Genomic DNA, 57671 nt, shown 5'->3' with positions numbered 1-57671 from the left:
GCGAAAGGACAGCGAAACGCTCTCTAGCTATGGATATTGATTACTCCACAGTTAATCAAATTCGTCTACGCTACGATCAAGTCGGTAGGATATGTTATCTCCCTTGCATAAAATTCTTCGCTAAAACGCCTACACTTAATGCCAGTGCATCTAGTACCGGAAGCCACCATATCACCATTGCTCGTCGGCATGAGAACAGTATCCTTGGCGCAGCAATCCTCGTCGGGCGCCTTCTGCATGGCATTTCAGAATACGAGGTAGACTTTAATGAAGCCAGACTATGGGTACCCAAGTTGCTTGACTGGCTCGTAGAATCTATGCAGAAACATGAGTTCGAAAGTAATATAGATCCAACCCGTCTCCAGCTATCTATAGCATTACAACTTCCGACCGAGATCCACAAAAAAATAGTTGCACAACCTGGTTCTAAATTACTTTCTAATCTTGCTCAATCATATATCCGATCACTAAGCACGTTTCCCTTATTTGTGGCAATACCCTGTTGTGAGGATGAATCAAACTCCACTACCACTACTCGGTACAGAAAAACAGTTTGCAACACTGTCGAAACCATTACACTCACTCGACATGATCGCCTCAAAGGAGGAGACAACTCACATCGAAAGATATGGCAAATGTCAAATCTGTTTACTGGGACAGAGTATATGCTCGACCTGCCACAATTTGGCCTTGAGGACGAAGGAACTCACGCTCGAATTATCTGTCCCAAGGGTATGGTCGTGGATAGCATAGCAATATTCTCAGGCGAGAATAACTTTCCGATTTATCGGTCATCAATTGAAAATAATCCGTCAAAATACTGGTCAACACACTACGGTTACGTGAAACATGATGACAAGCTCAGGCAAAAGAGCGATAAAGGATCACTGATCAATCTGAATGAAACAACTCCGAAATTGGAAGTCCTCTATAACCGGAGGAATGTTGATCTACGCGATTGTGGCTTACCCGCAACCTGGCCCGTTGGCAGTGAAGCCATGTCAGCAAGTGGAGACAAGGGAGCCTCAACCTCTTGGCAAGTACGCCTTAGTATGAGTAGTAGACGGTCACGATTTTTGGTCCCGACATTAGGTTTGCTAATATGTAGCATATATGCTCTCACTGTCAATATACTTAAGGCACAGGAATCCGACCACGGGATTAGTTTATCATCCGTCAGCACCCTCGGATTACCTCTGCTGCTTGGTTTCTTGGTGGTTGGTGAAGAGCACCTCGTTCTGTCTCAAGCACTATTTAGAGTACGCAAAGCGGTCGCCACAGCGACTATTATGTTTGTTATCACGGCGTGTACTCTGGCAGTAGCGGGAAGAAATCATTACTCGATTGTACTGTATATCGCCGCAATGCTTTTCGGGTTGAACGCAGTATTCCATACATTCATCCAAATTGTGAGAATTGGATACTTTAGAGCGGATGCATTCGAAGAAGCACGCATGCGACTAGCCGACAACTATCACGAGCTCATTGACGACGAACTGACAAAAATAGATGAGACTGAACCTGACCCAAACAAGCGAATCAAATTGAAAAAGCGAGTTATACGCCGAGCGAAATGGAGAACATTTGATGCCGCAATCTTTAACGGCAAGAATCGCACCTACATCCTTAAAGACATCCACTCAGAAATTCTGCCAAGATGGGCCCTCAAACTCTATCCTACGACACGACGGAAACTATGGTTGGAACTCCTGTTCTTGTTAGCGCTCGTTAAAGCCACGGCTACTACGTACCCGTTTGTTGTTCAGTTCCTAGGCATAGCCGGTAAGACGCTTTGGTCGATAGTCAAACAGGTGCTTTCTTGGCTGTCATTAAACTAGGGGACGTCACTAGTCCTCGAATCGCAGTGACAGACCAACTGAGCAAACTGATAGAAACTCAACGTGATGACGACTACAGTCATGATTGTGGGTTTCGACTCGGTGCGGAACTCCTTTAACGATGAGACCTCGTCCGACAGGAGCATTCACTAGATTCACAAGAATAGTTCCGCCACAATGATAATGTCACCAAGCACCCAGGTTCCCGTGTCGTTGTTCATCTGATCAACGGGGTCATTCTAGAGTATTACATCAGAGGAGTAAACTGTGAACATCGATCTCCCAAAAATTTCTACGATTCCTGTAATGAACAAGGTCGTCTGGATTGCTATAATTGGAGTCATTTGTGTTCTGGTCTCATTTCTACTGCTCACAGTATTCTCTTATCTGTGGGGAAAAAGGCGAGAAAATCTAGGTAGGCTTCCAGACGATCTAAAGCGCAGCGTTCAGAGTGAACTAATTGAAGCCGTTTATATCGCGTCACAACAAAAACATACCATAGTCAAACTATCCGGATTCTGGAAATCTAAAGGCTACAATACTTCGCAAAGATACGTTATCCTCAAGGATTTGCTCGACAGGCAATTATTTTTCAAAGCTTACGATCCGGACAGAATAGGCTGGTTTCTCCAGTTCTTATCCTGGGATGTATTCAAGCGTCCGCCAACAAAGGTTTATCTTAGCGAACAACAGTGGCAAAAACTGTCTTCTGGCGCTAGTATCATCAATGGAGATGTCCAGATAGTTAATAATCCAACTGGAAACATCCAGATAGCCGGACGTGGTGCTATGCAAACTCAGATGAACATGGGATTGAATAGTCAGGACATCTTTAGGCTCATTGATGCTCTTCGTCAGGATTGCCGATCATTGCAAGCAGACCCCCAGTGGAGAGAGAAAGTGGAGGAAGCGCAGTCTCTAGCAGACCATCTGGAATCGGATGCAAATGCTGGCCGATGGAAGCAAGCGCAGAAAACAGCCAAGACGGCACTGGAGTTCGCGGCCAATCTAACCACAGTCTTCGCAAACACTGCGCAATTCCTTAACTGACCATAGAATCAGTAATGTCGGATGTTTCGCTATCCGCACTGACACGCTCAAGTGCGACCCCAGTCCCCCGATGTCACATAGTTGCTGCCCATGGGCGCGCCTTTCGATGACCAGGGGTAGTAGTTAACACACAGCCGCAAACCGATACGTTCCACCATCTGGTAGGTATTGTGCGACACATGCAGTACCTGTGTGGAGCCGTCAATCGCTGTTCAGGTAACATTCAGCCATGGTGACGGTGAAGCTTGAGCAGCATGCGTGGGAAGTTGGCGACGAGCTCGGTGCTGGCGGGTATGGATCGGTGCGAGAGGCGTGGAGGGACGGCGTCGAGCGCGCAGTGGCGAAGTTCGTCTCGATCAAGCCTGGCGCTCAGCGCGAGCTCCTGATCGGAGCCTCAACGAACTTGCCCCATGTGGTGCCCGTGCTGGACAGCGGTGAAGATGACGGCATGTACGTCCTGATCATGCCGCGTGCTGAATATTCTCTCCGCCAGTATATTACGGACAATGATCTGTGCCTCGAGGAAAAGTTCACCATCCTCTCCGATGTTGCGCATGGGCTGAATGAGATTGGACAAGCAGGCCTGGTTCATCGTGACCTGAAGCCAGAGAATGTGCTCTACACGGACGGCGTCTGGCAGCTATGCGACTTTGGCATCGCCCGCTATCGAGACGCCTCAACATCTGCTGTGACGCGTAAGCATAGCTTCACCGCGCTGTACGCGGCTCCAGAGCAGTGGCAGAGTGAACGGGCAACCTCAGCCACCGACATGTATGCCTTCGGAGTCACGGCCTATGAACTGCTGGAAGGCCACCTGCCGTTCCAGGGACAGACCACCGAAGCGCTACGAGAGCAGCACCTTCACACCACTGCGCCGGATTTGAGCATCGAGGCCCCACGACTACAGGTCATGGTCGAACAGTGTCTTTACAAAGCGGCTGGAGCACGCCCCACCGCCGATTGGGTTCTGCAGCAACTCGCCCACGCCGCAGACGCTCCTGCAAGTCCTGGCGTACAACAGCTACAGCAAGTCTCGCAACAGTATTCGGCACTGCGTTCGCAAGCGTTCGCCGAAGATGAGCAGCGCAAGACGTTGTTGGAACGGCGCAAAGAACTGTTCCAAGGTGCATGCCGATCATTTGAGCATCTCCGCGCGACGGTACAGAACACGATCGTCGATAACGCACCTCTCGCAAAGACTGAGCAACGGGACGAGCAGACGAATCTTGGTGACAAGATCACGATCTCAAGCGTGACGTTGGCCGCGGCGCGTCTCGAGTTTGTGGGCTCGCGAATAATCCAGCCGGAGCGATGGAACGGGCCATTTGAGGTGATCGCTTGTGCCAGTATCGAGCTGTTGCAAACATCAAGTCAGAATGAACATCCTGGCCGCTCACATTCCCTGTGGTACTGCGATGCACTGCATGAGGGACGGTTTGAGTGGTTTGAGCTTGCGTTTATGGATTGGCGTAACCATCAACGAATGGTGCCATACGCCGCACAGCCAGAGGAGATCTCGATCGCGTTCGAGGGAGTGTTTGGCACCACGCAACTTGCTTGGCCCCTCGAGCAACTTGACCGCGCAGATTCGCAAGAGTTTGTTGATCGCTGGATTGGCTGGTTTGCAGAAGCGAGCAATTCCAAGCTGTTTAGGCCATCGACCATGCCCGAGAAGCTTGTTAAGCGCAATTGGCGGGAAGAATAGGACTATTATAGCGATCACTGCGTCTATAATTGGAAGGAATTCACGCATGTTCAAGAAAAGTAACCGCATCACAACACCCAAGTTCGACACCAAAGTGCCATCCGAAGACGACCTACGTAGGATCGAGAATGTTCTTCGAACGGTAGGCGGAAAGCACGTGGTGTGGGGAGCAAAGGAGGTTCTTAATCTTTGGCTTCTCGAGCAACGAGAAGCTCAGGAAATAAAGATTGCAAACAGGATGCTAGTTTCTAGTTGGTGTCTGGTTGCTGCCACAATAGCGCTTGTGTTAGCAACTGCTGGCATGGCCGTTGCTGCCCTTCTTTAAGGGGGCGGGTCGCATTACGGGCCTCACCCGGTAAACGGTGGCTGCGCAGCATTCACATCCTTGATCGCCTGATCGACTTCTTCCATCTTTCTATCGAGCCACTCATCGTCGACCCAAAAGCGCCGTCCGTTAGCACCTAATCGATAGAGCCGCTGTTTCTCACCTGGCGACATCGTGGCTGGGCGCGCATGGAGAACGTCGTTCCTAACACCTTTGACGACGTCTAGTGCACGAGCAGTGGTTTCGAGATAGTAACACACCTCAGGGTCGGCGCATTGTTCGGCTGCTTGCTTCGTCATGCTAAAAATGCGCCCCATCGTTATCTGCTCTAGCGCATCAAGTGAGAAATCGCCGGGCAAGCGATCCCACAGACAGCTAACATCGCCCAGTACTATTGACTTGTACGTATCTTGAATTCATCAAACCATTCTAAGACTGAATTTGAGGTAAACATAGCGCAGCGCCGGCTGCCAGCAAGTTCCCTGCTGCACCAGCAGTTACATTCATGGCCCACATGCCTGCAATATGCATAATTTTATCCAAGATTCCTCTGCGTTTTTCCTCGGGCGCGACACTCACGACGGGAAGAGTAGCGCCGGCAACTTCGCAGGTAACCGCTTGAATTTTGTCAGGTCGATCAGGCTCCTCTTCGATGATCCGCAATGCGCGCTGAATCAGGAGAACAAGCCTATCGCGACCCGCTGGCTGAAGGTTGGGCAGGTGTTGGATCGTGCGTAACAGCTCCTCAAGCGCCTGCCGTAGTTCGCCCAGGGCGTCGGGGCTCAAATCGACGAACTGTGTGCTCTCACTGTCCATGCGGCGAGCGATCTGTCGCAAAGCGCTCCGTGTCCCCCGCGAGGCTCGAGGGAATCCTCCGGATGAGCACCAATCTTGTCGCGGCGGGAATAACTCCAGCCAAAGCTCGACAAGAGTGCCTGCGTCTTCCTCGTAGGAACCGTCATCCCGCAGGAACTCTTCGACCTCAAGAAGCAAGCGGACGGCGGTCGCCTGAGTCTCCCAAAAAACTACCGATGAGTCATCGTTCGCGGGTTCTCCTCGGCCGATGATGAGCGAGTTGCTGCTGTCCCATGAGTCGATCATGGCGAGGAGTTCACGCGCCGGATTCCACATGGGGCGATTCTAGCCCACTCTCTAAGGGGCAAATGAGCACCATGATGAAGACGCGATCTAGTTTGGTATCACTTAGATTATATATGGCAAGTTTGCTATAATAAGTCCATACATGTCCAACGATCATCCCCCTTCCCTCCACCACCGCCTCCGCAAAACTAAGGCTTCCCTTCTGGCCGTCTCCTTCACTCTGGCAGGCATCCTCCTCATGATGCTCAACGCTTGGCTGACTCCGCTGCAGCTGGGAAGTTGGCAGTGGCTACATGCCCTGCCGCTGGGTGAGCTGGGCGGCACGCTGTTTGGTGCGGGGCTGCTATCGACGTTCTTCGAGTACACCTTCCGGAGAGACCAGGAAGCGCACACGCTTGCACGCTTCCGCCAGATCATCCGTGAGGAGGCTCCGGCGATGCGCGATGCGGTGGTGGAGGGCTTCGCCATCCATCCCGAGGACTTGAAGCGTGTGGCCACGCCGGAGCTGCTGGACGACATCGCCGCCAACGTGATGGCCCTGCGCCTGGGCGATGAGCAATTCGCCCGTGAGATCTAACGCGACATCCGAGACCAAGCCATCCGCGCCGCTGAGCGGTGGTACGACGTGGCGGTGCGCGTTCGGCTCTCTACTGCAGTAGAGAGGAGTACCGCAGGTACTCCTCTGCTGGACGTCACCGTGGAGTGGGAGTACACCACCGTGCCCAGCAGTGCTACCCGGCGCTTTGCGTGCGTGTCTGACCAGGCTGAGTACAACGAGCTGCGCCAGGACGTGCCAGCCACTTCCACGTGGTTCATGGCACCGCGCCCTGGCATGGACGCTCGCCGTCGGGAGGCGTACGAGCTGCTGGAGCTGGCCGTCGATGGCCGGCCACAGCCGATCCGCCGCAGTACCCGTGCTACCGGCCAGACCTACAGCGTCGACCTGGACGAAGAAGCCAGGAGCGGTGAGCCAGTCCGTATCCGCCAGGTTTTCCGCACCATCACCCCACAGTGGAGCCACCGGTTGTACTTCGCCGTCAGACAACCAACCCGAGGCTGGTCGCTGCACTTGGACTACACCGACACCAGTATAGGTGATATGCGTGTCAACGGCACCGTGGCCACGGCACCAGCGGCCCGCATCGTCCGATCGCCAGAAGCCGTCCCAGGCAAGGTCATCGCCCTCGAGTCGGCTGGTTGGCTCATGCCAGGCTCCGGCGTTGCCTTCACCTGGACACTGAACGAGGAGCTGCCCCAGACCAAGCAGCCTGAGGCAGCAGCATCCTTCCGAGAGGGGTAGAGGATCTCTGCGAATGGTCACTCGCCACCGTCCATCAGGCTCACCTCCTCACCTACTCGACCGCCACGGACAGACACAGGATACATCGTCCTGAAATACATAGTCTCTGGATTGGGAGTCTTCGGCCGGTTGAGATGGAGCCGTGCCCACCGACCGCAAGCCGCCGCTCTCACCAGCCACTGGTGAGTTCGGCCGGCGTGTGCGCGCCCGCCGCGAGCAACTGGGCCTGTCGCAGGAGAAGCTGGCCGAGCGCACCACCCTGCACTGGTCGTACATCGGCCAGGTCGAACGCGGCCAACGCAACCTCAGCCTCCACAACATCCTCCGCATCGCCCACGCCCTCGACACCGACGCCGGTGGGTTGGTGAGTGGGTTGGAGGTGTAGGGAGAAGGAAGGGACGCTTCTCCCAAGGTACGGCGGATGAGGTGGATGCACCTCGCACCGTTACTAGAGTGCGACCTATGTCAGCCGCGGAGGCGCAGGGATGGCACCACCAGGCGACGTACGATGATGGGGTCGCCGTATGAGATCAGACAGACGCGATGACGCCAGGCTGTTCAGCGACGGCGACTCTTCTCACGCAGGCCACCAGCACCACCACTGGTCTGTGCTCCCCCAAAGCAGACAGGACGGTCATGCTGAATACAGCCGCCAACTGGGCCACGATTGTCAGCACGATCTTTGGGCTATCATCCATCTGCTATGGAATATGGAGAGCTATAAAAGGATATTTCTTACCAAAAGGGCTACGCCTTCTCCTTGAACCAACGACGGACAATGAAGGCTTTTGTGTTCATGTCACTAACTTCGGGTCTATCGACCACCACATCGCCACAATCGGCTCCATGCCAGCAAAAATACGGCCGCTGCGATCTATACTTACTAAACGCTTTAGTTCAAAAAGAAATCTAAGAGAGTCACTATCTACCCGCACTGCATCGGCTGTAGTCAATAAAAACTGCGAACCTGGCCGAAATCTATACTTTGTCGTTCCACAGCCACTTCCATCGTGCAACAGACTTCCTGCCTACAAACTTGAAGGTCGAGATGCAATCAGGAAAAGATACTATGAATGGGTGGACAAGAACAGGCCAGGCGGGCCATTACCACTCGTACCATATGCTCTCCTCGGCGATGGGAGTGTCGTGCTCGGCAAGAAGACACGGATCAACCGCAGAAAACAACTCTTAACCATAGAGCCAGTTTGCAAATGCGGCCATCACATCACACAACACGTCGCATATCAACGCAAACGTCTCGCACCGACAATGACGACTTATCGGCGCTGCGAAAAGTGCTGGTGCCCCTGGTTCAGGCAGTCAGACAAAACAGTCGGACGCGAACAAGATCATTTCCAGCACAATAGCCCTGAAGGCCGCTACATTTCCGCACAAATCTCGTATAATAGAAGAATCAGTGATTGGCGAAGCAGTTGAAGATATTGCAAAGACAGACATTCCTCCCACACACAACGCGTTATCCGGGCAAAGCGCAACTGATTTAAAGGAATCATCATGACAAAGCACAGCGAACTGGACGACGACGAACATGAGCAGATACGGGATCGGCTCAAGCAAGAGCGGACGATCAAATCGGCCTTCACCAACGGCGATGGCCCATGGACAGTCGTGTACGACGACTGGCATCTCGACAATGAGAACAACGGCGGTCGCTACATGGCGTTTGCTCAGCCAAGAATGCGCAACAAAATTCTTTCAGACGCCGGCTGGGACTTCACGAAGGGTGACGGATTTCCTGGATTTGCAACTAGTGGAGGCGAAATATCGTACACGAGAAGCAATAAACTGCCAGATTTCGAACCATTGGTTATCTTTCACCAATTTCACGGCGTTGTACCAGATGCTTGGATAGTGTCCGAAGAATTCAGACTCCTGATGAACCTATGGCAGGACCCAAAGTCCGGCAACTACTACGAAGTCAAAAATGACGGTTCAACAGATCTTGCCATCAGATTCCAAGACGATAGGATTGAAGTTCGGACACCCATACTAAAGCGCTACATGGCTGCGCGACAACTCGATGCAGTTCTATTGGTCGATTCCGTTACTTTCATGCCATGCAACGAAAACTCGAGCAAGTTCTCCGATCTCGAGTTTGAGGGCCACAGCAACATCGACCTACTTTTTGCCTCGTTGAATGTTGGTCAGATATCAGGAGAAGAGAGACGAGTCTTCTCTCGAGTGTTAGCAAAACGAATTATTCCCGCTCCACCCCAAGACACCTGCGGAATCTGGCCTTGGGACGAGGCTGATCCTGCAGACTATCCAGAGTTCATCATCGGTGAAGACGACCACGGCAAGCCAGTCAAGTACACATGCGATCCAGATCGTCTTGCCAACTACTTCGGCAAGAATCCGGACGCACCTCCTTACCTCACGCCCGTGTTCTTTAAACGAGAAGTACTCCAAAGATACTATGATGATTCCGAGCTGTACACGGTGAGTGACGGGTACCTATCGTGTTCCTACCTGTGGGGCGTTAAAATAGACAATGAGTTCTTCGACGTCATATCAGTGTTTCTTGGAGACATTGGTCGAGATATCCCATCCGAGCACTGGACTCATTGGCTTGCCTATAATGTTCCTCCGACACAGAAAATGAGTGAAGTAGCTTTTCGTCGGGCATTCCTTAATCAGCCAACCAACAGCAAGAACCCAGAACACTGCTTTAAACTAGCGTACAACCAACTACAGAGTTCTTGGGACAAGCACTGGGGATGGCGGCTCCATCGCAAGGCAGAAGGGCCGGACGCTGGCGTGCTTCAGCGTCTGCGCATCCCCGTCAATGACACCGACGCAGAACTGCGCGCACAGTCGATCAACCTCGCACTTGTCTTAGTAGATTATCTCAACGAGAGAAAGTTGGCCTCGTACCTTTCGGACACAAAGAACGATAAAGGGATCGCTAAACTCAGAAAGTTCTTAGAGGCTCAGTCATACCAACATACCGAGCGCGACGTCCGTCTTCTGCAAAGAATCCAGAGGATGCGTTCACGCATTGCGGCACATTCGTCAGGCAGCAGTGGGCAGGCCTATCTCGAGGAAGAACTCGGGAATGATACGCCACAGGAGTACATCGCACGACTCATTACCGAAGCAACGCAAATGCTGGTTGACCTCAGGGCGTTTGCGGAGGAGCAGTCGAGGCAAGACTCGGACTCATAACCATCGAAGCCCCTTCTTTATGTAATGGCGCTGTTGTCGGCCTTCTCTAGGGATGGGGTGCCAGTCGCCGCATAGCGAACTTGATCCACTCGGTGGCAAAGACTATTCGGCGCCCCAGCTGGCTCTGGGCGCTCTTCGACGATGGCGGCACCACGCTCACCGCCGCTCTCGTCAGTCCTCGCGAGCAGCCGCCAGGTGACGCCCGATGGTCATGCTGCTGAAGCCCAGCCGCTTGGCAATCTCAGCGATGGTCAGGCCTTGCTGGCGAAGGTGGATCGCCTGGGCACGGTCGTCGTCGGTGAAGTGGTGGTTGCGTTCCAGTCCTGCCTGCCCACGCAGCCGGTAGACCGTTGAGCGGTTGACACCCGTCTGCCGGACGATCTCCTTGACGGGGACGCCGGCGCGGTACAGGTCGACCACCTGCTGGCGCTGCTCGGGCGTGAGCGGCCGGAACTTCGTCTGCTTGATGCGGCCAACCTTGCGCGGCGACCGTGACGCTGTGTCGGGCGCATCACTCTCACCGTTCGGCCGCTCCCCCACGCTAGTGGCCGGTGCGGTGCATCGTCGTTGCAGGGGCTCACCTTCTGACTCTGCCGCATCTAGCTCGGGAGAGGCTCCAGACTCGTCGGCATCGCCCACCGTGCCATCCGACCCGTCAGTAGCCGGCGGATGCGCTACATTGGGGCCGGTGCACACCTGGCCGCCCTCACCGGCGGCCAACTTCCTTCGGAAGTCCAGCAGCACCATCAGGTTGTTAGAGTCGATGGTGCGGAGTTGTACTGACGCCTCTTTTACTCAAATATTGAGGCGCGTCCTGCCTCCGTGGTGGAATCGGTAGACACCGCGACCTTAAAAGTCGCTGCCTACGGGCGTGCGGGTTCGAGTCCCGCCGGAGGCACCACAGCATCGCTATACAAACCCTCACCCTGAGAAGCAGCCCCTGTAGCCGTCTCGGCCGAGGACCGTCGCCCACCTCCCATCGAGGTGGGCGATTTTCGTAGGGCAGCAATCCGTGCCACAGCCCGGAGTCGTGCGCTGGCCAGCTGGTCGAACGGCCGGTTGAGTCGTGCTTCCAGGCAGACATCGCTACCGGTGTCCGCCACACGGACAGAGTAGGGCGCCTCATCGGCTCGACGCGTTGGCTCATCACCAGCGTCGTCCGGCTCACACTCACCAGGCTCCTGCTCATCACCCTCTCCACCAGCACCACTCACACCATCGTCCGCATCCAGCAACTCTCCGCCAGCCCCGTCATCACCACCGTCGCCAGGCAAGATGACCCGGCCGTCCTCATCTACCGCTGGATTGACCAGCACCCGCTCGAAGAACACCTGGTTCAGCTGCTTCCTCAAGTGATCCGGTGCCGCCATATACAGCCGGTAGCAGTCCTCCAGTAGATCCAGCGCCTGCTCAACATGCGCCCGCACCAGCTTTGCATCTGCCTGGTAGGCATCAAGCTGACGCTGAATCCCCGCAAGCTCTCGCCCCAACCGATCCTGCTCCTCCTTGAGCAGCTCCAGCGGCACCGCCCCCGCATAGTGCGCCTGCAACAGCCGACGCCGCTCATCCTCCAGGTTCGTCCGCCGCACCGTCAGCGACCGAACGCTTCGATCCTTCTCCCCCTCAATCCGCGCCAGCTCCGCCAGCAGATACCGCTCAATCTCCCGCCGATCCGCTTCACTCACAAACAACTGGCGATACACCTCCTGCATCTGCGCCTCCACCACCTCGATGAGCACCGCCTTAAAGGAACAGTCATGCAGCCGCTGCCGCCTCGCGCAAATAAAGTAGGGATACAGCACCCCCTTACCATTCTTCGTGTTCTGCACCAGCAGCCGACTACCACACTGCCCACACACCACCGTGCTCTTCAGGAAATGGTTATGCATCCGCTCCCGCTCGCCACTGCGATGGGAGCCCAACACAGCCTGCACCGCCTGCCACGTCTCCTCATCCACCAGCGGCTCGTGCTTACCCGCATACTCCACACCCTGGAACTGCACCACACCCTTGTAGTACGGGTGCCGCAGCAACGTATGCAGCCGCCCCTTGGTGATGGGACGGGCCGGCTTGCTCGGCGTCGCTGGCACATCCAGCCCCAGCCCTGCCAAGTGCTTGGCCAGCTGACTGACTGTCCAGTTGCCGGTGGCGTACTCGGAGAAGGCGAGACGAAGCAGGGGAGCACGCTGCTGGTCGAGCTCGACCGTCCGGACCTCCCGCCCATGCTCATCCCGCCCCCGTACGTTCACATACCCCAGCGGTGCCTTACCCAGCGTCCCGCCATTCCTGGCTTTCTCGCCCATTCCCTTGATGACCTCATTAGCCAGGTTGCGGGAGTAGAACTCAGCGATGGAGCTCATGATGCCATGCAAGAGCATGCCGCCTGGCGTCTGGTCGATGTTCTCGCTGGTCGACACCAGCCGTACACCCGCCTCCTCGAACGCCCGGTTAATCTCCACATCGTCCGCCCGGTTACGGGCCAGGCGATCTAATTTGTGGACGATGACGTAGTCGATCCCACCGTCTTCCTTAAGGTAAGCCAGCATCTTCTGCAGCTCAGGGCGGTTCGCACTACGAGCCGACTCACCGCGGTCGGCAAACTCCTTAACCACCAGCGCGCCCATCGACTGGGCCTTGCGCTTATTCGCCTCCCGCTGAGCCGGCAAGGAGAAGCCTTCCTCACTGCCGCCGCGCTGGGCCTGCTCCCGAGTAGAGACGCGGATGTATGAGACAGCGCGCTTGGGAGTCAGTTGTGCCGCCATGGCGGTGAAGGGATCGGGGGCGAGTGCGTCAGGCATGGTGCACCTCCTTGCTGGATTCGGTCGGTTCACTGGTCTGCTCACGCTGTCTGCGCTCGTGCTCTCTGAGTGCGTCGAGCTGTCGGATCTGTGCGCCTTCTTCGTCGTTCCACCAGGCTGGTGGGGTGCCGTCGCCCGGGTGCCAGGTGTTGAGGCAGACCAGGTGGGTGCCGGCTTGGGCGAGCTGCTCGGCTACCGCGTCTGCTTCAGCGGTGGTGAGGTTGGGGGTGGGCCAACTCGCCGTGATGACGTACTCCACACCACCGCGCTGGCAGGCATCGAGCAGCATGCTCAGACCGTCCTGGCGCGTCTGTCGGTCGTGGAACTCGGTGACCAGGTTGAGGCCCATCGCGTCGGCGTAGGCGGTGATCAGCTCCCGTTGCCGGGCCAGCTCGAAGGGGTAGCGGGCCGCGCCGTAGAAGATGGCGATCGGCCCAGTGCCTGCCAGGCTGTCCAGCGCGATGGCCGGCACCTCCTCCAGCACCGCCGGGCGCTCATCTCGTGCGTTCGTTCTGGTTTGTGTTGTCATCGGTGTCCTCCTCTCGTCATATATATTGCTATTTCACTGTTTTGTGTTTCTCCTCTTTCTATTGACGCTCAGATGGACGGAAAAGTCCAGTCCGGTTTTCGCTTGACCGCTGGCGGCAATCCGAGACCTTCCACTTGGGCTTCGACTTGGTGGTTGTCTGCTGTGCGCAATACTCGCCTCACTCCTCTCCATGTTTCCCCTCACTAACTGGGATGCTGGTGTTTTGTGGTGCCGCTCAGAAAGGTACGTTCTCTGGTTTACTGGCCCACCTGGTCGCTGGCCTGTGGGGTGGGGATGGCGGCGGGGCCGCCGTGGATCAGGGTGGGCAGCTGGTCGAGGCGGATGACGCGGAAGAGGTCGCGTAGCAGGCCGGTGCTGTGGGCGATGGCTTGCTCCAGGCGGTGGCGTCTGCGGTCGGTGGGGACCAGCCAGACCACCAGGGGGAAGACGCCGCCGTCGCTGGCCTGGGCTTGGTGTTCCTGGTAACGCCAGCAGGTGGCGATGACACGGCCGGGGTTCTCGGTAGCCCGGTCGACCTCGATGAGGTAGCAGTCCTCATAGGCCGGGCTGGTGATGGTCACGGCCAGGTCGGGGCGCAGCACCTGCACCTGGCCGCTGGGGCTGAGCGCAGTGCGCCAGCACTCCGGCTCCAAGGCCACCGCCGCCTCGGTATCCGCTTCCTGGCGGACGGCCTCCTCGATGCTGGTGCGCACTTCGGTTATCGCGAGGAGGTGGTCCAGGAAGGTGGTCGACACCTCGCGGGGTCGCTGCCGCCGCGGCACCTCCCCCTCACCCTCGTCTGCCGCCACAAGCCGCTGGCCCCGAGTGGTGGCGGCCCAGATGGTCACGGCTGAGCCGCCCTGCCAGCCACCGACCCGTCGCTCCAGGTTCGTCAGGAGGCGCTGCTGGGCCAGGCTGGCCAGGTGGCGCTGCGTCTGGCGCAGGGCCGAGGCCGGTGAGGCGTACTCCAGGGCGGTCAGCCGAGACAGCTGCGTGGTGGTGGCGAAGCGGTGGGCGGCCACCAGGGCGAGCAGGCGCGCCTGCATCGGATGGATCGGCGGGGGCACCAGCGATGAGAACCGGGCCGCTGCAATGGTGGGTGACCGGTTCATCGCTGGCCGCCTCCGCCGGGCCAGACGTGACCACACCAGGTGGGGTCAGTCACCGCCACAAACGACCACAAAAGGCCGAGCTTCCGCCGCTTAGGGAACTGCTTCGGTGCAGCGGTGCGTCGACCGATGCGTCCACCGAGACGACGCCCCCGCCCAGTGGTTCGCAGGCCAACATCGCTGCCATCACGGTATGTACGTCGCCTGTAACAGCGGCAGCTCAAAGTCTTGTGGTTGCGTACCAGTGGTGTCATGGTCGCCTCCTGCGGCCAATCGCGGGACGGGACCGACCAGGCTGAGACTCAGTTCTGTTGCTGGTGCCGTCTGGGCCAGACTCATCCGGGGTGGCGGGTTTCAGCTCACCGGCCGCCTCGTCACCAGGCCCGTTACTAGTGACATCAGTGGCGACAGTGGTCGTGTCCGGTAGCGCCGTCGTCGGGTTGCGTTGCTCGTTCGCTTCGGCGGCGCTGGGTGCGCTGCCGCTGGTGAGGGCGATGAGCTCGGCTTCGGTCTGCTCGGCTGGGATGCCGTAGCGGGCGTGGCTGGCGGCGTAGAGCAGGGCTGGGTCGCGCACCGCTGGCGGGGCAGGCCGAGTGGCCAGGGAGAACCAGCCCGAGCGGTGCCCGTGGTGCATGACGGTGGCGTAGGCCTGGTACTGGGCAAGCAGCTGGAAGTCAGCCGCCTCCAGCTCCGGAGCCAACCGAGCCGCCGCAGCCGCATCGGTAGCCGACAAGGCGAAGTACACCTTGGAGCGCGTGTTGGTCTCCACCGCCTGGATCATCTCGGTGCTCAGCTGGCCGCGGTACTGGTGCGCTAGGTGGAAGGCTGCGCCCAGTGACCGGGCCTGGGCCAGGGCGTCGGCCAGGCTACCGGGCAGCCCCGCCAGGAAGGCCTGGACCTCATCGATATACACGCTGATGATCTGCCGCCGCTCAGGCGGCTCTGCTTGGCGCGCCAGCAGGTGCTGCCACAGCTGCGAGATCAGCAGGGTCCCCAGCAAGCGGGCCGCTCCGGGCCCGAGCAGGCCCTGGTTGAGGTTGACCACCACGATGCGTCGGCGCTCCAGCAGATCCGTCAGCCCGAAGCGGGGCTGGGCCTGGCCCAGCATCGCCCGCAAGCCTGGGCGCAGCATCAGCTGGCGCAGCTTGTTGAGCACCGGGGCGACCTCCACCGCCTGGGTCCGCACCGGCTTGGCCTCGTAGCCTTGCCAGAAGACATCCGTCCCCAAAGGATCGGGTGGAGCCAGTGCCAGTACCCGATGTCGGAAGGCCGGATTGGTCAGCAGCGGCACCAGCCACACCAGCGTCGCCTGCGGGATGCGCGCCAACGTCAACAACGCGGCGGAGAGCACATCGGCAGTGCGGATGCCCCAGCTGTCGCGAAACAGCTCGGCCAGCACCCCCAGCACCGCCTCGGCCGTCACCACCGCCAGCTCCGGCGGCCCCGCCAGCGGGTTAAACCCCACCGGGCAGGGATTGGTCGGATCCAGCACCACCACGTCACCCGCCCGTTCCTGGGGCAGGCGCGCGACGAAGTCCGTCGCCAAGTCGCCTTTGGGGTCGAGCAGGAGCAGGCCCCGGCCCTCAGCAGCATCAGCCAGCGCCAACGCGAGCAGCACCGTCGACTTACCCACACCAGTCGGCCCCAGCAGATGCGTGTGGTACACCGCATCGGTAATCGGCAAGCGCACCAGCCCGGCCTCGCCCGGCACCGCGCTGGCCCCGACGACGCGCTGAGACGAGCCAGACGCCACCTCCGGCGGCGGGGCCACCAGGCGCGGGTGCCCACTACCCAGCAGCGGTAGCGGCAGCTCACCAATAGGCCAGCCCGCCATCGCCACAATCTCTCCTGCACCAAGCTCCAATCCAGACCGCCACGGCCGCCGCACCCCGTTAAGCTTGGCGGGGTGCTCCGTGCGGGCGCGCAGCCGCACCCCTGGGCCTTCCAGCAGGCGCAGCGCCCCCAGCAGCCCCTGCAGCAGCGTCCGCTGGCGCAGCGGCGAGGCCGCCCGCACCCCCAGGCGGAGGCACACCGCCGCCCGATGCCGCCCCACCTGTGCCTTTAGCCGCCTACCCCGCTCACCACTAAGAGATGGAATCGGAACAAGGCCGAGCAGCTCCAGCCAGCCCTGCGGCTCCACCCGCCCCAGCACCTGCGGCGAGAAGCGCCGCCCCAGCTGCAGCTGAACCACCAGCTCCTCCCCCTCAGCCGTCACCGCCAGTGCCGCCAGGACAGCCCGTACCACCGCGCTTAGGCGCTCCGTCGCCAGTCCCGCCCCGACCGGGCGGGCTGACACCACCACCGCCTGGCTCACCGCCCGCCGCGAGAAGCCACGCGACACCCGGCACCCCGGCACCAGCTCCCGCACCACCGAGACCAACCGCTCACCCCCGCTCGACCCCACCGCCCAGACCGCCTGACCACCCGAGGCCCGCAGCTCCAGCACCACCCGCCCCAGCGAGCTATCTGCCAGGATGCGCTCCACCAGACCGACCGCCGCGTCCTGCGCGAGCGGCAAGGCAAAGCGGAGTTGGTGCCACACCAGGGGGTGAGTGGGACGGGCCATCACGGAGCGCCTCCCGACGTGGAGGAGGGAGCAGCCGCGGTCTCACCGGACTCAGCCGCACCGGTGCGATCCGGCACGGCGTGGGAACCGGCGGCAGAGGTGCCATGAGCCAAGTGGTGAGCGCCCTCATGACGCTGGTGAGTACACCGTCCTGCCAAGCAACCACTAGGCGATGCCGACACGGACTCATTCGCAGCACAGCGCCCCACCGAGGAGACACGCTCACGCCTCACGCAGACCCCCGCACCTGAGGACACCGCCCCATCAACCTCTGGCTCCACAGCCTCATCTGTCGCCATCTGCCGCGCCATTGCCAGCACGATCCGCGCCACCGCCCGGTGATCCATGCCGCTTTGCCGCACCGGCACCAGCCGCACCCGCCGCGATGAACCAGGGCGACCACCGGCATGCAGGGCCATCATGAGTGCCTCCTGGTGGGAAGGTGTTCGCTCTGGTCACCGCTAGTGGGATGAGGACTGCGACGCCGACGGGAACGTGCTCGCTGTGTCTTGTCGTCAACGGGCCAACTCGAGCACTGCTCAGCCTGGCCCACCTGACGACACCGATCCGTCTGTCCCTCGCTTCTGAGCGGCTCCCTCACCACTCCCGTCGGCTGCGCCACCAGCGCACTGCCAGCCAGGCGGCGGCGCTCACGGCGAGCAGCCCGACGAGCCAGGGCCAGCTGCTTTGCACGATGGCGACGATCCACCTCAGCCCCATCGCGATCAGGAGCAGACCGACGCCGCATCGCAGCAGACTGCCAGCAAGCGAATGCCTCGAATCGCTCATCATCACCATCTCCTCGAAGGCTGCAAATTGGGTACTTGTCTTGCCACGACCGACTCATCGCGTTACCTCCTTGCCATTACCGCCCGCACTGTCATCTCTGTCATCGCCACGGGACGCATCAGCCACCGCCGTCTGTGCCGGTTCCGTCCGCTCCGCTGCTGTGGTCGTTGTCTCGGCGTCTGCCTCGTTCGCCCGCTCGCTGTAGCGCGGCACAGCAAAGCCGGGGATGCGGATGTCGGAGTCCACTTGGTCTCCCCACACCGCCCAGGGCTGGTTCGACTCTGGCCTGCGGCGGGCGAACAGCTCCAGGTACGGCCCAGGGCTGACCCGCTCGATAATGGCGAACTGCTCAGCCGGCTTGCGTGAGTGCTCCGTAACGGGCGCGTTGAACCAGGTCGGCTGGGAGCGCGAGCCCAGCGGGGCTCTCCCCCGGGTGCAGAACAGCAGCTGCTCGGTGGCATTACGCAGCTGGTAGCGACCACCCAGGCCAAGACGGAACTTCACCCAGGTCAGCGGGCTGCGCACCGTAAAGCCCCAGGCCTCAGCCACCTCATACGCCCTCGGCAGCAAGGCATTCGTCGTCCACAGCCACAGGTGGGCATCTCGCGCCGCCAGCGCCCCCACCGGCAGCGCCATAATCCGCGTCAGACTCATCGTCCGGTAGTGCTTCTCACCGCTCTGCAGTGGCCAGGGCGGATCGACCAGGATGGTGGCAAAGCCACCAAGGGGCAGGCCGGGGATGGTGGGCGATGAGCCAGTGCCCTCGGAACTGCTCCGACCGGCCGAACCAGGCCCGTCGCTCATAGCGCCGCCTGGTCGCGGCACGCCAGCACCTGGTCTCACTGCTGCGCCAGCCCGTCTGGCCACCGCACCTGGCCGTGGTGCGGCTCCCCCAGCACATCGCTGGGCTGCTTGTTTCGTCTGCTGCATGTCGTCCCTCCTTTTTTGTTCATACGTGCTATTTGCTCCAGGCAATCCCACTGCCAGCTATTTCGCGCATCGGCAGCAAGTTGCCCTTATCCCATACATTCCACGAACACTTGTTTGTTGCAAGGCCTCCGGATTCACTATTGCCAAGCGACGCGACACGCACTGCTTTTGAGCCGTTTCTGTGGTGCCACCCCAGGAAACAAAATGGACACACACGCCACTTAGTGGCTACGAAAGTCGGTGCTGTAGTTTTTGCAACAAGCGAGCAAGAATCCACAGAATGTGGGCAGAGAATGGAGCCGATTGCTCACGGCTTCCGCTCGTCCGACCGCGCCGGTCGCTGCTGCGTGCACCGCCTGGGGCGCGGCCGCGGCGGACGACGCGAGGACGAGTGAGCCGGCCAGGAGGGACGGGCCGTACCAGCCGCCGGCTGACCACTGTTGCCGTCACCGTTCGCTCCGTCCGGCACCACCTCAGGAGACGTGCCGTCACGGTCATCACCATCGTCGGTGCCGTGAGCTCTGCCGGTGGATGTAGACGCCGCTGCCTCCCGCACTACCTGCTCGTTGTCCTGCAGCACCTGGGCCATGGCTGCCTGCATGGCTCGACCTGCTTCTTGGCGTTGTTGGCTCAGCTCACTACCCATGGCCAGGGCGGCTGCCCAGGATGAGCTGGCCGGGACGCCTGCTCCAGCTGCTCTGGCCGCCTGGTGTGCGGAGCGCCAGCTGGCTGCTACCTCACCGGCGAGTTGGCCGGCCTGGTAGCTGCTCGGCAGCGCGGCAGACAGCGAGAGCGGCGGTGCGCCCATGGGCACCGGCTGACTCACTCCACCCGGCGGTGCCTCCCGCCACGTTGCCAGGCCATCGCGCACCCCGTGGGCGAACGCCCAGCCGACTGCGCCCACCACCGCCAGGCCAATGAGGGCCAGGATCCCGACTATTACCGTCATGATGAAACCTCCGAAGATGAGAAGAGATGAGAGACAAAGAGAAGGAAGCGAAGAGAAGAGCGTGAGGAGAAGAAGCGGCGTCCCTGGGGCTACAGCTGCCCGATCCGCTGCCCAGCCCCCAGGGCGTACCCCGTGATGATCGCTTCGTAGAACTGGGCACCGCCGGGGGCGATGCGGGTCTGGGCCTCTGCCTGGGTCACCAGCGTGGCGATGTTGGTCAGGACCTGGGAGGTCAGGAAGGCGCGGGCCTGCTCGGCCTGGGCGGCTACCTCTGCCTGGGCGGCGACCTGCTCGATCTCCCGCCGGGTCACCCGGGCCTGGCCATTGCCCAGTACCACCCCCATCCGGGTGCGCTGGGGCGAGAAGAGACTGAGATTGGTAGAAGCCATGAGAAGAGTCCTTTCGAGAAGAGAGGAAGAGAAGACGACGGCCGGGGCAGTCGCTCACCCTGGAGCGGGTTCCGCTGCCACCGCCTGGGATGACACATGCGGCCCGGTGGCCGCCCAGATCACGCCATCTGCCTGCCGCACTGCCCGAGGGCAGTTGCCGCGCCGGCGTCTGGTTGACCTGGCACATCTAGGAGAACCCGCCGCCATTGGCGGTGTCGTGACAGAAAAGTGCACCGTGCTGCATCTGCGCAGCACGGTGCCAAACCGGTCGGTGAGAATAGAGGCCATGAGCACGCCCCCGGAGCCAGTCACCCCGCTACCACATGGCGTCTTTCCCATAGGCGACACCACGGATGAGGCCGAGCAACGTGCCGCACTGGAGCAGCAGGTCCTGACCGAGCTGCTGGCCCTGCGCAAGACCTACGGGCAGCTGACGGTGCAGAAGTTCAGCACCTTCGCCACCTTGCGGCAGGTCTGCGGCGGCGACGACCTGCTCGACGCCTTCTTGCTGTTTCAGCGCGAGCTGGCCCGCTACCAGCACAGCGGCCGCAACGCGGCAGCCGCCGCCCTTTCTCTGTCCGCTCCGGCCGACACCGTCCTTGACCGCCTCCAGCTCACCGCCGAAGCACTCTCACCCGAGCAGGACTGGCGCGATCAACGCACCGCCCGCCGCTGGAGCGACGCCGGCATGCCGATCATCGCCCGCGACCTGGTCTACTTCGCCCAGGTCGCCGGACGACTCGGCACCGAGACACTCAGCATCCAGCTCGGCGGCAGCGGCACCAGCCTGATGGTCATCATCGACCAGATGACCAACAGCGACCTCCCCGCCAAGGTCCCCCTCATCCAGGTCTGGCACTACCCCTCCAGCAACAGCCCACGAGAGCTCACGCTCGACCTGGAGCAGATCGCCAGCCCCCAGGTCTCACGCGACGGGCTGACCATGCGCCGCCACCGCCTCGCCCTCGACCTACCCGACACCCAAGCCGTCGAACCAGACGACGCCGTCCTGGCCGTATCCATCACCGGCCAGGACGCCCCAATGCGCACCGTCTTCTACCAAGACCACAGCCACCTCACCCCCGGCCTCCACACCCGCATGACCACCTACAGCACCATCGTGATGGTGGAAGTAGCCAGGGATGAGGAGTGACACCACGAAGCATGATGCGCTATGCGTCTAAAACGCCTGCATGAAGGCAGTAAAATTTAACGATAAAGGTGGAAATATCAGAGTTGCCCCTCCCGCAAGCACAGTGGCATCATTATCTCACGAGAAGTCGGCCCCAAAAAGCCATACGAACTGATGGCTAAATTTGCCGACCGGCAACACAATTGACGTCGACTCCCCGCCGACGTCGCCCCCTGAGGACTACCATGAGAAAAATTGTTGCTTTGATGGCGGCATGCATCTTGACCGCATCCCTTGCAGCTTGCGATGGCACCAACAAGAAAATCAACGCCCCAGTCGAGTCTTCTGAGGTAAGCAGCAGCAACTACCAGGACATGGTGTCTCAGTTCAAGGGAGCAGGGTTCACCAATGTCTCCACAAAAGAGATTGACGACCTGATCCTCGGATGGCTCACAGAGGACGGCCAAGTCGAAGAGGTCTCCATCGGTGGCAAAACCTCCTTCTCAACGAGTGACTCCTTCGCTGCGGACGCCCCAGTGGTTGTCAGCTACCACACCTTCCCTAAGAAGAAGGGGAAGGAGGACACTGAATCAACACCTGCACCCGATCAGCCACCCAGTTCCCCGGCACCTCAGAGCCCAGAGGCCTCACAGGAACCCACACCTTCTCCCACTCCTACGGCGAGCGATGCGAACATCACGATCGAGAACAACGAGGAGTTCCGAGCCCTCCTTGAAAACCCACAGCCGGACGCCGCCACCGTCGAACAGTTCGTATCAAAATACAAGGGACGCACAGTTGAGTTCGATGGAAACGTCGCTAATGTAGCTTCCCATAATGGATACAAGACGAGGTTTGATTTCCTCATTCACGCCGGAGATTACAGCACGGATTCTGCATATGGGCCGAACTTCCAGTTTGCAAACTGCGCATATTACAACCTCCACCTCACCGGCGACAATATCCCAAACAGCATCAGCGCAGGCCAGAACTTGCACATCATCGCCAAGATCATCGACTTCAACAGCACTCAGGAGCTGCTTCACCTGGAACCAATCGCCACGTCGGCCCGATAGTTTTCACTCAGCCAGATTCAGACAGTTTCACCCGGCTCAGTTGACCTGGCCACCCACGCTTTCGGCTATCAACTCTCCTTGCCGGTCGAGTCGGTATCGGGTGTCGTCGGTGACGATGGTCAGCAGTGTGGGGCGCCGGGGTGGGTTGAGGCGGATGACGACGCGGTTGCTCTGGGTGAGGTCGAGGAAGTTGGTAACGTAGTTGACCGCGTTGGTCCGCGCGCGGTCGTCGATGGTGGTGGTGTCGCCGGAGTCGTCTAGGAGGATGACTTCGGTGCCGCGTCGGCGGGCATCCTGGGCGCTTGTCACGATGCTGGTGCCGGTGAAGAACGGGGCGCGGATCTCGTCGCGCAGCTCGGCCTCGAGCAGGTACGCTTGGCTGCGTAGCTTCGGCGTTGGTGCTTTGCCGTCGGCGATCTGGGTCAGGAGGGGTGTGACGCGTTGGCGGACGGAGGCCATGCGGCTGGTCATGATGCGGTCGGCTTCTTCGTGGGCGCGCTGCTGCGCCTGGAGCCGGGCGGTTTCTCGCTGGGTGGCGGCGATCTGTGTGGTAGCTCGGGTGGACAGGTGGGCGACGCCGTGCCAGCTGGCGAGGGTGAAGTAGTGGCCGAGCATGTAGGTGAAGATCATGAACAGTGGCCGCCCGGTGGAGATGACCCAGTAAGCAGTGGCCAGTGTCGTGGCTGCGCTGCCTGCCCAGGCATACACGGGGCGGCCGCGCATCAGCAGGCCACAGCTCAGGTCATTGCCAGCGCCGGTGCACCAGGACGCGTAGCCGGGCCAGCCGGTGGTGATGATCTGCGGGAGCACGAGAAAGTTGACTGCACCGATGACGACGACAGTTAACCGCGCCACCCAGCGTGGAAGCAGAGCATCGGGCCAGGTCTTGAGCAGGAAGATGGTTGGGAGCAGCAGCGCAATGAAGCTCAGTGCGGCTAGAGGCCAGTGCCAATAGCTGTGCACGGCGCATTCGTAGACGAGCAGGATGAAATGCGCCAGGACAAAGTCCCGCGGCGATGGCACGGGCACCAGCGGACTCTATGGAAGCAGACAGCGACCGCTCCCAGCTGGCTGCCTCGCTCTGGGCGGCATCGCGCTCGGGTCGCTGTGGATCGGCCGAATCCACGAGAGGTCGCCATCGCAAGGTGACGCAAGTGCCTTCCCCTGGTGCTGAGTCAACGGTCGCACGGCCGCCAGCGTCGTGCATGCGAGCGATGATCGAGCCAAACACGCCGTGTCTGCCACACCCCGCCACAGCGGGATCGAAGCCGCATCCGTTGTCATTCACCTCAATGGTGACACCGTAGGCGTCGCTGGTAAGAGTCACCCTGCGCGTCACCGGGGCGTCGTCGCTACCGGCGTGGCGCAGTGAGTTGCGCACGGCCTCCAGCGTGGCCTCGGTGATCGCCTGTGCTACCTCGGGCGGTATCTCGTGCTCGCGGGTGAGAACGACGTCGGTACAGATTTCGCCAGCCATGACGCCAACCCGTCCGGCAACGTCGTTCAGCAGTGTCCTGGCGGCGACCGGGCTGGCCACTGCCGTGCCTGCGCTGAGTGAGTCGAGCGCCTGGCGGGCGCTATTGCGGAGGGCGACCCGGTCGGGCAGGCCGTTGGCGACGGCGATCAAGGCGGAGAGGATGTGATCGTGGATGAAGCTGTTGGCTTCATGCTGGGCTCGGGTGCTGGCCTGGTGGGCGGCCAGCTCCACAGCCTGTGCACGCTGCTGGGCACCGCTGGTGTCCGAAGTCTCCGCCAGTCGGAGGAGCCAAGTCAGTGCACCGATGGTGGCCAGGTTAGTTGCCATATCGAGCATGACGTCTTCTACGGAGACGAACTGCAGCTCACCGATCGCCGTGGCATTGACCATGAGCAGCAGCGGCGCCAGCGCCACCACGAATATGAAGCGCCACCGCAGCGTCAGTACCACAGCACCTGCCGCAGCGATGACGAAGTACCACCCCAGCATCGGGTGCATCCGCGCCAGCGCGTCGCCCGGCGCCGCAATCGGCAGCAGCCGCGTCATAGCAAGGACGCAGGCGACGGCGACATAGACGCCAAAAAGCGCCGTGAGCAGACCGGCCAGCAACCGGTCGGCTCTGCGCAGCAGGTCTCGCTGCGGTCTCCCACAGCGGCGCAGGTAGATCGTGCCCGCCGCTACACCGGCTATCACCACCGCCAGCACCATTATCGGCGCCAGGAGTACGGCGGCGGCAATCGGATTCACACCCTCGGTGAAGTAGACCGTTGGGCCCGACAGGATGCCAATCTCCAGGACGCCGAGGCCGGCGAACAACGCCACCAGACGGCGGACATGCAGCCGGTACTCACCGGGGGAACTGACTCGCTCAGCGTCCCCGCCGAGGCGGTCAGTCATAGTAGCTCACCAGCCCATCCTCAGCTGCCCGGCGGAAGAGGTCGACGCGAGTGTCAGCCGACCGCCCAGCAGCGCGGTACTTGTCTCGGATGCGCGCCACGTAGGTGTTGACGGTGTTCTTCGACAGGTTCAGGATGCGGGCCACCGTCTCAGACTTCTCACCCTCTGCGTAGTGCGCCAACACGTCAGCTTCAATCGGCGCCAGGTAGTCGACGACGAAGTCCTCATCAGCATCCAGCGCCGCTGCCCAGTCCAGGCCAGCGCTCGGCCTGCCATCCAGCGCGTCCTGGATCGCCAGCACCAGGTCGCTCGACGGCCCGGATTTGCGCACGATCGCCAGCACTCCCCCGGCAATGGCCTCACGCACCAGGATCGGGCTCTCCGCCGACGTATAGGCGATGACGGGCAGGCCGCGCCGCTCGATCTCGTGCAGGTTCTGCGTTGGCGTCGAGCCGTCCTCCAGCCGCAGATCCAGGATCACCAGCGCCCGGCCATCGGGCCACGCCACGTCATGCAGGCTGGCGTACCAGCGCACCGACCACGGCATTCCAGCATCCTCAAACACCAGTCGGCAGCCCTTGGCAATGATGTCGTGGTCGTCAATCACAATGATCGAGCACGCCTGATCCACATCGATCTCCTCGTCACTACGCATGATTCAACAACGAAGCCGGCAGACGCAGCTGGCCAGCACCAGCAGACAGATTAGTTACGGCACGAAGACGTCAACACCCCCACCAGGAGACTCAGCAAACTTTCGCCAACCTTTCAGGCGCACCAAGCAAGACCTCCCCTAAGAATGGCACCAAAAACTTCTAGGAAGACACGTCAATCATTGACGTCTCAACACTCCACTCTGATGCAGATCTATTTCTACCACCTCATCGATTGACCACATTTTGAGACGGGGCACCACGTCAGCGTCCTTCGGCGTGCGTACTCACTTGACGATAGGCGCTACATGCTCTGAGTATTTCTCCTACATCGACAAGCGCCACTTGTGTCACCTCACTAACAACGAGGATTGCCCTCCACACTTCACGCGCGTTACCACACACCAGCACCCCTGGGAAGGTATTACTTCTCAGTCTTAACACTCATACTGGTCGATTACGCCGCGGTCTCACTAATCTCGGTTCCGCCAAGCGAATGCGAGCCAGGACAACGCCGGCGCCTGTGCGCAACGATGCGTCTACTACCCGCTTCGCTTTCCTCTCCGAATCCCGAATCGTTGAGTTAGGAACTCCTGAGATGGCATATGAGCAGACGAATGTCGTGGTCGATTACTACGAAGAGTTCGCACTCCACAGAGAAGATTCAACCCAAAAAATTCTCAAGGATCTCAAGAAGGTTCAACGTCAGTGGCGAACGCTCGGAGTACGCAGTGGGCGAGAAGGCAAGGAAGCGAACGAGAAGCTTAGACTCATCGAGAAGGCGCTTCAAGTATTTCAGAGCGACGAGTTACGGCACACCTACGATGAGTCGTTAAAGCAGGTTCCGAAAGTTATCAAGTCCGAAAAGAAGACTGACTGGATCAACGAGTCATGGAAGTACTACTTCGTTGGCGACAATGGTCCCGCCAAGATTGCAGCAGCGAAAGCCCGCACCGCAGAGAACGACAACCCACAATGCTACGTCGTGTCAGCGTGGGTAGAGCTTGCCGAGGCATGGGGCAGTGACAGGGAGAAGCGGCAAACGTACCGACAGGCCAAGAAGTACGCCGACGAATCGTATGTCCTCGATCTGGAGAAGAAGTACGTTGCTGACGTCAATTTCGCCCGTGGAGTCTGTTTCGCGGCAATCAGACAGCACGCCAATGCCATCGAATGCTTCCTTCGTGCTCTCCAAGAAGCCAACCCATTTGCATTTTGCGACATTGCATGGAGAGCAGCAATATCATACACAATACTCAAAGAGTACGACAAGGCAGTCGACATCTGCCTGATCGCCCTGAAAGTCGGAGCAGAAATCGACGACGATATACTCCTACACAAGGTCTACCAGTCATGTTATGCAGCCCTGGAGGCAAAATGCCTACACTTCCACTTCGGTGTTGATGAAATTACTCGCGCTTACGAAGAGAAGCGACTCAAAGAGAGTGACGTTGTCAACTCCTTGAACGACTTCCGCAGCATGCGCAACCACATCGTCAACCAGAATATTCGGTCACACCTACTGTCGAAGCTATCGAGCTTCATTGAGGCGCACATCGGCTGCCTCGAGCTCATCGAACAGCGCATCACTGCAATCAAGAACGCCCCGAGCGACGAGTTGGCTAACACTGATCACCTGAAGCCTGGCGAGCCTCCAAGCGTCAATATTTTACTATGGTCTCTTGGCATTGCAGCCATTATCGGCATCGCAGGGGGTCGGCAAAGTCGGTTTAGGTGGGGTTTTGGGTGAGTAGTCTGATGGCTCGTTTGGGTTGTCGTGACAGGGATCTGGTGGTGCTGGCGATGGAGGTGCCGGTGCCGTGGAAGAGTCGGATGAGGCTGATGGCCAGGTTACGCAGGGCGGCCATGACCTTTGGGCCGTTGCCGGTGCGCAGCTGGTGGCGGTCCTCATCGAAGACCACGTCCCTGACCCAGTGAAGTCGGTTCTCGATTCCCCAGTGCCCTTGGAGCCAGGCCGCGACGACCTCGGGCTGGGCATCGGTCATAGGGAGGGAACAAATCAGGTAGACCACCTCAACATGCTTCCTGCTCTTGATGGTCCTGGTGCGTCGGAGCTGGACCACCTGCGCAGCCCCGGGGAAGTCCACCCAGGCGGGAGCCTCAATCGCCTTGGCAGTACGCCGCACCCGCCGACCGTGAGAGGTGTCGACGCTTGAGACGGACGGGACACTCTTCCAGGGCAGCGCCTTGAGCGTCTTGCGAAGGGTCTTCTGGTTGCCCTTGACGGTGAGAAGGTAGTGACCACCACGCCGGGTGATCCACTGGGCTGTGCCTGTCTGGGTGTGCATCGCATCGGCGGTCACCACCACCCCGTCCAGGTCGAGGGGCTCAAGCAAGTCCCTGAGGGCCGGGATCTCGTTGGACTTGCCGGCCACTCGCTGCTGGGTCAGCACGGCTCCGGTGGCCTGGTCCAAAGCGGCCAGGAGATGAGGCGCCGGGTCCTTGCTGGTGCGGGCCCCACGCATGGTCTTGCCGTCCACCGCGATCACCCTGCGACCGTTGATGGTGCCGGCGCGTGTGCACAACCAGGACCTCAGGTGGGCATCAACGTCAGCGGGGTCCAGGTCCTGCAGAACCCGGCGGATGGTCGACTCCGACGGAAGATCCTGCCCCGCCTCCAGTCCCAGAGCCTCCAGGTCGGCGGCGGTCAGGTCGGTGGCGTACTCCCATATCGCAGTCAGGCTGCGACAGCCGGCCAGCACTCCGGTCACGGCCAGAGACAGCACCGTAAGCAGGTCATGACGCACACCCCGCCTGTCCCGGGGGTCGGTGACGCTCCTGAGAACCTGGACCAGAGGCTGGCGCGACAGGACGGTCGTGGTGGAAGATGACATCAGCGCGGGCTCCCAGGACGAAGGGATTGATTAGACACCACTCATCGTCCCTGCGGGGCCCGCGCCCCCGTCCTAGCAACACACCACCCCGTGAAACAAGCTCAGACACCCTCACCCACCGACTTTGCCGACCCCCTGAATCGGCATCGTCGCATACTCATCTGGAGAAAGCACTCTTTACACGGGGCTCGTATTCCCATTGATCGGGGTATTGGGATACTTCACAGTCCTGCAGAACCACGATCAGGATACAGCCAAGTACGAGAAGGCATGCCGCGAAGCGGGCGCTGCACAGAAGCAGGCTCGGGCCGCTCAGGGGCGCGCGCGGTCACTTGGTGCCGTCGAGATCAAGGTACTTGAGGATCAGTTGCGCGAGATGAAAGCGGACATTGAATCTAACTAAGCAGTATTAAGGAATTACCACCATGGATACACCTGTTGCTGACCAGTTGCGACTCCGAGGCGGCCACCTGGACTTTATCGGTCGTAGTCACATCTGGATCGACGATTATGACCGGGCCGACTCGGTACAGTTTGCCCAGTTCGCCATCGCCAATGCCCTGGCCCACACGGCACCAGGGCAGTTGGAGGTGCTCGTCTTCGACGACGCGCTCAGGGGCATCGCGGCGCCGTTCCAGGAGGTCAACAGCGGCGGGGAAAAGATCCTGCGCCACATCAACGACCTTCAGGAGCTGAACGAGACAATCAAGTACCTGCACGAGCATGTGCGCTCAGTGCTCAACGTCATCCAGGGCCGCACGGAGAGTCTGCTGGACTTCCGCCAGCAACTCTCACCCAAGGTAGAGGGCTTCAAGCTAGTCGTCCTCTCGACAATCTACCACCTGCTAAGTGACGAGATCAGAGACAAGCTCACCGTTCTGCTCAAGGCTGGCCCGGCTGCCGGCGTCACTTTTCTCATCCACTCCATGAAACTCAAGGTCAACGACGAGATTCTCGACCTGACTCAGCTGTGCGATGTTGATGAGCGCATGGTCTACGGCGATGACGGGGCAGTGCGGGGGCAGTTCGACCCGCAAAGTGCCGACGACCTCATCTCAGTCAGCCGACACGTCGCCTCGGCGCTCGCCAACGCCCAGGTGGAGCCAGTGGCCTTTAGCGACGTTCAGCCGCTGGACGCTCCGTGGTCGCAGTCCAGCCGAGACGGCATCAGCTTTGCAGTGGGTACCTATGGGATGTCCACCATCGAGGTCACCCTCGGCGACGAGCTCAACCAGCGCCACAACGCCCTGATCACCGGAGCGGTCGGGCAGGGCAAGTCCAACCTCATCTCGGTGGTGGTGCACTCCCTGTGCCAGCGCTACTCCCCCAGCGAGGTCGAGTTCTACATGCTCGATTTCAAGGAGGGTGTCACTCTCCAGGCCTTCGCCCCAGACCCGCACACTGGTTCTTTCCTGCCGCACGCTCGCGTGCTGGGGCTGGACGCCGACCGAGAGTACGGCGTCAACGTCCTGCGGCATCTCTTCGCCATCTACCGCCAGCGCATGGCCACCTTCAAAGCCGCCGGCGTGCAGAACATCCGCCAGTACCGCCTGGCTGATCCCGAGGCCGTCATGCCCCGCATCGTGGTGGTCATCGACGAGTTCCAGATGCTCTTCGCCGACCAAGATACCGTCGCCACGACCGCCAGCGATCTCATCATCAAAGGTGCCCGGTTGTTTCGCGCCTGCGGCATCCACTTCATCCTGGCCTCCCAGACCATTGGCAGTGGCGGCATGCTCGGGGGCACCACTGGTCAGGCGCTGTTCGCTCAGATCCCAGTGCGGCTGGCTCTAAAGAACTCCTTGGCGGAGTCTCACGCCACGCTCGGTCTCAAGAATGATGCTGCCAGCCACATCAGGTCTCGGGAGGCCATCGTCAACCTCGACTACGGCGAGCTGTCCTCCAACCGCAAAACCACCATCGCCTATGCCGACGACGCCATCCTGGCCGAGCTGCGCACCGCCTGGTGGCAGCAGGCCCAAGGCACCGTCACCCCACCAGAGGTCTTCGAGGGTGAGCGCCGCCTCAGGCTGGGCGACGACGCACGCGTCCTAACGAACCTGCAGAGCAGGCACGCCATGCTCGGCCGCCGCATCACCGTCGGCGTCGCGCCACTGGCAGCGGACTTCTCCACCGACGTCGGCCGCAACCTAGCCCTATTCGGAACCGGTCCAGGCCACACCATCTTGCTCAATGCTGCGCTCTCCCTCCTGCACAGCACGCCGGCCGCCGAGATCATCGGCCTCGATCTCACCAGCAACTGGCACTCACCAGAGCACGACAACGTGCGCATCCACTTCGAGCGCCAACTCACCAGGCTCGGCAGCACCTACCGCGTTGTCAACAAGCACCAGGCAGACGCACTCATCGACGAACTGGTCGAGCGAGCCGCATTCGCAGCCGACAACGCCAGCGCACCGCCGGTCTACGTCATCGGCTTCGGCATGGAACGGTGGCGCAGCGACACCACCAAGATCAAGACGCTCTTCGCCAACGGTCCGCTAGCTAGCATCCACCTCCTGGGCTGGTGGAACAAGTACTCCTCATTCAAAGCCATGGTCGGGCTCGGCGGCGACAACAACTTCGACATCCGCATGGCCATGCACCTCGACCATTCCTCAGCCCGCGAGGCCTTCAAGCAGCCCATCCTGCGCTGGACGCCGCAGGACAACCGCGCCCTCGTCTGGGACAGCGCCACCATGAGCAACCCACAGCTCGTCATCCCGTACAGCCGCATCAGCTGACGGAACGCGCCGCTCCACCAGGCTCAGCATCTCCCTCTCTCCACCGCCGCGTCGAAAGGTACCCGCACTATGTCTCTCGCCGACGTCCTCGCCACCGTCGAGTCCATCAAGCAGCAGATCGAAGACCAGCTCTCGCAGATCGCCAGCTTCAAGACCAAGACCGAGGACTCCATCACCCTCGTCACGTCCGAGCTGGAAGGCGACAACGCCGGCCACGAGCAGCGCATGCTCGCCGCTCTCAGCCAGGCGCTCGACAGCCTCGGCGGGGCCGAGAGCGCGCTCAACGCCTCTGCAGACGGCTGCCAGCAAGTCATCGACCTCTAAGACACGAAACAGGAGCACCGCCATGCCCGCCCTCGCAAACGTTGTGGCAGCCGCCCAGCAGATCGGCAGCAACGCCACCCAGCTCAGCACCGGTTCTAGCGCCACTGCCCAGTCCTTGTCTCAGAAAGCAGATGAACTGCAATCCGTCACTACACCATCCCAAACGGGCGAAAGCGCCGCCCAGCAAGTTCGCACTGCCAGCCAAGCGCTCGAGAGCTGCGCCGCCGCCATGAGCCAACTCAGTTCCGCCGTCGACGACTTCGTCCAGCACGCACAGCAGTAGCCCCTCATGCCAGAAACCATTAGCGAAGGGGCGCAGCAGCAGCTCCTCCACCAGCTACAGGATGCACTTGGCTTGGTGAAAGACGCCGACACGAGCACCCACGACGTGGCTGCAATTACCCAGAGCGCTGCCGACGGCCATCAACTCACCGAGGTGATGCTGCAGCAAATGATGGCAGCAAGAGGTTATCTGAAGTCGTGCGCCGATCAGATCGAGTGTGCGATAAGTAATATCAAAGCGATTCCACTTGACCCACCACCGGAAGACTAGCACCAAGGACAGCACGCAATGTCGCACAACTTTCAGGAAGTGATTGACGAACTACATCGAGGCCGAGATCTACTCACTTCGACCAGCGGCACACAAGGAAGACTCAACGACCTTAGCGCAGCCCTTAGCAATGTCTGCAGTCGAGTATCCACATACTGTAGCGACGCCGCTCAGGATGCCGCGGAGAACCTTGCAACGGCACAAGGCTTTATATCCAACATCACCAGAGGCTGTATCACGGCATACAACAACGCCAATGAAGAACTGATTCTGAGACTTTATGGACAAGCCGTTTCCAATACATCTCGGGGAACACAGATCGACACAACCACCTCGCTACGACAAACCACAACATCAGTACCTTTACCAGCAGGCACGCACAAAAAGCCAAACCAAGATCACCAGAAAGACAATAAACTCACCACGAAAAACAGAGAGGAAACTGGCAGCAGTTTAGCCAAAGCAATTTCTCTTCTAACCCAAGAGCAATACCGATACATGTTCAGCGACCCAAGAGGAGACGCCTTCAACGATAGCACATCTAGCGAAGACCTAAAAAAAATCAGTAGACTTAAAACAATTGTACGATACCTTACCGAAAGCGATTCCTCTTCCTGTGGTTGGTTGATTCGGATAATAGAAGGAAGAATCTTTAACCTTGAAAATGTTCGCAGATACCAACTAAACGAAATTCACGTGACGCAAGTGGGAGCACGCACGGGAAACGACGGCGTGGCCCTTCCAAAACAATCAAAATACAACCGCGTTGACTCGATCAGCATACACCACGAACAAGTTGTCGAACGAAAGCATAGCCAAATCAGCGAAATTTCATTCTCGACTTGGAAGCAATATGTCGATCAGCTCGCAAACAAATACACCCCTGGGGACAAGAGTATCGTCATCGCCGACACCCCTTCCAATCGGGAGAAATTTGAATCCGTTGGCCTTGACCCAGACAAACTAATTGGAAAATCGCTCAAGGGAATAATGATACTGGAAATACCTGAGCAAGACGATCCACCCCCGCCAGAATACTTAGCATACGCAGCCGAGAGGCACGTAACGATATGGGACACGCGCCACGATGAGTGGAAACTGTCGGACGATGGAAAGAGCTCCATAAAACACAGAAACTCAGTATTGAAGATTGGCCGAATGGCAAGTACACTAGGGATGGCGTTAATTAACGAAAGGAAACGTAAATGAAATGGAAATTCTGCGAAGACTTCAATGTCAAGCTCCAAAACGCAATGCCAATATCGAAGCTATTTGAAACGGAGAATTATAGGCCATATTGGCTCAGCGAAGACGAAGCCAAAAAGTTCTACACAATGCCGCTCAAAGATATCACTATTGTCGCACCGGACGAAGAGAAAGCGGGCGTAAAGTACGCACCGTACTACATTAATGTTGATTCAGGAGAGAACCCCTCTTTCACAGTACGCCGCTTCCTATTTCTTGATATGCCCCTAGAAACACTCTGGTGGAACAACGTGGGCAACGGCCGCCTATTTTGTGCACTAATGCAGTTCTACGATTATGGCGACACTCTCGGTAACGGCCAATGGCTCCCACAAAAACCAATGGAAGTCATGATTACGAACCGTCAAGATGGTAGTGGTGAGTTTATGTTCATCGACGGAAACGACCCGACAAAACGCGTCAGCCATGAATTCAGCGGCATGGACGTATCTGACCTGTATGTGGACGTACCAGAATGGGGAGAATGGCAGACGCTGATTAAAGATTTTAAAGATCGAAGCGCCCGCAAGGCGAAGTCTTGACCAGTTACGTCGGCGGACAGCTTGGACTCGTGTCATTCATATCAGAGCCTATCTTGCTACCCCTAAAATATTCCTCGACTTATTCTCGTTTCCGTAAAACAGTAATTAATTGACTCCTTCTAGCCGAGGGTACCCCAACAGACATCCGAATGGAGAGTTACGGACGCATGCGTAAGTCAAGATTAAAAACCGACTGCGACTACTACCAAGAATTCGGATTCAAACGGAAGGAATCGACAGCTCAACTACGCCAAGATGTCGAGCGCGTGCGTCGGCAATGGCGACGGAGAGCCTCTCTCGGTGGCAAAGATGGCGAAGAGGCAAGTGATAGCCTCAGCCTCCTGGCATGGACCTTACTCTCGACGAAGCTGTGTCGATTCTCTCGCAGCGACACTCGCAATGATCTGCCCGTCGGTCTTTTCCGCTGATGGGTCAATCGAATAGTAGAAACTCAGGTTCAAGTCATCTTTAAACTTGGCATAGAGTTCCGGGCGCAAGAACTCGCTCTTTTGCGAGTTGAACGACGAACGTTCCTTCAGGCTGCCATCGGCTCTCGTGCCGGTTCGCCTCACATCTATGCAATAGATTTTGTCAGGATCGTCGCTAGTATCCGAGATGCCTAGTTGCCGCACAACGGCTCTCTTTTGCCCCTCGCTCAGATCCTTGATGTCGACAGGAATCCACTTGCCAAACTGCTCGCAAAATTGCTCAATTAAGTTTCCTTCATTTGGTTTATCCTCAATCCCAAAGAAGTCTCGAAATACTTTTTTGTCTGCACCGTGAATGCGAGTCACGTTTGCCCATGTCGATAACGAGTCAGAGACGTCATTTTTTCGCATGAAGCATAGTTCAACGAGCGCATAGATATCCGGCTTCGGAATGTTGATATAGTCAGTAACTGTGACGTAGTAACCCTGCTTTTTGTAGGTAAAATCAAAACACGTTACCACCCATCCACGCTCTCTCATAGCATTCCGAAGTGGTTTTAAATTCTGCAAGAGATAGGACATCGCAACCTCTTTGTTGTGCTAGTCAGCGACGCAGTCGATAATAGCAAGTAATCTGCAGCAATATCAGGTAGTGCTGCAGATGCTGACAAACATCAGCAACCCCTCTCTCCCAACCCCTTCAACCCTGCACTACCTCTGCAGGAGCGTCAGTACCTCCACCCCAATCTGCTCTGCTATCTTCTCTAGGCTCTTGAGGGTGAGGTTGCGTTCACCTCGTTCGACACCGCCCATGTAGGTGCGGTGGACGCCAAGGACGTCTGCGAAGGCTTCTTGGCTCAGGCCTCTCTCCAGCCGGTAGGCACGCAGGTTCCTGCCCACCGTCTTCTGGAGATCACCAACAGCCATATCTCTCAGCCTGGCTACCTGCTACTTTAAGGTCTACAGACTGATGAGTAGCATCAAGGTCGCGATGCCAGCCGAGCGGTGGGGAGGTGAGAGCGATGAGCGGTGGCGACTGACTGCAATCCATCAGGCTGCCTCACGGTGCTCGGCGTCGTGGGGCAGTTCTGATTCGAGCGTCCAAGTCACTGCGAAGCCAGCCTTGGCCAGCAGCCAGCCAGGCATGTCGAGCGACACGACGCGGCTGCTGACAGCCTTCGGCGAACGATGCACCCGGGCTACCTGCGTCGCCGCAACCGTGTCGGTGATCATCATCTCGGCGATGGCTGTATCGGTGTAGTCAACATGGAGTGAGAGCCCACGCGCAGGCTGAGGCAGCTCAACGTAGATGCGGTGGCCCCACGCCGGCGTCACGGTGCGGTAAACGTGACGGATGCGGACGGGGTTGCCCGCGGTGGAGACAGAGGTGTCGACAATGTAGGTCTGTCCACCCTCGTGTTCCGTGCGGCGGATTGGCATCTCCTCGCCGTCGACGGTGAACGACAGCAGTTCGAAGCAACGCCGGCTGGCGGCATCCATCCCGGGCCGTGGAGTCATGAGCCACGTCGTCGTGATGGGGGTGTCCATCACAAGCGCGTTGTACGCCGCCCGATCGGATACGCAGGCGAAGCGGCGCTCACTACCACTGGGCACGGTGGTGTACTCCCACTCCACCGTGACGTCGAGCAGAGGAGTACCTGCGGTACTCCTCTCTACTGCAGTAGAGAGCCGAACGCGCGCCTCGACGTCGTACCACCGCTCGGCGGCGCGGATGGCTTGGTCGCGGATGTCGGCATAGATCTCGCGGGCGAACTGCTCGTCGCCCAGGCGCTGCGCCATGATGGCCGCAGCTGCGTCGTCGAACTGCTTGGGCGTGGTCAGGCGAGCCATCTCTGCGGGGTGGCGGGCAAGACCCTCGCACAGGACGCTCCACAGCTTGGCCGGCGACAGGTCGACGATGGCCTGCTGAGTGCGCTGGATGGCGACGTCCTCTTGGTCGCGCCGGTAGGAGTAGTCCAGGATGGTGGAGACCAGACCAGCCCCAAGCAGTGGGCCACCAACCTCATCCAGCGGCAGATGATGCAGCCAGCTCCAGTCGCCCAGGCTCAGCGTCGCCAGCCAGGCGTTGAGCATGATGAGCAGAATACCGATCAAGGTGAATGAGACGGCCAGCAACGCCGCTTTGGTCTTGAGCAGCCGACGATACAGCGGCAGTACATCTTTGCTGGCCATGAATAGTATATAGTATAGCAAAATACAGACACAAAGAGCAAACACGATCGGTATTATCTATTATCTGAGTATTGCAAGTGGTGCGCAGATAAGTCGGCCAACAAGATGAGATGCCGCAGATACTCCGCCTGCAAAGGATGTCGGCAGGAGGGTGCCCTACATGCAGCAGAACACTGCATTTGCGCAGGTCGGCTCCGGTTTTGAATGCGACACAAATTAGCGTCTCGACATTGTTCTCGCGCCTGCATTGTGTTTAAATAGAAGTATGACAAATGAAGAACTCTCACAGCAAATTGCAGCACTCACAGCAACCATAACCGAGAAATTCAACGAGATCGACAAGCGGTTTGAAACAATCGATGGGCGGCTTGACAAGCTGCAGGCAGGGCAGGACGACCTAGTCGCCAAATACGACAGCCTGAAGGCAGGGCAAGACGACTTAGTCGCCAAACATGCTGACCTGCAAGTTGGCCTAGACGACCTGCGCACCAAGTACGGCGAAATGAACGAGAAGCAGGGTCACATCGTCAATGCACAGAAGACCATCGCCAAGATGCAGGCTGACCTGCAGCACACTGTGGAGGAGCAGGGTGCCAAGCTGGAGGAGGACTTCACCGACATGAAGGCGACGCAGGCGAGCATCCAGCACGACATCGCACGGATCAACCGCAAGATGGTCGTCGAAACCGGCGTGCGCGACACGATGCACGAGAGCGTCTTCTCCACCCAAGACAGCCACTACCGCGACCTCGACCGTCGCCTCCGCGTCCTGGAAGCCCACTTTCCCGAATTAGGGCAGCAGGGAGCGTAGGTACTGCTAGCGCTAGCTCAACGAAACTCGGCTTTGGCCTCCATCAGCCGGCCAATCGCCCACCTCAGCCGCTGCGCCGTCTCGGGGCTGACCTCCAGCCCGTGGTGCCCGTCGCCGAGGTAGAGCCACTCGTCCGCCTCACCGGCGTACTGGTAGCGCACCAGGTAGAGCTCGGTTGGCACTGCCAGTCGCTCGGGCACACCGTCGCCACCGTGTTCATGCTGCGGGACGACGCCCGCAACAGGGAGATGAGCACTCTCGTGGACGACGCCATCAAGCTCATCGCTCGCCGCATCATGGTTGACGGCGCACCACGCAGGGCAGCGCTCCGCTTCACCTGCTGGCTGCTCATGCCGCACGCTGCCTCCTCTCCCCCAAGCTCCGTCTGCTTGCACGACCGCAGCCAACCGCAGTACAAGGTGCGAAGGCCAGACCAGCGGCAGCAGCCAACGGAGAACAGCGATATTGGACTGAGAAGCAGGGAACAGCTGGCCATCGCCAACCATCCACTCCCCCGCGTCTATCTCCCTACACTCCAGTGATGCGCGCCAGCACCAGCATGTCTGCGTGCTGGCCGCCCACCAGGTACCGCTGCGTCAGCCGGCCTTCTTCGACGAAGCCGAGGCTGCGGAAGAGACCGAGCGAAGCGGCGTTACCCGCCACGATCCACGCCTCCAGGCGATGCAGCCCCAAGTGGCCAACCGCCCAGTCAATGACAGCCCGACCACCCGCCGAGCCGTAGCCTTTGCCCCGATCGCTCGGCCGCCAGATGCAGATGCCCACCTGAGCAACGCGGCTGCGCCAGTCGATGGCATGGATCGAGGCCTCACCGACCAGCCGCCCATCACTGTCTGCCAAGACGAAGCTGTAGGCCGTAGCCGGCTGCGGGCCCGCTGTATCGGCGATCTTGCGGCGAAGCTCTGCACTACTCCTCGGCCGCCAGTACGGCGGGCCATACTGCGCCAGCTCCGGCCAGTCCGCGCACGCCTCGAGGATGGTGAGGATGTGGGCCTCGGCCAGCGCCTGGAGGCTGATGGCCATCGTGTTCCTCCCCCCGCTACCGCGCATCATCTGCCTCTCGCACCACTACATGCTACTCATCAGTCTGTAGACCTTCAAGTAGCAGGTGGCCAGGCTGAGAGATGTGGCTGTTGGTGATCTCCAGAAGACGGTGGGCAGGAACCTGCGTGCCTACCGGCTGGAGAGAGGCCTGAGCCAAGAAGCCTTCGCAGACGTTCTTGGTGTCCACCGCACCTACATGGGCGGAGTGGAACGCGGTGAACGCAACCTCACCCTCAAGAGCCTGGAGAAGATGGCGGAGCAGATTGGGGTGGAACCGCTCAGGCTGCTCGGGAAGTAGGCCGGCGTTCGCACACCTGGCACGTTTCCAGTTGGCCCCCTACGTCACCACTAGTAGGTAGCCCCATGCAGCCGAATCACTTCGCCGAAGTTACTGAACATCCGTAGTAGACTCCCTCGCAGCGCCGTGCGGGAAAGCAGGCGCCTATTTTAATCGGTGATTCGTTTTAGGGAGACACCTATGGGCCAATCCACCAATGACATGATGGCCGTGAACTTGCCGCATGAGCCGCGAGAATACATGTGTACCTGGCATCTCCCAAAAGCTGTCCAGGATAGCGACGAAGATCAGCTTGTCGATGTGCCAGGGACGATTGACCTCACCGGACGCCACGATCCAACTGCCTCATTTCAAGGGATTCTCCCCTATGTGTCGGACAGTGGGCGAGCGAGTTTCCCTCAAACCAACAACTTTAATTGCCTAACTGGCACTCTATCGTCCGGAATCCATGTTGCACTACTAAACGGTCAAACGAGTTACTGGTTCCACAATGGCGGCGGAGCAAAAGGGGCTTTTGCAGTATTATCCACCAGGCCTTTTGCGCACGATAACTACCGAAAATACCAGAGCATCGAACTGCAGATCGATGGCCTGGAAACGATAGTTGACGAAGCTCCAACCACTATAGAGTTCACGAAACGCACAGACGAGCACGATGAATCATACAAAATAAGCATACCGACACAAAACTCTTTGGATTGGAAAATTCAAGAGGCGCAGATGCGCCTCGGCTATGCTGGCCGTCTCCGTCCAGACAGGTTTAACTTCCGCACTTCATTTGCACCCTATCTACGGATTGATATCGAAGAACCAATCAGCCTCGCCGACTGGTGGCTTCGGTGGATTATTCCATTGTGCGACATTCTCGAAGTAATCAACGGCAAGCCGCTCGACATCATGTACCTGCTCGCTTTCGAAGACAAAGACGCAACAGGCTCAAAACGACGCGCCGACCAAGTTTTCCGCTATGACATCCGGCAAGACTGCATCAAAATCGACGAAAAAAGGTTCAACCACACTCGAGCTATTGTTAATCTAAAGCAAGACAACATAAATCTTCTCAACCTCATCGCCAAACGTCGCGAACTCGAAGCATCTCGACACCCACTCATAGAAACATACCGTAGTAATGCAGTGTCCGATGACCAGCACCCACGTTCACGTTTCCTTCTCTTGATCCAAGCTCTAGAAGGGCTATACGGCTATGAACACAAGGAAGAGTATCAGCGACGGTGTGAGCAGTACGCAGAGAAACGAGAATTGTTCTTAGAACGAGCCAAACCGGTCATCAGCCAAGAAGATTTCAAATTCTTGAAAAAGAACCTACTTCGCAAGCCAACCAGTGGCCTAGTAGGCGCATTGTCAGCCATTTTCAAAACACTCCCTAAAGTAATTCAAGATCAGATAGATTGCAGCCAGATTGTTATCCAGACTCGCAACATTCTTGACGATAAACGTATATCCTCTGCGGGTGCTTTGACAAAAGTGCGTAACAGTCTCTCTCACGGCTCATCAGCGTACGACCCTAACGATCTGGAGGAGATCTGTAGTCTCCTCGACAAAATTGTCAGAGCAGAGATATTTCGAATGCTTGAACTTCCTGACATCGTGCAACAACGCGTTTTAGAAGCATAGTTAATCAAGTAACACTAGATCAATTTCATTGAATGTTGTACAATGATAAATGCTACACTCCTGGGAATGGAGGAAACCATGAGTAAAAAGAAAGCATGTGCCCTTATGATAATCTTGGGCGTACCATATTTCTTCGGAATTGGTCTTGTCGCTGGCCATGATTCACTGGGCGGGTTCCCTGTCGCACGCGCTTTTTTGTTTGCTATCACAGCGACCATAATTAGCGCAGGCGGCATGCTCCTGCTTATGTACGATTCCGATTCGATAGCCTAGGCTAGAATTTACGTTGAGTCGACGGGAGTGTAGCAATTCCCTGCGACTAAGAAGTAGTATCAGTCACCTCTCCGCTATTTCTTTTCCTCCACGCCTTTTCGACACGTCGCCTCGCAGAACGTACATTAACGTACGCGAGGATCCACGACGCTACCAACAGTATTCCCGTCACTGCGATATACCAACCCGTACTCTGTGTCGGATAGGAAAAATAACCGCAATACTTGACGATTTGAAAGCCAACGGCACACACCAACGTTATTCCATAGACGGCAGCGAGAGACCGCCCACGACGAGCAAACGCCGTTGCAAACAGCGGGTAAGCAACGATGATCTGTGCGTACGCACTTTGAAACGGCCCACCGGAGTACATAGAGAATAAGCAGGAAAAGAACACCGATGACGCCACGAGAAAGTAAACTCGAATCACAACTCCAGTATCGTATGAGAACTCATCCGTGTGTTGTTCAACCGAAGGAGCCCGCCAGTTCGACGCCTCGCCAGAGACTCCCCCGTTCGCATGGCCAGGCCGAGGACCATCGACATCATCAACACCGCCATCAAGATCCTTATCCATGACGTGACCAATTTTTTGAATAAAAGTAGGAATCCCTTCAATGTATAAACTAATCCAGGAGACCGCCAACGCACAGGCGAGTGCAAAATAGAACTTGCCGGGAGGGAGATGCGCGTGCTGACCGAAGTGCCGCAAAACGGCCGTATAGATCACTATGGTCAGCACAGTAAATACACCAACAAAATTGGCTTGAGTTAACGGGTGAGTTACCGGATACCTAGGTCCGGGAAAATTGTCAGCCTTTGGTTTCACGCTCCCAAAGAACGGCCTGCGTTCTTGCTCATCACTGCTTCCGCTAGAAATGCTCATGACCGAACCAACTTCAAGCAGCGCGCGACATAATCCACCCCCGTGGCGTACACAATGGCGGCAGTGCACACGGCCAGCGCCTGAGACACGGATCCCATCATGACGTAGGCGCACTCCCAGATGAGGATGGCGATGCCGTACGACATGTGCCAGTAGGCCCCGATAATGATGACGCGGTACTTGGCTAGCAAGTAGGAGGAGAAGCCGCCCTGTAGCAGGTCGCGCAGGAGCAGCACGCTCCAGGCAGCCCATCCCCCGCCGTAGTACAGGCAGGTCAGGAGGATGACCGTGTGAATAGAGACGCGGTCGAGCAGTACATCGCCCAGCCGGCGTGAGGCAGTGTCTTCACCTACCTTGCGGGCGGCCACACCATCGAAGTAGTCCAGCAGCGCGAAGGCGACGAATGACGTGCAGGCCATGAGCTGCCAGCCCATGTTCAAAGCAGCAATGCCGAAGAGAATGATGGGGATGCGGACGAGCGTGACGGAGAGTGCAGCCATGCGCGCCAGCTGGCTTGGTGCGACTTGCTCGGGCGCAATAGTGCTGGCGTATAGGCCCTGGCTGGGCCTGCGCAAGCTGGCAACACTGAAGCGATTGTCGAGAGATGCGAAGATGGCAGACATGATGATCCAATCTCTAGAACTGCTGTGACGACGTCGTGACATGCAGCAACATCGTGCAAAGCCAGGGTGGACGTGTCTAGCCCTTCGCTATATAGGCAACAGCCATAAGAAGCCCACGATTAGCGAGGCGGCGTGCGTCAATTGACGGGAGTCTGGGGCTCCGACTGAGCGGAACTGTTGTGTGCGCCGCATGACCATGCAGGTGTGCGCAGCGTCGTATCTATCCACGAAACTGCTTGGTGGTCTGTCGAGGATGAGCACAAGTGCCTGCAGCCGACGCTCTGCTCCGAGCCAGAACGACCAACGCGACACCGCGCTATAACGGGCGTTATGCAGCAGTCGCGACAAGGCGGAGACCAGCTGATCCAAGGACTCCTGACAAGGTAGATTCCAGCACCAGCCGACGCGCCTGCAGCGAGGCCGCCCCTGACGAAGCGCAGGTTGCTCACGCAAGGCATGTGCCCGTGCTGCCGCTCGAATCTACAAATCAGCGACGATCTACTGCTGCACGATCGTCACTCACTGCTGAGAGTCGCTATTGCATAGTGCAACATTGAAGGAGTTCTGAGAGCAGCGTTGTGCTGGACGGAGCGGAGTCTTCGCCGTGGTGGTGGACGCTTTGGCGTCATGTCCCGCTTGAAGCCTCGCAACGCAACCGTGACCATCCACCCGCCGTCCACGGCACCGCTCGGTGCGATACTGACAAAGTTGTCGCGCTAATGCTGCGGTCGCACACAGTCGTGTTGGCTGCTCCCAGTAGAGGCGCTTGGTTCGATTGCGTGGAAGAAGGCGTGCCCTGTGCCGGTGGAGCAGGAGTGGAGGGTTGGGCTGTGCGCCAGCTGCCTTGAGCCGCTCGACCCGACCGAGGTTGGGAAGAAACACGTCGGCTTCTGCTCGGAGCACTGCCGCAAGCAGGCCGAGAAGATCCGCTACGTTCGGCAGGCGATACGCGATGGTCGAAGCACCGACCCGCTAACCGCCCTGGTCACCTCCAGCAATATGATCACCTTCCTCGCCTTTGACCTGGCCTACACCAGGCCGCGACTGAGCGACGAGCTTCGCCAGGAGGTACTGGCACAGAACGACGGCCGCTGCGTTAGCTGCAACGAGCGGCGAGCCACCGAAGTTGACCACATCGACGGCGGATCGATCGAGCTGAGCAACCTTCGCGGGCTCTGCCGGAGGTGCCACGTGCTCAAGCCACGTGGCGAGATCCCCGACGATCTCACCCGAGACGGCGCAGGCACGATCGACACCAGTGAGCAGTCTCAGGAACTGCGGCAGCTCTGGCGACTGGCACTGCGTAGCCGCCAGCCGCTCGACGAAGCGCCGGAGTGGCGCGACCTACGCGAACGCGCCACCGAATACGCCGACACCAGGTTCGGCTGGATCACCCAGCAGATCCTGTGCGACCAGCCAGTCTGCCCAGCCCACGACGGCATTCACTGGCGAACGGAGTGGCCCCGATATAGGCGAGCCTGTCGGGAGTGGGCGAAGGAGAGGGCTGCGGCTGGTTCATGACCGACAACCACAACCATCCACATACTCAAGGATACAAAGAAGCAGAAATGACAGATATCGAGAATCGCGATCTGCACAAACAAGCGCCATTCGCAAACATCGTGACCGACACGAACCTTGTCCAGATTGCCAAACTTAGTGCAGCCGCCCTGGATTCATCTATTGCAAGCATCAATAGACCCACGATACCACGAGAGACTCAAGAATCACTATTTCAAGCAGTATCGGCAATTGCAGAGGCTCGCCAGAAAATACAACAGGACTGGGTTGCCAACCTGAGTAAAATTCAGATTCAACTGCCACCAATTGTCTTCACACCCGAAATGCGACGCAATTTAACGTCGACCACCTCAATATTGAACACGACAGTACTTTCGCATATCCAACAAACTTCACTTGCAATCTCAAACAACTCTGAGCTGATCAGTTCACTCACTCAGACAATGAGCAAGTTGCATCTTCTCAACGAAGACTTGAACAAGCGACTGGCAAAGTCGATTGCAGCCATTGACTTTTCGCCAATTTTGAGAGAATACGATGCTACGATCAAAGCTTCCGACACGTCCGCAACCCCGCTCGGTCTAGATCTTGAGCAACTAATTTACACTCAGACACTGCCTATTGATGCGACAGCAGGACCTGAGGCTTACGTTATCATCAAAAAGGATGCGCCGGAGCTAGCAGCATCGATTGACGTAGCAGCAGACAAAGCGAATACAGGACTCTTGTCGAAGACAATAGTGAGATATTCGCTTGCCTTCAGCATGTTGTTCATTATCGCGATGGCAATACTTGTAGGCAACAACAATATAAAAATTCTGCCTCCAGAATGGACCGCCTGGATTCGATCAATAACACAGATTGGACTAGACGGCATCCCATTTGCGTTCATGATAGGAAAAGGCGATTCAGAATGACACATATCCACACAACTCACATCACATAGAACACCTCATCCTCCAATATCGCAGGAACTAACAACATGACAGTTAACCCTTGGATGCCACTATCAGTAAGAAGAAATCAACAATCTGAGTTCAACTTGGTCGACAACGTGCCTCAGTTTATGAGACATGGTATAAAAGGGTGGATCCAGCAGGCGATAAATGGAGACGATCGACTCGTAGCTCAGATGGCACTTGAACTGCGCATCGACGAACTCAGCGACAACATTGACAATTTCTATCCAGATGACGCAGTTATCGCTTGCATCCAAAGAAGCGGCCCTTGGGATATGTACGACGAGTCATTGGCTCTCGACGTCATGGATTGGCTCCTTGGTCACGGTTGCGGCCACGCACAATCACTTGAACACATCTTAAAATCTGCTGGCCACGTTCTCCGCGTATCACCCGATGGCGGCCGTCTAGTGGAGCGGATTGATCCCGCGCTCTGGAACGAGTACGAACAGGTAACTCAGTTAGACGATCAAGCTTCGCAGTACATGCAAGAAGCATGGGCCCTTGCTTTCGGACGCGAACCAAATTTGAGTGACGCCTGGGGTAGAGCTATCAAGGCCATCGAGACGCTGCTCAAACCGATCGTCTCACCCAAGAACGACAAAGCAACCATTGGGAGCATGGCCAGCGCACTCCGCCAAGCACCAGACAAGTGGACGTGCAAACTGCCAAATCGGGAATATAAGTCCAATGGTGAGATGAACGTCAAGCCTAGCATCGAAGTCTTTATTGACGTACTAGCTACCATCGGTTACCAGCCTGATCGACACGGCGGTGATCAGCCGCAAGACGTCGACGAAACCACTGCGCGCAGCGTTCTATTCTTGGCTACGACCGTTGTTGGTTGGCTACGAGACGGGACACTGAGAACGATCGACAGCATTGAGAACTGACGGCAGACCACAATTCTGAAATGTGTAGTATGTTTGCCAATAGTCATCGATCGGAAGTATAATCAACGGTATGACAACTAATCCAGATCCTTCCACCAAACTCATCCGCAACTCCACCGCCGAGTTCCTCATCTTCACTGCCCAAGACGGTGATTCCAGCATCGAGGCACGCTACGAGGATGAGACGATCTGGCTAACGCAGCGCCTGATGGCCGAGCTGTTCGACGTCGACGTGCGCACCATCAGCGAGCACCTGGGAAACGTCTTCTCCTCTGGCGAGCTGGAGCGTAAGGCAACTATCCGGAAATTCCGGATAGTTCGATCTGAGGGCTCACGCCAGGTGACACGCAGCATCGACCACTACAACCTCGACGCCATCATCTCGGTGGGCTACCGCGTCAACTCGGTGCGCGCCACCCAGTTCCGCCAGTGGGCCACCAGCGTACTGCGCGACTTCGCCATCCGCGGCTATGTCATCGACCGCCAACGTATGGAGAACGGCACCTTCCTAGGCGAAGACTACTTCGAGCGCCTGCTTGATGAGATCCGCGAGATTCGCTTGTCCGAACGTCGCTTCTACCAGAAGGTCACCGACATCTACGCCACCAGCATCGACTACAACAAGGACGCCCCGACCACCAAGCGCTTCTTCGCCACCGTCCAGAACAAGCTCCACTACGCCGTCCACGGCCACACCGCCGCCGAGCTGATCACCTCCCGCGCCAGGGCCGACCAGCCCCACATGGGCCTGACCAGCTGGGCGAACAGCCCCGACGGCAAGATCCTGCGCGGTGACGTGACCATCGGCAAGAACTACCTTACCCGCGAAGAACTCGACGACTTGGGTCGCCTGGTCAACGCCTTTCTTGATCTGGCCGAGTCCCGCGCCCGCCGTCAGATCCCCATGACGATGGAGGACTGGTCCACACGCCTTGACGCCTTTCTCGACTTGGACGACCGCCAGATCCTCGACAGCGCAGGCCACATCTCCAAAGCCCACGCCGACGATCATGCTCTGAGCGAGTTCGAGAAGTTCCGCATCATCCAAGACCGCAATTACGTCAGTGACTTCGATCGGCTGGCGCAGCAGGCAGAGCAGCAACCCGGCAGAGATGCCAAGCAGGAGTAGCGAATACACTGCGGATTGATCTGGGTGCGGTCATTGTCGTTCTGGCTACCAATCACCCCTGCGCCGTCGCCAGATGCTTCTTGACGGTATCCCGCCCGAAGCCGAGCTCCAGGCCAATCTCGATGTAGGTGCGCCCCTGAGCATGGAGCTGCTGAGCACGCTGGAGGTCATCGCTGGTGAAGCGTCGCCTGCGGCGGGGCGGCTGCGTGGCCTGGCGGCAGGTGGCACGGACAGTGGTCTCTGCGACGCCGACCTCCGCAGCGATCTGGCTGACAGCTATGCCCGTGCGGGCCAGATCGACGATCTGCTGCTTCTTCGCCGTGCTGATCGGACGGCAGGCCGTCTTACGGATACCCCGAGCCGTCGTGGTCTCGCTGGCCTGCCCAGTAGGCGCTACGCTAGCCGTGCTCGGTTCCGGAGCCACCTCACCCGCAATGAGACGCTTGCGGAAGGCGAGTAGGGGCTTCCAGTTGTTTGTGTCGAGCTTGCTGAAGCGCACCACAGCATCGCTATACAAACCCTCACCACTGGCTCGGGAACGCGTCACAGAGTTCCTCTCACATCAGTTCAGACTCTGGACTGGTTGCGGGCCTGGAGCCTGGACGAACCAGGTTGGACTGCTGACCTCGACGGCACACCCACCTTGCTCATAGCGGATAGGCGGCGCTGAAGGCACGCACGCGCGGTCCCAGACCATTCATGAAGGCCTCCAGGTGCAACGGCAGGTCGGGGTTGACCACCCCCACCACATCCCAGTCGGGGAAGAGCGTGCCAAGCTTCTTTCCATTGGCGTAGAAGACAATGTCCTGCCCCGGCATCACTGACACCGTGAACCTCACCTGCTCCCAGGGGATCGGGGTGAAGACTCGGCGCAGTGCCTTTCGGGAGACCAGGAAGCAGGCATCCTCCGTCATCACGGCGGTAAGCCGAGCCCCGTCACTTGTACGCAGGAACGGCACGCCGCTCCAGTGCTCCTGATCAAGACTCGAGTCGGTCCAGAACGTGGTCGCCGCAGCGCCGTCGCCGCGAGCAGGCAGATCCCACAGAGGTATACGGGCAGTTCTCAGATCTTCGAAGACGCCCCCGATGCCACCTGCATCGGCAGGACGCCAGAAGACCTCCTGCGCCAGAGCGCGTGCACGCAGAAACGTCCCAGCATCCGTGTCCGCATTTTCAAGCACCTTGGCGGTAGTCGAGTCCAGAGGATGCTCAGCCGTCGCCAGCCACCCCCTGGCCCCGAGACGGACAGCACGCACACGCTCGGCAGGGATGAGGGCCTCGATCGCGCCGGTCAAGGCACTGAGATCCTCCGCAGGCCAGATTTCGGTGCGGAACAAGGTGACAGGAGCAGTCAGTGCCATGATGTGGGCGCCTTCAAGGATGATCGTCGCATCAACATGGCGAGTCTCAGGTGTTGCGTACATGACCTGGAACGCCACCTTTCCCACGATGACCGAGGCCAGGTACTGCCCCCACCCGGAGCAGCGGTCAACGAAACCCTGCACGTAGCGCTCAAGGAGGACCGCCAACGTGCGCTCGTCTATATAGCCCGCCGCCCGGGCCGAGGTGAGGATGTTGATAACGCGGCAGCAGTCGAAGCCGGCAGCCGCTGCGGAGCCGGCGAGCATCGACACGGCGGGTACGTGCTCAGCCACGAGACTCGAATCCGGCCATAAGCCGGCCTCGGCCTCCAACGAGTCACACCACTCGATCGCAGAGGCGGCGTCCACAACCTCGAAGGACTCCTCCAGGAGAGTCGCCGCCACCTCTTGACTCAACCCCGCCAGACCAGCACCCTCCGTGTCCCAGAGCTCAGGAGCGGCCTCGTGATACGGCCTGGCCAAGAACTCGTAGTCAGCGTGAAAGGGAGAGACAAGCATCATGACGTCAGTGAGCACGATCGGACTCCGTCCTAGGCACGAGTGTTGCTCTCAGAGCCTTTCAGACACGGTACGGGAGGACAAGGTATCAACCGGGAAAATATGGGATCAGGAGGTCTTCTCCGCTCCTCTTCTCCCGGATCCCCGGGACCTTTGCCCTCCCGCTGCCGGAAGGGGGACACTGGGCATGTCCTGCCCCGATTCAAGGAGCCGTCATGAAGATCGCCGCCCGGGCCGAAGCCGCTCAGCCCTTCTATGCGATGAGCATTGGAGAACGCGCTGGAATCCTCCAGGCGGAGGGTCACTCGATCGCCAAGCTCAGCCTGGGCGAGCCCGACTTCGGCGCCCCTCCCGCGGTCCGTGAGGAGATGTGCCGCGTCATGGACGGCCGGCCGCTGCCCTACTCCCCCGCTCTGGGCCTGCTCGCACTGCGTGAGGCCATCGCGGGCTTCTACCGGGACAGGCACGGCGTCGAGGTCGATCCTGCCCGGATCGTCGTCACCACCGGAGCGTCCTCGGCGCTCCTGCTGGTGGCGGCCGCTACCACCCAGCCCGGTGACGACGTCGTCATCGCCGATCCGTCCTACCCCTGCAACCGGCAGCTGGTGGAGACCTACGGCGGTCGGATCGTTCTGGCGCCCACCAGTCCTGCCAGCCGGTACCAGATGGACCGGGCCGCAGCCGAGGCGGCGTGGACTCCTCAGACGAGCGCGGTGATGCTGGCGACCCCCTCCAACCCCACGGGCACGTCGATTCCCTTCGAGGAGCTGGCGTCGATCTGTGGGCTGGCACGCGAACGCAGCGCCTGGCGGATCGTCGACGAGATCTACCTGGGCCTGGCCGATCCAGACGAGGACGGCGCACCGGCCCGAACCGTCCTGGAGACCGATCCCGAGGCAATCGTCATCAACTCCTTCTCCAAGTACTTCGGGATGACGGGGTGGCGACTGGGCTGGGCGATCCTTCCCGAGGAGCTGGTGGCCCCCGCGGAGAACCTGGCGGTGAACTACTTCCTGTGCGCCTCGACGCCTATTCAGCAGGCCGCGCTGGCGGCGTTCTCCCCCGAATCCATCTCCGTGTGCGAGCAGCGCCGCCAAGAGCTCTTCGCCCGCAGGAGCATCGTGCTCGACGGGTTGGAACGCATCGGCCTCCCGGTCCCGGTTCTGCCCGACGGCGCCTTCTACGTCTACTTCGACGTCTCCTCCACAGGGCTCGATGCCCAGACCTTCTGTCACCGCGCCCTGGAGGAGGCGCATGTGGCGCTCACTCCGGGACAGGACTTCTCCACGACCACGGCCCGCTCCCATGTACGACTGTCCTACGCAGCCTCCCGCGACGAGCTGCGAGAGGGAATGGAACGCCTCGAAACTTTCATCAACAACCTGTAAATAAACAGGCATTCAACTCAATAATCTAGTGTCGAGCCATGTGCATCAATGTGGCACTCACCTGTTCACATGTTGCACAATTCTCGTCATGTCCGTGCAGACCCTGCTTCTCTCCGCCGCGCTGGCGGTTTTTGGAGTGATCGCCACTATCGAGATCTCCAAAACAATCCATCAGAAAATACGCTTGCGCCGCGACAAGGCAGCTTCCGCCCCGCACCGGGGTGAGGAGTCCACATGGAATGAGCTCACTGAGCACCATCGACCTGTCAGGGACTCTGCGCCCAATGAGTTCACCGCCGGCCCACATGAGCGACTCCTGGCGATCTGCGCGCCGTACTCCCTGTGCCGCCGGGACCCGTGGGACCGTCTCACCTGCTCCGATCTTGACGGCACACGCACCATGCTCTCCCTCGACTGGGGAGTCTGCTCCCGCACCGACCTCCTCTCCCGGCTCCACTGGCTCATCACCTCCGGCCACCGCACCGGTTTCGAAGCGGAGCGCGCCCGCTGGGTCGACACCTCCCTGGCGGAGGCTGAGCGCCACGAGCTGCGAGAGTCTGCCGCGTCATCCTCAGACGCTGCCGAGACGCTGTGGCGCCTTGAGCGCATGCGCGACAACGATCGAGACATCCGCAACGTGGACTTCTCCGCCTGGGACCTGGTGCGTGCCGCCATGCTGACGCGCTGCGGATTCGCGCTGGGCTGGCTGACCGAGGAGGAGACGTGGGACACGCTCGCGATCCTGGACCGTGGGCTGCGGGAGCGTTATCGGAGCTGGACGCAGGTGTCGGAGTCGTTCCGGCTGGCCCGCTGGTACTGGAACTCCACGAGCGGCAAGGACGAGCACTTCAACGACCTGCACGACCTCAACCGCTCGCTGGTTCTCCTCAGCCCCGACGGGCCATGGGGGCTCATCGACTGGGACGTCGAGACTCCTGAGCCCTCGTTCCTGATCCTCGACGACCTGCTCGATGCCGGCGTGGCCACACCATTGAGTGCAGGCGATCGGAAGCGCGCCACGCACTGGGAGCGCTGGGTCGACGATCAGGTCATTGCCCGCGGGCAGCACCGCCCCCAGCACTTCGGGACCCACACCGACCAGCATCACCGCTTCGCCAAGCGCGCCTGAGGAATCGCGTCAACGGCGGCACTGCACCGAGACGCCGGACTGTGCCCGCCTATCACCATGACGACGGCTCGGCGCGGGCAGCCAGGTCCGGGCTGGGACTATCCGTGCTTGTCCACCATCATCTCTGCTGCTTTGACGGCCCGGCGACGACGGGTCTCGGCGCGCTTCGCCTCACCGATCCATTGCAGGTACTCGTTACGGTGCGATGGGGGTAGAGCCTCGAATATCCTCTCCGCCGCCGCGGCTCACGCAACTAGCATCGACGTATGCAGGCCAATCCGTACGTGCCCTTCCTGCCGCCCCACCACCAGCACGCGGCCTCGCTGGTGCCTAGGTCGACGTGGTGGCGGTGGCACGGCCATCGTGTGCACATTGCGCGCGCTCCCGAACCGGGGGCGCCAGCCAGGGTGCTGCTCGTCCACGGGGCGGGCGGGCACAGCGGGGCGCTGTGGCCCATCGCCGCACTGGTGGCCTCACGCGGTATCGACATCAGTGCCGTCGACCTGCCTCTGTACGGGCGCACGAGGTCTCCGGTTCCCGCAGCCGTGCGTTACGACACCTGGGTCGATCTCCTCGTCGACCTCATTGAGGCCGAGCGCGACCACCGCCCCCTGCTGCTTCTGGGCGCTAGCATCGGTGGCCTTCTCGCCTATGAGGTGGCGGCCCATTCGCCGAATGTTGCGGCGGTGGCAGCCACGTGTCTGCTCGACCCGGGCAACTGGCGCGCCCGAGCGCATATGACGCGTGCAGGAGCACTGGGCGTCCTGGGCGGGCCATTGTCGATGCTCGCCCGAGGAAGACTGGCGCACACCATGGTCTCGATGAGCGCGGTGGCGAACCTGCGGAGGATGAGCCGCGATCGCGCGCTGTCTCGTCTGTGCTCTATCGATCCGCGTGGGGGCGCCGCCAGGGTCCCCTTAGGGTTTCTCGCCTCCTACCTGCGGTTCACACACACCCCACCCGAACGCAACCGCACGCCGGTGACGCTTCTGCACCCAGGTCGGGACGCGTGGACGCCGATCGAGCTCAGCACCCGAGTTCTGTCGCGAGCAGCGGGTCCGGCCGACCTGGTGATTCTGCGCGAGTGCGGCCACTTCCCCGTCGAGGACCCGGGACTCACGGAACTCGTCGACGCCGTCGCCGGCCTGGCCCAGCGCCTCGGCTCGCAGGGTGAGGCCTGAGGAACTGCGGGCCTGTCAGCACCAGGTCACGCTCATGGTGGACCCGGCCGGACTCGAACCGACGACCGACGCGGTGTAAACGCGTTGCTCTACCAACTGAGCTACAGGTCCAGGTGCAGTGGCTCCCGGGAGCACATTGCCCGAGCCCCCAGTGCCTACACATGCGACTGACGGCACGAGCCGCCTCAGCCGGAGACTTTACCGCCTCCGCCGGACGGGCCACCAATCATCTCCGCCACTGAGAGCGGAGAATGCCACGCGGCCATCGGGTCGTCTCAGCGCCCTCGGCTGGAGACTCTGATGCCACTCCAGTGCTGCCCCATGGAGGCGGCGGAGGTTGCATGCATGCCTGCCGTCTGGGCAGCCTCCTCCACCTCAGCGGCCGGGACAGCGCCGGTAGTGCGCGCCTTGGGCGTCAGCACCCAGATGAGCCCTGCACCGTCGAGGTTGGCCTGAGCGTCCACGAGGAGATCGGTGAGGTCGTCGACGTCGCCGTCATCGTCGCGCCACCACACGATGGCCGAGTCGGCCACGTCCTCATAGTCCTCATCCACCAGAGTGGTTCCGGTCTCCGCCTCAACGGCCTGCCGCAAGGTCTCGTCGACGTCGTCGTCGTAGCCGAACTCCTGAATGATGAGACCGGAGGCGAAGCCGAAAGCCCCACCCGCTGTACTCGCCACGTCTTTACACCGTCCTTCTGGGCCCAGCCCGTCTACCGCTCGCCCGTTGCTGGGCGATAGGTACTAGCCCACCGCACCGGGCACCAGCCGCGCAAGTGAACACGCACGTCAGGTTACCTTGGACTTTCCTTTGAAGGCTGGTTCCTGCGCGGCCGCGAACTCGAGGCTCCTTCCCCTCTGCCCCAGGTACCGAAATCAACCCACCATCATGTGAGCCACACCATACGTGAGGTAGGACTTTCCTCCCGTTGGGTGCAGCGTTCGCGCCGTTGCAGGTCGTAGATTAGGGCCGTCATCCACAGTGGCCTGACTTCAGGCGCACGCCGACGCCACCTTCGGCGCCACGGCACGCAATGAGGCTCAGGCCGACCGCACAGACGCGAGGAAAGAGGATTCCGTGAGCCCCACCAGTGACTCCACGCCGCTCATTGACGGCCTCCTGACAAAGGTGACCGACAACGACCCAGAGGAGACCAAGGAGTGGCACGAGTCCCTCGATGCCCTCATCGCGGACAAGGGCGCCAAGCGTGCGCGCTACATCCTGCTGAGCATGCTGGCCCAGGCCCGGCAGAAGAACGTCACGGTCCCCACCGAGACGACGACGCCGTACATCAACACCATCGACGTCGCCAACGAGCCCTACTTCCCCGGTGACGAGAGCGCCGAGCGCACCTACCGGCGCTGGCTGCGCTGGAACGCCGCCGTCATGGTCACCCGCGCCCAGCGCCCCGGGGTCGGGGTCGGCGGACACATCTCCTCCTACGCCTCGACCGCGACCCTCTACGAGGTCGGCTTCAACCACTTCTTCCGCGGCAAGGACCACCCCGGCGGCGGCGACCACGTCTTCTTCCAGGGCCACGCCTCACCGGGCAACTACGCCCGTGCCTTCATCGAGGGCCGCCTGAGCGAGGCCGACCTGGACGGCTTCCGCCAGGAGGAGTCCCGCCCGGCCGGCGGCCGCGGCCTGCCCTCCTACCCGCACCCGCGCCGCATGGAGGACTTCTGGGAGTACCCCACCGTCTCCATGGGTCTTGGCCCGTCCGAGGCGATCTACCAGGCCTGGTTCGACAAGTACCTCCAGGGCGCCGGCATCAAGGACACCTCTCAGCAGCACACCTGGGCCTTCCTGGGTGACGGCGAGATGGACGAGCCCGAGTCGCGCGGCATGCTGCAGCTGGCCGCCAACCAGCAGCTGGACAACCTCACCTTCGTCGTCAACTGCAACCTGCAGCGCCTCGACGGCCCGGTGCGCGGAAACGGCAAGATCATCCAGGAGCTCGAGGCCTTCTTCAAGGGCGCGGGCTGGAACGTCATCAAGGTGATCTGGGGCCGTGGCTGGGACCAGCTCCTCGCCGCGGACAAGGACCACGCCCTCGAGCACCTCATGATGGAGACCCTCGACGGCGACTACCAGACCTTCAAGGCCAACGACGGCGCCTATATCCGCGAGCACTTCTTCGGCCGCGACCCGCGCACCGCCGAGCTCGTCAAGGACTGGACCGACGACGAGATCTGGGCCCTGCAGCGCGGCGGCAACGACTACCGCAAGATGTACGCCGCCTACAAGGCGGCCATGGAGCACAAGGGTCAGCCCACCGTCATCCTGGCGCACACGGTCAAGGGCTACCTCCTGGGCGGCCACTTCGCCGGCCGTAACGCCACCCACCAGATGAAGAAGCTGACGCTGGACGACCTCAAGGCCCTGCGCGACCGGCTCCACATCCCGATCACCGACGAGCAGCTCGAGGCCAACCCGAAGATGCCGCCGTACTACCGGCCGGCCGCCGACGACCCCTCGCTGCTCTACATGCTGGACCGGCGCCGCCAGCTCGGCGGCTTCATCCCCGAGCGCCGCGATGCCGGTGTCGAGCTCGAGCTGCCCGGTGACAAGACCTACGACATCCTCAAGGGCGGCTCGGGCAAGCAGGAGGTCGCCTCCACGATGGCCTTCGTGCGTCTGCTCAAGGAGCTCATCAAGGACAAGGGCATCGGACGGCGCATCGTCCCAATCGTTCCGGACGAGTCGCGTACCTTCGGCCTGGAGTCACTCTTCCCCACCAAGAAGATCTTCAACACCCAGGGTCAGAACTACACGCCGGTCGACGCCGACATGATGCTGTCCTACCGGGAGTCCGCCTCCGGTCAGCTCATGCACACGGGCATCAACGAGGCCGGTTCGGTCTCCCTGTTCCAGGTGGCCGGAACGAGCTACGCCACCCACGGCGAGCCCATGATCCCGGTCTACATCTTCTACTCGATGTTCGGCTTCCAGCGCACCGGCGACCAGTTCTGGGCCGCCGGCGACCAGCTGACCCGCGGCTTCATCATCGGGGCCACCGCCGGGCGCACCACCCTGACCGGTGAGGGCACCCAGCACATGGACGGCCACTCCCCCATGATCGCGGCCACCAACGACGCCGTCATCACCTACGACCCGGCCTACGCCTACGAGATCCGGCACATCGTGCGCGATGCCCTGGAGCGCTGGTACGGCCCGGACTCGGGTCGCAACCGTGACGTCATGTACTACCTGACCGTCTACAACGAGCCGATCCACCAGCCCGCTGAGCCCGACGGCGTCGACGTCGAGGGAATCCTGCGCGGTATTCACCGCATCAGCACGGCTCCCGACGGGCAGGGGCCCGAGGTCCAGCTCCTGGCCTCCGGCGTCGGAGTGCCCTGGATCGAGGAGGCTCGCCGCATCCTGGCTGAGGACTGGGGCGTGCGCGCCGCCACCTGGTCCGTCACCAGCTGGAACGAGCTGCGGCGCCAGGCCCTGGAGGTGGAGAAGGCCAACTTCCTGGCCCCCGACGGCGAGCGGCAGGTCCCCTACCTGACGCAGAAGCTTTCCGAGGCCACTGGCCCCTTCATCGCCACCAGCGACTACGACCACCTGGTCCCCGACCAGATCCGCGCCTGGGTGCCCGGCGACTACTACACGCTGGGTGCCGACGGCTTCGGATTCTCCGACACCCGGGCTGCCGCCAGGCGCCACTACCTCATTGACGCCCAGTCGGTGGTGGTGCGCGCCCTCCAGGCTCTGGTGGAGCAGGGGCGCCTCGACCGCTCCGTCCTGGCCCAGGCCGTTGCCCGCTATGACTTGACCAACGTCAACGCAGGCACCTCCGGCTCCCAAGGAGGGGAGTCCTGATCCTCCCTGTGCGGCTATAGTTGGACGCACTGACCAATTGTGGTGCCGGTGGAACGCGGTCTTCCGTGTTCCACCGGCACCACCATGTCTGCCGAATGAGGTCCTCCCTTGTCCCGCTCCCAGCTCCTGCGCTCCACCGCCTTCATGGCCGCGTGCCTGCTGACCCTGTCCGGTTGCTCAGTCGGCTGGACCGGCGCCAGGGGGACGTCCTCGGCCCCGCCGGACCAGGCTCAGGACACCGCCCCAGAGGCCGCGGAGGAGCCGACTGGGAAGCTGGAGGACCCCAGTCCCATGGATCCGCTGGAGTACGGCAACTGCACGTCCTCCGACATCCAGGACTACGACGACGAGCTCACCGACAACGACGCGGAGGACACCCGGGCTCAGGCGGAGGCCCAGGTCACCAAGGTCATACCGGCCTCCGAGCAGGTCAGTGTCACCGCTAACGAGCTCTCCACCGATCAGGTGGTCAAGGTCTCGGCAGGCGCTCGAGACGTAACAATCACCGCACAAAGTCTCGTGATTGTCATCGAAGGAGAGATCGAGTCACTGACCATCAGCGGCTTCGACAACACGGTCTGGGTCGGCGCTTCCAATAAAGTCACGTTCGGCTCGAACGACGGTGACAGCCAGAATTACGTCTTCTGGCACTCCAGGCCTCCGCAGGCGAAGGTGGATCCGCAAGGCCTCAACATCATCGGCAAGGACGTTCACGCCCCGGTCGTCCGTTCCTGCCGTTCCTTCTCATGATGCCCTGCGGGATAGAGCCGGAATCGGCCTTCCGAGGTCGGCGAGGCAGTGCAACAAGCCGCTGACCGCCCGCCGGCCTTCGGAAGGCCGATTCCCCTTACTCCTCCGAGTCAGACGCCGCGGACACAACCGGCGGAGTTGACGGATCGGATCCTGAGTAGACGTTCAAGTCGCGGAAATGGGGGCGCAGAAGGTTCTCAGGGCTGAGAATCTCATCAAGAACAGACTCCTCGAGCAGCCCCATCTCCAGAACCACCTCTCGCACGCTGCGTCCTGAACGGGCGCACTCACGGCCCACCAGGTCACCATTGTGATGACCGATCACCGGGTTGAGGTAGGTAACGATTCCAATCGAGTCCAGCACATTGCGGCGACATACCTCCACGTTGGCCTCGATCCCCACGACACACAGCTCCCGCAGGGTCGACATCCCGCGGGTGAGCAGATTGATCGACTCGAAAATCGCCTGGGCGATCACCGGTTCCATGACGTTGAGCTGAAGCTGTCCCGCCTCAGCGGCGAAGGTCAGCGCTACATCGTTTCCCATGACCTTGAAGCAGACCTGGTTCACCACCTCGGGGATCACCGGATTAACCTTGGCCGGCATGATGGAGGATCCGGCCTGGCGTTCAGGCAACCTGATCTCCCCCAGCCCCGCGCGAGGTCCGGAGGACAGCAGGCGCAGGTCGTTGCAGATCTTGGACAGCTTCACCGCCAGGCGCTTGATCGCCGCGTGCAT

The 57671-nt window shown here is 59.9% G+C and carries 53 protein-coding genes, 2 tRNA genes and 1 pseudogene (1 of these 56 running past the window's edge); 28 read left to right on the top strand and 28 right to left on the bottom strand.

Features of this window, described 5'->3' with window-relative positions:
• Nucleotides 1–635 precede the first annotated feature (635 nt).
• The 3 genes from FK267_RS08005 to FK267_RS07995 all read left to right on the top strand — a co-directional run bounded on the left by FK267_RS08005 (nucleotide 636) and on the right by FK267_RS07995 (nucleotide 4593).
• Entirely contained in the window at nucleotides 636–1838 is a 1203-nt protein-coding gene (locus FK267_RS08005; RefSeq protein ID WP_141406892.1) for a hypothetical protein, read from the top strand.
• Between the two features lie 267 nt (nucleotides 1839–2105).
• Nucleotides 2106–2888, top strand: a complete 783-nt coding sequence (locus FK267_RS08000; protein ID WP_141406891.1) for a hypothetical protein — start codon at nucleotides 2106–2108, stop codon at nucleotides 2886–2888.
• A 229-nt stretch (nucleotides 2889–3117) separates the two neighbouring features.
• On the top strand, nucleotides 3118–4593 hold the full coding sequence (locus tag FK267_RS07995) for a serine/threonine-protein kinase (RefSeq protein WP_141406890.1): 1476 nt from the start codon (nucleotides 3118–3120) through the stop codon (nucleotides 4591–4593).
• Between the two features lie 348 nt (nucleotides 4594–4941).
• Here the strand turns inward: FK267_RS07995 and FK267_RS07990 are convergent, their stop codons facing one another.
• Both FK267_RS07990 and FK267_RS07985 read right to left on the bottom strand, forming a co-directional pair.
• A complete protein-coding gene (locus FK267_RS07990; protein WP_141406889.1) occupies nucleotides 4942–5217 on the bottom strand; it encodes a hypothetical protein in 276 nt (91 codons plus the stop codon).
• Between the two features lie 130 nt (nucleotides 5218–5347).
• A complete protein-coding gene (locus tag FK267_RS07985; RefSeq protein ID WP_141406888.1) occupies nucleotides 5348–6049 on the bottom strand; it encodes a hypothetical protein in 702 nt (233 codons plus the stop codon).
• 112 nt (nucleotides 6050–6161) lie between these two features.
• Between FK267_RS07985 and FK267_RS07980 the strand changes: the two are divergent.
• From FK267_RS07980 to FK267_RS07970, 3 genes and pseudogenes are all read left to right on the top strand, one after another.
• Nucleotides 6162–7319, top strand: a pseudogene (locus tag FK267_RS07980) (C2 domain-containing protein).
• A 142-nt stretch (nucleotides 7320–7461) separates the two neighbouring features.
• Nucleotides 7462–7704: a helix-turn-helix domain-containing protein gene (locus FK267_RS07975; RefSeq protein ID WP_009233135.1), complete on the top strand. Its 243-nt coding sequence runs from the start codon at nucleotides 7462–7464 to the stop codon at nucleotides 7702–7704.
• A gap of 1130 nt (nucleotides 7705–8834) precedes the next feature.
• The gene (locus FK267_RS07970; protein ID WP_141406887.1) at nucleotides 8835–10505 is read left to right on the top strand and encodes a hypothetical protein; all 1671 of its coding nucleotides are present in this window, start codon (nucleotides 8835–8837) and stop codon (nucleotides 10503–10505) included.
• A 171-nt stretch (nucleotides 10506–10676) separates the two neighbouring features.
• On the opposite strand, the gene FK267_RS13655 is transcribed toward FK267_RS07970, so the two are convergent.
• Nucleotides 10677–11249, bottom strand: a complete 573-nt coding sequence (locus FK267_RS13655; protein ID WP_232622571.1) for a helix-turn-helix domain-containing protein — start codon at nucleotides 11247–11249, stop codon at nucleotides 10677–10679.
• Nucleotides 11250–11321: 72 nt separating this feature from the next.
• Between FK267_RS13655 and FK267_RS07960 the strand changes: the two genes are divergently transcribed.
• Nucleotides 11322–11406, top strand: a tRNA-Leu gene (locus FK267_RS07960).
• Here the strand turns inward: FK267_RS07960 and FK267_RS07955 are convergent.
• The 8 genes from FK267_RS07955 to FK267_RS07920 form a co-directional block, all read right to left on the bottom strand.
• Nucleotides 11369–13303 (bottom strand): recombinase family protein, encoded by a 1935-nt coding sequence (locus FK267_RS07955; protein WP_141406886.1) that lies wholly within the window; start codon nucleotides 13301–13303, stop codon nucleotides 11369–11371. The genes FK267_RS07960 and FK267_RS07955 overlap by 38 nt on opposite strands.
• Nucleotides 13296–13832 carry a recombinase family protein gene (locus FK267_RS07950; RefSeq protein WP_141406885.1) on the bottom strand — a complete coding sequence of 179 codons (537 nt, stop codon included), beginning with the start codon at nucleotides 13830–13832 and terminating at the stop codon, nucleotides 13296–13298. The genes FK267_RS07955 and FK267_RS07950 overlap by 8 nt, the downstream gene beginning before the upstream one ends.
• A 257-nt stretch (nucleotides 13833–14089) precedes the next feature.
• Nucleotides 14090–14944, bottom strand: coding sequence for a replication-relaxation family protein (locus tag FK267_RS07945; RefSeq protein WP_141406884.1), 855 nt, complete (start codon nucleotides 14942–14944; stop codon nucleotides 14090–14092).
• A 247-nt stretch (nucleotides 14945–15191) separates the two neighbouring features.
• Nucleotides 15192–17507, bottom strand: a complete 2316-nt coding sequence (locus FK267_RS07940; protein WP_269781168.1) for a type IV secretory system conjugative DNA transfer family protein — start codon at nucleotides 17505–17507, stop codon at nucleotides 15192–15194.
• A gap of 597 nt (nucleotides 17508–18104) precedes the next feature.
• Nucleotides 18105–18296: a hypothetical protein gene (locus tag FK267_RS07935; protein WP_232622569.1), complete on the bottom strand. Its 192-nt coding sequence runs from the start codon at nucleotides 18294–18296 to the stop codon at nucleotides 18105–18107.
• A 54-nt stretch (nucleotides 18297–18350) separates the two neighbouring features.
• Nucleotides 18351–19100, bottom strand: coding sequence for an MT-A70 family methyltransferase (locus tag FK267_RS07930; RefSeq protein ID WP_232622568.1), 750 nt, complete (start codon nucleotides 19098–19100; stop codon nucleotides 18351–18353).
• Nucleotides 19101–19533: 433 nt separating this feature from the next.
• Entirely contained in the window at nucleotides 19534–20175 is a 642-nt protein-coding gene (locus FK267_RS07925) for a hypothetical protein (protein WP_141406882.1), read from the bottom strand.
• 89 nt (nucleotides 20176–20264) lie between these two features.
• Nucleotides 20265–20564, bottom strand: a complete 300-nt coding sequence (locus FK267_RS07920; protein ID WP_009233120.1) for a hypothetical protein — start codon at nucleotides 20562–20564, stop codon at nucleotides 20265–20267.
• A 286-nt stretch (nucleotides 20565–20850) separates the two neighbouring features.
• Between FK267_RS07920 and FK267_RS07915 the strand changes: the two genes are divergently transcribed.
• Both FK267_RS07915 and FK267_RS07910 read left to right on the top strand, forming a co-directional pair.
• The gene (locus FK267_RS07915; protein WP_141406881.1) at nucleotides 20851–21717 is read left to right on the top strand and encodes a hypothetical protein; all 867 of its coding nucleotides are present in this window, start codon (nucleotides 20851–20853) and stop codon (nucleotides 21715–21717) included.
• 224 nt (nucleotides 21718–21941) lie between these two features.
• On the top strand, nucleotides 21942–22772 hold the full coding sequence (locus FK267_RS07910) for a DUF4839 domain-containing protein (protein ID WP_141406880.1): 831 nt from the start codon (nucleotides 21942–21944) through the stop codon (nucleotides 22770–22772).
• A gap of 36 nt (nucleotides 22773–22808) precedes the next feature.
• Here the strand turns inward: FK267_RS07910 and FK267_RS07905 are convergent, their stop codons facing one another.
• Genes FK267_RS07905 through FK267_RS07895 form a run of 3 tightly spaced genes read right to left on the bottom strand, consistent with a single transcriptional unit; the run spans nucleotide 22809 to nucleotide 25801 of the window.
• Entirely contained in the window at nucleotides 22809–23582 is a 774-nt protein-coding gene (locus tag FK267_RS07905) for a hypothetical protein (protein ID WP_141406879.1), read from the bottom strand.
• On the bottom strand, nucleotides 23515–25146 hold the full coding sequence (locus FK267_RS07900; RefSeq protein ID WP_141406878.1) for a sensor histidine kinase: 1632 nt from the start codon (nucleotides 25144–25146) through the stop codon (nucleotides 23515–23517). The genes FK267_RS07905 and FK267_RS07900 overlap by 68 nt, the downstream gene beginning before the upstream one ends.
• Nucleotides 25139–25801, bottom strand: a complete 663-nt coding sequence (locus tag FK267_RS07895; protein WP_141406877.1) for a helix-turn-helix transcriptional regulator — start codon at nucleotides 25799–25801, stop codon at nucleotides 25139–25141. The genes FK267_RS07900 and FK267_RS07895 overlap by 8 nt, the downstream gene beginning before the upstream one ends.
• Nucleotides 25802–26397: 596 nt before the next feature.
• Between FK267_RS07895 and FK267_RS07890 the strand changes: the two genes are divergently transcribed.
• Nucleotides 26398–27549 (top strand): tetratricopeptide repeat protein, encoded by a 1152-nt coding sequence (locus tag FK267_RS07890; RefSeq protein WP_141406876.1) that lies wholly within the window; start codon nucleotides 26398–26400, stop codon nucleotides 27547–27549.
• Here FK267_RS07890 and FK267_RS07885 read toward each other — a convergent pair.
• On the bottom strand, nucleotides 27530–28654 hold the full coding sequence (locus FK267_RS07885; protein ID WP_141406875.1) for an ISAs1 family transposase: 1125 nt from the start codon (nucleotides 28652–28654) through the stop codon (nucleotides 27530–27532). The genes FK267_RS07890 and FK267_RS07885 overlap by 20 nt on opposite strands.
• A 425-nt stretch (nucleotides 28655–29079) precedes the next feature.
• Between FK267_RS07885 and FK267_RS07880 the strand changes: the two genes are divergently transcribed.
• From FK267_RS07880 to FK267_RS07855, 6 genes are all read left to right on the top strand, one after another.
• Nucleotides 29080–31398: an FtsK/SpoIIIE domain-containing protein gene (locus FK267_RS07880; RefSeq protein ID WP_141406874.1), complete on the top strand. Its 2319-nt coding sequence runs from the start codon at nucleotides 29080–29082 to the stop codon at nucleotides 31396–31398.
• Between the two features lie 69 nt (nucleotides 31399–31467).
• Nucleotides 31468–31722 carry a hypothetical protein gene (locus FK267_RS07875; protein ID WP_141406873.1) on the top strand — a complete coding sequence of 85 codons (255 nt, stop codon included), beginning with the start codon at nucleotides 31468–31470 and terminating at the stop codon, nucleotides 31720–31722.
• Between the two features lie 22 nt (nucleotides 31723–31744).
• Entirely contained in the window at nucleotides 31745–32005 is a 261-nt protein-coding gene (locus FK267_RS07870; RefSeq protein WP_141406872.1) for a hypothetical protein, read from the top strand.
• A 6-nt stretch (nucleotides 32006–32011) separates the two neighbouring features.
• Nucleotides 32012–32275, top strand: coding sequence for a hypothetical protein (locus FK267_RS07865; protein ID WP_141406871.1), 264 nt, complete (start codon nucleotides 32012–32014; stop codon nucleotides 32273–32275).
• An 18-nt stretch (nucleotides 32276–32293) separates the two neighbouring features.
• A complete protein-coding gene (locus tag FK267_RS07860) occupies nucleotides 32294–33484 on the top strand; it encodes a hypothetical protein (protein ID WP_141406870.1) in 1191 nt (396 codons plus the stop codon).
• A complete protein-coding gene (locus tag FK267_RS07855; RefSeq protein ID WP_141406869.1) occupies nucleotides 33481–34062 on the top strand; it encodes a hypothetical protein in 582 nt (193 codons plus the stop codon). Before FK267_RS07860 ends, FK267_RS07855 begins: the two co-directional genes overlap by 4 nt.
• A 353-nt stretch (nucleotides 34063–34415) precedes the next feature.
• Here FK267_RS07855 and FK267_RS07850 read toward each other — a convergent pair whose 3' ends face one another.
• The 3 genes from FK267_RS07850 to FK267_RS07840 form a co-directional block, all read right to left on the bottom strand.
• The gene (locus tag FK267_RS07850) at nucleotides 34416–35072 is read right to left on the bottom strand and encodes a DUF6037 family protein (protein WP_141406868.1); all 657 of its coding nucleotides are present in this window, start codon (nucleotides 35070–35072) and stop codon (nucleotides 34416–34418) included.
• 129 nt (nucleotides 35073–35201) lie between these two features.
• On the bottom strand, nucleotides 35202–35417 hold the full coding sequence (locus tag FK267_RS07845) for a helix-turn-helix domain-containing protein (protein WP_141406867.1): 216 nt from the start codon (nucleotides 35415–35417) through the stop codon (nucleotides 35202–35204).
• Nucleotides 35418–35540: 123 nt separating this feature from the next.
• The gene (locus tag FK267_RS07840; protein WP_170198623.1) at nucleotides 35541–36683 is read right to left on the bottom strand and encodes a hypothetical protein; all 1143 of its coding nucleotides are present in this window, start codon (nucleotides 36681–36683) and stop codon (nucleotides 35541–35543) included.
• Between the two features lie 265 nt (nucleotides 36684–36948).
• On the opposite strand from FK267_RS07840, the gene FK267_RS07835 reads away from it, so the two are divergent.
• Nucleotides 36949–37494 (top strand): hypothetical protein, encoded by a 546-nt coding sequence (locus FK267_RS07835; protein WP_141406866.1) that lies wholly within the window; start codon nucleotides 36949–36951, stop codon nucleotides 37492–37494.
• A gap of 17 nt (nucleotides 37495–37511) precedes the next feature.
• On the opposite strand, the gene FK267_RS07830 is transcribed toward FK267_RS07835, so the two are convergent.
• Nucleotides 37512–37853 carry a DUF6907 domain-containing protein gene (locus tag FK267_RS07830; RefSeq protein ID WP_141406865.1) on the bottom strand — a complete coding sequence of 114 codons (342 nt, stop codon included), beginning with the start codon at nucleotides 37851–37853 and terminating at the stop codon, nucleotides 37512–37514.
• 169 nt (nucleotides 37854–38022) lie between these two features.
• Nucleotides 38023–38535: a GNAT family N-acetyltransferase gene (locus FK267_RS07825; protein ID WP_141406864.1), complete on the bottom strand. Its 513-nt coding sequence runs from the start codon at nucleotides 38533–38535 to the stop codon at nucleotides 38023–38025.
• Between the two features lie 103 nt (nucleotides 38536–38638).
• Between FK267_RS07825 and FK267_RS07820 the strand changes: the two genes are divergently transcribed.
• Nucleotides 38639–38854 (top strand): helix-turn-helix domain-containing protein, encoded by a 216-nt coding sequence (locus FK267_RS07820; RefSeq protein WP_141406863.1) that lies wholly within the window; start codon nucleotides 38639–38641, stop codon nucleotides 38852–38854.
• A gap of 180 nt (nucleotides 38855–39034) precedes the next feature.
• Complete coding sequence (locus FK267_RS07815; protein ID WP_141406862.1) at nucleotides 39035–40489, top strand: ApeA N-terminal domain 1-containing protein; 1455 nt, start codon at nucleotides 39035–39037, stop codon at nucleotides 40487–40489.
• 319 nt (nucleotides 40490–40808) lie between these two features.
• On the opposite strand, the gene FK267_RS07810 is transcribed toward FK267_RS07815, so the two are convergent.
• Together FK267_RS07810 and FK267_RS07805 are read right to left on the bottom strand one after the other, a co-directional pair.
• A complete protein-coding gene (locus FK267_RS07810; protein ID WP_141406861.1) occupies nucleotides 40809–41648 on the bottom strand; it encodes a hypothetical protein in 840 nt (279 codons plus the stop codon).
• On the bottom strand, nucleotides 41645–42271 hold the full coding sequence (locus tag FK267_RS07805; protein ID WP_170198622.1) for a CDP-alcohol phosphatidyltransferase family protein: 627 nt from the start codon (nucleotides 42269–42271) through the stop codon (nucleotides 41645–41647). The genes FK267_RS07810 and FK267_RS07805 overlap by 4 nt, the downstream gene beginning before the upstream one ends.
• A gap of 798 nt (nucleotides 42272–43069) precedes the next feature.
• Here FK267_RS07805 and FK267_RS13490 point away from each other — a divergent pair.
• The 4 genes from FK267_RS13490 to FK267_RS07785 all read left to right on the top strand — a co-directional run bounded on the left by FK267_RS13490 (nucleotide 43070) and on the right by FK267_RS07785 (nucleotide 46773).
• Complete coding sequence (locus tag FK267_RS13490) at nucleotides 43070–43792, top strand: HNH endonuclease (protein WP_198498148.1); 723 nt, start codon at nucleotides 43070–43072, stop codon at nucleotides 43790–43792.
• Nucleotides 43759–44709: a hypothetical protein gene (locus tag FK267_RS07795; RefSeq protein ID WP_170198621.1), complete on the top strand. Its 951-nt coding sequence runs from the start codon at nucleotides 43759–43761 to the stop codon at nucleotides 44707–44709. The genes FK267_RS13490 and FK267_RS07795 overlap by 34 nt, the downstream gene beginning before the upstream one ends.
• 65 nt (nucleotides 44710–44774) lie before the next feature.
• A complete protein-coding gene (locus FK267_RS07790; RefSeq protein ID WP_141406858.1) occupies nucleotides 44775–45644 on the top strand; it encodes a hypothetical protein in 870 nt (289 codons plus the stop codon).
• Nucleotides 45645–45714: 70 nt separating this feature from the next.
• Entirely contained in the window at nucleotides 45715–46773 is a 1059-nt protein-coding gene (locus FK267_RS07785) for a virulence RhuM family protein (RefSeq protein WP_141406857.1), read from the top strand.
• Between the two features lie 52 nt (nucleotides 46774–46825).
• On the opposite strand, the gene FK267_RS13650 is transcribed toward FK267_RS07785, so the two are convergent.
• On the bottom strand, nucleotides 46826–47320 hold the full coding sequence (locus FK267_RS13650) for a DNA-binding protein (RefSeq protein ID WP_232622567.1): 495 nt from the start codon (nucleotides 47318–47320) through the stop codon (nucleotides 46826–46828).
• Between the two features lie 100 nt (nucleotides 47321–47420).
• Nucleotides 47421–48503 (bottom strand): DUF1266 domain-containing protein, encoded by a 1083-nt coding sequence (locus tag FK267_RS07775; RefSeq protein ID WP_487246603.1) that lies wholly within the window; start codon nucleotides 48501–48503, stop codon nucleotides 47421–47423.
• 365 nt (nucleotides 48504–48868) lie between these two features.
• Between FK267_RS07775 and FK267_RS07770 the strand changes: the two genes are divergently transcribed.
• Nucleotides 48869–50041, top strand: a complete 1173-nt coding sequence (locus FK267_RS07770) for an aminotransferase class I/II-fold pyridoxal phosphate-dependent enzyme (protein ID WP_141406855.1) — start codon at nucleotides 48869–48871, stop codon at nucleotides 50039–50041.
• Nucleotides 50042–50129: 88 nt separating this feature from the next.
• On the top strand, nucleotides 50130–51170 hold the full coding sequence (locus tag FK267_RS07765) for a DUF1266 domain-containing protein (RefSeq protein WP_141406854.1): 1041 nt from the start codon (nucleotides 50130–50132) through the stop codon (nucleotides 51168–51170).
• Nucleotides 51171–51268: 98 nt separating this feature from the next.
• Here the strand turns inward: FK267_RS07765 and FK267_RS07760 are convergent, their stop codons facing one another.
• The gene (locus FK267_RS07760) at nucleotides 51269–51397 is read right to left on the bottom strand and encodes a YdeI/OmpD-associated family protein (protein WP_282958439.1); all 129 of its coding nucleotides are present in this window, start codon (nucleotides 51395–51397) and stop codon (nucleotides 51269–51271) included.
• Nucleotides 51398–51436: 39 nt separating this feature from the next.
• Here FK267_RS07760 and FK267_RS07755 point away from each other — a divergent pair, with 39 nt between their 5' ends.
• Nucleotides 51437–52351, top strand: a complete 915-nt coding sequence (locus tag FK267_RS07755) for an alpha/beta hydrolase (protein ID WP_141406853.1) — start codon at nucleotides 51437–51439, stop codon at nucleotides 52349–52351.
• A 35-nt stretch (nucleotides 52352–52386) separates the two neighbouring features.
• On the opposite strand, the gene FK267_RS07750 is transcribed toward FK267_RS07755, so the two are convergent.
• Both FK267_RS07750 and FK267_RS07745 read right to left on the bottom strand, forming a co-directional pair.
• A tRNA-Val gene (locus FK267_RS07750) sits at nucleotides 52387–52462 on the bottom strand.
• A 164-nt stretch (nucleotides 52463–52626) separates the two neighbouring features.
• Nucleotides 52627–53031 carry a DUF3052 domain-containing protein gene (locus FK267_RS07745; protein WP_009406144.1) on the bottom strand — a complete coding sequence of 135 codons (405 nt, stop codon included), beginning with the start codon at nucleotides 53029–53031 and terminating at the stop codon, nucleotides 52627–52629.
• A 397-nt stretch (nucleotides 53032–53428) separates the two neighbouring features.
• Between FK267_RS07745 and aceE the strand changes: the two genes are divergently transcribed.
• Both aceE and FK267_RS07735 read left to right on the top strand, forming a co-directional pair.
• Nucleotides 53429–56182: a pyruvate dehydrogenase (acetyl-transferring), homodimeric type gene (gene aceE, locus FK267_RS07740; protein ID WP_141406852.1), complete on the top strand. Its 2754-nt coding sequence runs from the start codon at nucleotides 53429–53431 to the stop codon at nucleotides 56180–56182.
• A 108-nt stretch (nucleotides 56183–56290) separates the two neighbouring features.
• Nucleotides 56291–56932: a DUF3060 domain-containing protein gene (locus FK267_RS07735; protein WP_141406851.1), complete on the top strand. Its 642-nt coding sequence runs from the start codon at nucleotides 56291–56293 to the stop codon at nucleotides 56930–56932.
• Nucleotides 56933–57029: 97 nt separating this feature from the next.
• Here the strand turns inward: FK267_RS07735 and aspA are convergent, their stop codons facing one another.
• Nucleotides 57030–57671, bottom strand: partial view of an aspartate ammonia-lyase gene (aspA, locus tag FK267_RS07730; protein WP_141406850.1) — the 3' end only. Its footprint extends 837 nt past the window's final position; only the last 642 of its 1479 coding nucleotides appear in the window; its start codon lies off the right edge, out of view — the gene reads right to left on this strand; its stop codon occupies nucleotides 57030–57032.

This window comes from Actinomyces oris (assembly GCF_006546825.1).
GTDB lineage: Bacteria > Actinomycetota > Actinomycetes > Actinomycetales > Actinomycetaceae > Actinomyces > Actinomyces oris.
This window is presented reverse-complemented; position numbering and strand designations above follow the sequence as displayed.

Coding starts and splice junctions, on each gene's coding strand:
- FK267_RS07885 (WP_141406875.1), bottom strand. CDS start 28,654: ATGTCATCTTCCACCACGACCGTCCTGTCGCGCCAGCCTCTGGTCCAG.
- FK267_RS07825 (WP_141406864.1), bottom strand. CDS start 38,535: ATGGCCATCAGCCTCCAGGCGCTGGCCGAGGCCCACATCCTCACCATC.
- FK267_RS07790 (WP_141406858.1), top strand. CDS start 44,775: ATGACAGTTAACCCTTGGATGCCACTATCAGTAAGAAGAAATCAACAA.
- FK267_RS07915 (WP_141406881.1), top strand. CDS start 20,851: ATGAGCACGCCCCCGGAGCCAGTCACCCCGCTACCACATGGCGTCTTT.
- FK267_RS07970 (WP_141406887.1), top strand. CDS start 8,835: ATGACAAAGCACAGCGAACTGGACGACGACGAACATGAGCAGATACGG.
- FK267_RS07785 (WP_141406857.1), top strand. CDS start 45,715: ATGACAACTAATCCAGATCCTTCCACCAAACTCATCCGCAACTCCACC.
- FK267_RS07810 (WP_141406861.1), bottom strand. CDS start 41,648: ATGAGCATTTCTAGCGGAAGCAGTGATGAGCAAGAACGCAGGCCGTTC.
- FK267_RS07840 (WP_170198623.1), bottom strand. CDS start 36,683: ATGGCCAGCAAAGATGTACTGCCGCTGTATCGTCGGCTGCTCAAGACC.
- FK267_RS07995 (WP_141406890.1), top strand. CDS start 3,118: ATGGTGACGGTGAAGCTTGAGCAGCATGCGTGGGAAGTTGGCGACGAG.
- FK267_RS07925 (WP_141406882.1), bottom strand. CDS start 20,175: ATGACGGTAATAGTCGGGATCCTGGCCCTCATTGGCCTGGCGGTGGTG.
- FK267_RS07870 (WP_141406872.1), top strand. CDS start 31,745: ATGCCCGCCCTCGCAAACGTTGTGGCAGCCGCCCAGCAGATCGGCAGC.
- FK267_RS07845 (WP_141406867.1), bottom strand. CDS start 35,417: ATGGCTGTTGGTGATCTCCAGAAGACGGTGGGCAGGAACCTGCGTGCC.
- FK267_RS07805 (WP_170198622.1), bottom strand. CDS start 42,271: ATGTCTGCCATCTTCGCATCTCTCGACAATCGCTTCAGTGTTGCCAGC.
- FK267_RS07930 (WP_232622568.1), bottom strand. CDS start 19,100: ATGAGCGACGGGCCTGGTTCGGCCGGTCGGAGCAGTTCCGAGGGCACT.
- FK267_RS07850 (WP_141406868.1), bottom strand. CDS start 35,072: ATGTCCTATCTCTTGCAGAATTTAAAACCACTTCGGAATGCTATGAGA.
- FK267_RS07890 (WP_141406876.1), top strand. CDS start 26,398: ATGGCATATGAGCAGACGAATGTCGTGGTCGATTACTACGAAGAGTTC.
- FK267_RS07860 (WP_141406870.1), top strand. CDS start 32,294: ATGTCGCACAACTTTCAGGAAGTGATTGACGAACTACATCGAGGCCGA.
- FK267_RS08005 (WP_141406892.1), top strand. CDS start 636: ATGTCAAATCTGTTTACTGGGACAGAGTATATGCTCGACCTGCCACAA.
- FK267_RS07955 (WP_141406886.1), bottom strand. CDS start 13,303: ATGCCTGACGCACTCGCCCCCGATCCCTTCACCGCCATGGCGGCACAA.
- FK267_RS07855 (WP_141406869.1), top strand. CDS start 33,481: ATGAAATGGAAATTCTGCGAAGACTTCAATGTCAAGCTCCAAAACGCA.
- FK267_RS07765 (WP_141406854.1), top strand. CDS start 50,130: ATGTCCGTGCAGACCCTGCTTCTCTCCGCCGCGCTGGCGGTTTTTGGA.
- FK267_RS07990 (WP_141406889.1), bottom strand. CDS start 5,217: ATGACGAAGCAAGCAGCCGAACAATGCGCCGACCCTGAGGTGTGTTAC.
- FK267_RS07920 (WP_009233120.1), bottom strand. CDS start 20,564: ATGGCTTCTACCAATCTCAGTCTCTTCTCGCCCCAGCGCACCCGGATG.
- FK267_RS07880 (WP_141406874.1), top strand. CDS start 29,080: ATGGATACACCTGTTGCTGACCAGTTGCGACTCCGAGGCGGCCACCTG.
- FK267_RS07755 (WP_141406853.1), top strand. CDS start 51,437: ATGCAGGCCAATCCGTACGTGCCCTTCCTGCCGCCCCACCACCAGCAC.
- FK267_RS07865 (WP_141406871.1), top strand. CDS start 32,012: ATGCCAGAAACCATTAGCGAAGGGGCGCAGCAGCAGCTCCTCCACCAG.
- FK267_RS07770 (WP_141406855.1), top strand. CDS start 48,869: ATGAAGATCGCCGCCCGGGCCGAAGCCGCTCAGCCCTTCTATGCGATG.
- FK267_RS07910 (WP_141406880.1), top strand. CDS start 21,942: ATGAGAAAAATTGTTGCTTTGATGGCGGCATGCATCTTGACCGCATCC.
- FK267_RS07900 (WP_141406878.1), bottom strand. CDS start 25,146: ATGACTGACCGCCTCGGCGGGGACGCTGAGCGAGTCAGTTCCCCCGGT.
- FK267_RS07875 (WP_141406873.1), top strand. CDS start 31,468: ATGTCTCTCGCCGACGTCCTCGCCACCGTCGAGTCCATCAAGCAGCAG.
- FK267_RS07935 (WP_232622569.1), bottom strand. CDS start 18,296: ATGAGCGATTCGAGGCATTCGCTTGCTGGCAGTCTGCTGCGATGCGGC.
- FK267_RS07940 (WP_269781168.1), bottom strand. CDS start 17,507: ATGGCCCGTCCCACTCACCCCCTGGTGTGGCACCAACTCCGCTTTGCC.
- FK267_RS07815 (WP_141406862.1), top strand. CDS start 39,035: ATGGGCCAATCCACCAATGACATGATGGCCGTGAACTTGCCGCATGAG.
- FK267_RS07950 (WP_141406885.1), bottom strand. CDS start 13,832: ATGACAACACAAACCAGAACGAACGCACGAGATGAGCGCCCGGCGGTG.
- FK267_RS07945 (WP_141406884.1), bottom strand. CDS start 14,944: ATGAACCGGTCACCCACCATTGCAGCGGCCCGGTTCTCATCGCTGGTG.
- FK267_RS07895 (WP_141406877.1), bottom strand. CDS start 25,801: ATGCGTAGTGACGAGGAGATCGATGTGGATCAGGCGTGCTCGATCATT.
- FK267_RS07835 (WP_141406866.1), top strand. CDS start 36,949: ATGACAAATGAAGAACTCTCACAGCAAATTGCAGCACTCACAGCAACC.
- FK267_RS07985 (WP_141406888.1), bottom strand. CDS start 6,049: ATGTGGAATCCGGCGCGTGAACTCCTCGCCATGATCGACTCATGGGAC.